General features: G+C 65.1%; 46 protein-coding genes. 26 read left to right on the forward strand and 20 right to left on the reverse strand.

Going from position 1 to position 50449, the window contains the following annotated elements; translation table 11 throughout:
• Positions 1-236: 236 nt before the first annotated feature.
• The 4 genes from DZC52_RS08405 to DZC52_RS08420 all read right to left on the reverse strand — a co-directional run bounded on the left by DZC52_RS08405 (position 237) and on the right by DZC52_RS08420 (position 4988).
• A complete protein-coding gene (locus DZC52_RS08405; RefSeq protein WP_116650692.1) occupies positions 237-2273 on the reverse strand; it encodes an alpha/beta hydrolase family protein in 2037 nt (678 codons plus the stop codon).
• A 210-nt stretch (positions 2274-2483) separates the two neighbouring features.
• Positions 2484-2975 carry a DUF3299 domain-containing protein gene (locus DZC52_RS08410; RefSeq protein WP_181918851.1) on the reverse strand — a complete coding sequence of 164 codons (492 nt, stop codon included), beginning with the start codon at positions 2973-2975 and terminating at the stop codon, positions 2484-2486.
• Positions 2976-3036: 61 nt separating this feature from the next.
• Positions 3037-4302 carry an ABC transporter permease gene (locus DZC52_RS08415; protein WP_116650694.1) on the reverse strand — a complete coding sequence of 422 codons (1266 nt, stop codon included), beginning with the start codon at positions 4300-4302 and terminating at the stop codon, positions 3037-3039.
• Positions 4299-4988, reverse strand: coding sequence for an ABC transporter ATP-binding protein (locus tag DZC52_RS08420; protein WP_116650695.1), 690 nt, complete (start codon positions 4986-4988; stop codon positions 4299-4301). The genes DZC52_RS08415 and DZC52_RS08420 overlap by 4 nt, the downstream gene beginning before the upstream one ends.
• Before the next feature lie 368 nt (positions 4989-5356).
• On the opposite strand from DZC52_RS08420, the gene DZC52_RS08425 reads away from it, so the two are divergent.
• Positions 5357-6718, forward strand: a complete 1362-nt coding sequence (locus DZC52_RS08425; RefSeq protein ID WP_116650696.1) for a sodium-dependent transporter — start codon at positions 5357-5359, stop codon at positions 6716-6718.
• Positions 6719-6768: 50 nt separating this feature from the next.
• Here the strand turns inward: DZC52_RS08425 and DZC52_RS08430 are convergent, their stop codons facing one another.
• From DZC52_RS08430 to DZC52_RS08450, 5 genes are read right to left on the reverse strand one after another with little or no spacing between them, the layout of a single operon-like run.
• Positions 6769-7677: a ribose-phosphate pyrophosphokinase gene (locus DZC52_RS08430; RefSeq protein WP_116650697.1), complete on the reverse strand. Its 909-nt coding sequence runs from the start codon at positions 7675-7677 to the stop codon at positions 6769-6771.
• Entirely contained in the window at positions 7674-9197 is a 1524-nt protein-coding gene (locus DZC52_RS08435; RefSeq protein ID WP_116650698.1) for a thymidine phosphorylase family protein, read from the reverse strand. Before DZC52_RS08435 ends, DZC52_RS08430 begins: the two co-directional genes overlap by 4 nt.
• A complete protein-coding gene (locus DZC52_RS08440) occupies positions 9194-10567 on the reverse strand; it encodes an MBL fold metallo-hydrolase RNA specificity domain-containing protein (RefSeq protein WP_116650699.1) in 1374 nt (457 codons plus the stop codon). The genes DZC52_RS08435 and DZC52_RS08440 overlap by 4 nt, the downstream gene beginning before the upstream one ends.
• Positions 10551-11309, reverse strand: coding sequence for a glutamine amidotransferase (locus tag DZC52_RS08445; protein ID WP_181918852.1), 759 nt, complete (start codon positions 11307-11309; stop codon positions 10551-10553). The genes DZC52_RS08440 and DZC52_RS08445 overlap by 17 nt, the downstream gene beginning before the upstream one ends.
• Complete coding sequence (locus DZC52_RS08450) at positions 11306-12676, reverse strand: choice-of-anchor B family protein (RefSeq protein WP_181918853.1); 1371 nt, start codon at positions 12674-12676, stop codon at positions 11306-11308. The genes DZC52_RS08445 and DZC52_RS08450 overlap by 4 nt, the downstream gene beginning before the upstream one ends.
• A gap of 140 nt (positions 12677-12816) precedes the next feature.
• Between DZC52_RS08450 and glyQ the strand changes: the two genes are divergently transcribed.
• From glyQ to DZC52_RS08465, 3 genes are read left to right on the forward strand one after another with little or no spacing between them, the layout of a single operon-like run.
• A complete protein-coding gene (gene glyQ / locus DZC52_RS08455; RefSeq protein WP_220338313.1) occupies positions 12817-13719 on the forward strand; it encodes a glycine--tRNA ligase subunit alpha in 903 nt (300 codons plus the stop codon).
• The gene (glyS, locus tag DZC52_RS08460) at positions 13716-15797 is read left to right on the forward strand and encodes a glycine--tRNA ligase subunit beta (protein ID WP_116650703.1); all 2082 of its coding nucleotides are present in this window, start codon (positions 13716-13718) and stop codon (positions 15795-15797) included. Before glyQ ends, glyS begins: the two co-directional genes overlap by 4 nt.
• Positions 15797-16276, forward strand: a complete 480-nt coding sequence (locus tag DZC52_RS08465; RefSeq protein ID WP_116650704.1) for a hypothetical protein — start codon at positions 15797-15799, stop codon at positions 16274-16276. Before glyS ends, DZC52_RS08465 begins: the two co-directional genes overlap by 1 nt.
• A 233-nt stretch (positions 16277-16509) precedes the next feature.
• On the opposite strand, the gene gyrB is transcribed toward DZC52_RS08465, so the two are convergent.
• The 4 genes from gyrB to dnaA all read right to left on the reverse strand — a co-directional run bounded on the left by gyrB (position 16510) and on the right by dnaA (position 22709).
• Positions 16510-18894: a DNA topoisomerase (ATP-hydrolyzing) subunit B gene (gene gyrB, locus DZC52_RS08470; protein WP_116650705.1), complete on the reverse strand. Its 2385-nt coding sequence runs from the start codon at positions 18892-18894 to the stop codon at positions 16510-16512.
• A gap of 79 nt (positions 18895-18973) precedes the next feature.
• Positions 18974-20026: a DNA replication/repair protein RecF gene (recF, locus tag DZC52_RS08475; RefSeq protein WP_116650706.1), complete on the reverse strand. Its 1053-nt coding sequence runs from the start codon at positions 20024-20026 to the stop codon at positions 18974-18976.
• Positions 20027-20035: 9 nt separating this feature from the next.
• Positions 20036-21133 carry a DNA polymerase III subunit beta gene (gene dnaN / locus DZC52_RS08480; RefSeq protein WP_116650707.1) on the reverse strand — a complete coding sequence of 366 codons (1098 nt, stop codon included), beginning with the start codon at positions 21131-21133 and terminating at the stop codon, positions 20036-20038.
• 241 nt (positions 21134-21374) lie between these two features.
• Complete coding sequence (gene dnaA, locus DZC52_RS08485; RefSeq protein WP_116650708.1) at positions 21375-22709, reverse strand: chromosomal replication initiator protein DnaA; 1335 nt, start codon at positions 22707-22709, stop codon at positions 21375-21377.
• Positions 22710-22974: 265 nt separating this feature from the next.
• Between dnaA and rpmH the strand changes: the two genes are divergently transcribed.
• The 7 genes from rpmH (at position 22975) to DZC52_RS08520 (ending at position 29271) form a co-directional block, all read left to right on the forward strand.
• On the forward strand, positions 22975-23121 hold the full coding sequence (gene rpmH / locus DZC52_RS08490) for a 50S ribosomal protein L34 (protein WP_116650709.1): 147 nt from the start codon (positions 22975-22977) through the stop codon (positions 23119-23121).
• 12 nt (positions 23122-23133) lie between these two features.
• A complete protein-coding gene (gene rnpA / locus DZC52_RS08495) occupies positions 23134-23481 on the forward strand; it encodes a ribonuclease P protein component (protein WP_116650710.1) in 348 nt (115 codons plus the stop codon).
• Positions 23478-25223 carry a membrane protein insertase YidC gene (gene yidC, locus DZC52_RS08500; RefSeq protein WP_116650711.1) on the forward strand — a complete coding sequence of 582 codons (1746 nt, stop codon included), beginning with the start codon at positions 23478-23480 and terminating at the stop codon, positions 25221-25223. Before rnpA ends, yidC begins: the two co-directional genes overlap by 4 nt.
• 255 nt (positions 25224-25478) lie before the next feature.
• Positions 25479-26807 carry a tRNA uridine-5-carboxymethylaminomethyl(34) synthesis GTPase MnmE gene (gene mnmE / locus DZC52_RS08505; RefSeq protein WP_116650712.1) on the forward strand — a complete coding sequence of 443 codons (1329 nt, stop codon included), beginning with the start codon at positions 25479-25481 and terminating at the stop codon, positions 26805-26807.
• A gap of 76 nt (positions 26808-26883) precedes the next feature.
• Positions 26884-27312, forward strand: a complete 429-nt coding sequence (locus tag DZC52_RS08510) for a CBS domain-containing protein (protein ID WP_116650713.1) — start codon at positions 26884-26886, stop codon at positions 27310-27312.
• A gap of 19 nt (positions 27313-27331) precedes the next feature.
• Complete coding sequence (locus DZC52_RS08515) at positions 27332-28210, forward strand: fructosamine kinase family protein (protein WP_116650714.1); 879 nt, start codon at positions 27332-27334, stop codon at positions 28208-28210.
• 74 nt (positions 28211-28284) lie between these two features.
• Positions 28285-29271 (forward strand): glutathione S-transferase family protein, encoded by a 987-nt coding sequence (locus DZC52_RS08520; protein ID WP_116650715.1) that lies wholly within the window; start codon positions 28285-28287, stop codon positions 29269-29271.
• Here DZC52_RS08520 and DZC52_RS08525 read toward each other — a convergent pair.
• Positions 29189-30208 (reverse strand): DMT family transporter, encoded by a 1020-nt coding sequence (locus DZC52_RS08525; RefSeq protein ID WP_181918854.1) that lies wholly within the window; start codon positions 30206-30208, stop codon positions 29189-29191. The two genes, DZC52_RS08520 and DZC52_RS08525, sit on opposite strands and share 83 nt — an antisense overlap.
• 102 nt (positions 30209-30310) lie before the next feature.
• Between DZC52_RS08525 and DZC52_RS08530 the strand changes: the two genes are divergently transcribed.
• A complete protein-coding gene (locus DZC52_RS08530; RefSeq protein WP_116650717.1) occupies positions 30311-31252 on the forward strand; it encodes a LysR family transcriptional regulator in 942 nt (313 codons plus the stop codon).
• Positions 31253-31312: 60 nt separating this feature from the next.
• Here DZC52_RS08530 and DZC52_RS08535 read toward each other — a convergent pair whose 3' ends face one another.
• Positions 31313-31945 carry a response regulator gene (locus tag DZC52_RS08535; RefSeq protein ID WP_220338314.1) on the reverse strand — a complete coding sequence of 211 codons (633 nt, stop codon included), beginning with the start codon at positions 31943-31945 and terminating at the stop codon, positions 31313-31315.
• Positions 31945-33090 (reverse strand): sensor histidine kinase, encoded by a 1146-nt coding sequence (locus DZC52_RS08540; protein ID WP_181918855.1) that lies wholly within the window; start codon positions 33088-33090, stop codon positions 31945-31947. The genes DZC52_RS08535 and DZC52_RS08540 overlap by 1 nt, the downstream gene beginning before the upstream one ends.
• Positions 33091-33237: 147 nt before the next feature.
• Here DZC52_RS08540 and DZC52_RS08545 point away from each other — a divergent pair, with 147 nt between their 5' ends.
• On the forward strand, positions 33238-33936 hold the full coding sequence (locus DZC52_RS08545; protein WP_116650720.1) for a DUF2306 domain-containing protein: 699 nt from the start codon (positions 33238-33240) through the stop codon (positions 33934-33936).
• A gap of 13 nt (positions 33937-33949) precedes the next feature.
• On the opposite strand, the gene DZC52_RS08550 is transcribed toward DZC52_RS08545, so the two are convergent.
• A complete protein-coding gene (locus DZC52_RS08550; RefSeq protein ID WP_116650721.1) occupies positions 33950-34591 on the reverse strand; it encodes a thymidine kinase in 642 nt (213 codons plus the stop codon).
• 10 nt (positions 34592-34601) lie between these two features.
• The gene (locus tag DZC52_RS08555) at positions 34602-35123 is read right to left on the reverse strand and encodes a hypothetical protein (protein WP_147307642.1); all 522 of its coding nucleotides are present in this window, start codon (positions 35121-35123) and stop codon (positions 34602-34604) included.
• Positions 35124-35375: 252 nt separating this feature from the next.
• Between DZC52_RS08555 and DZC52_RS08560 the strand changes: the two genes are divergently transcribed.
• From DZC52_RS08560 to DZC52_RS08590, 7 genes are all read left to right on the forward strand, one after another.
• Positions 35376-37370 (forward strand): ATP-dependent helicase, encoded by a 1995-nt coding sequence (locus DZC52_RS08560; protein ID WP_116650723.1) that lies wholly within the window; start codon positions 35376-35378, stop codon positions 37368-37370.
• A 397-nt stretch (positions 37371-37767) separates the two neighbouring features.
• The gene (locus tag DZC52_RS08565) at positions 37768-40182 is read left to right on the forward strand and encodes a S9 family peptidase (RefSeq protein ID WP_116650724.1); all 2415 of its coding nucleotides are present in this window, start codon (positions 37768-37770) and stop codon (positions 40180-40182) included.
• Between the two features lie 199 nt (positions 40183-40381).
• Positions 40382-40846, forward strand: coding sequence for a DUF192 domain-containing protein (locus DZC52_RS08570; RefSeq protein ID WP_220338315.1), 465 nt, complete (start codon positions 40382-40384; stop codon positions 40844-40846).
• 11 nt (positions 40847-40857) lie between these two features.
• Positions 40858-41091, forward strand: a complete 234-nt coding sequence (locus DZC52_RS08575; RefSeq protein ID WP_116650725.1) for a DUF6116 family protein — start codon at positions 40858-40860, stop codon at positions 41089-41091.
• A gap of 63 nt (positions 41092-41154) precedes the next feature.
• A complete protein-coding gene (locus DZC52_RS08580; RefSeq protein WP_116650726.1) occupies positions 41155-41907 on the forward strand; it encodes a metallophosphoesterase in 753 nt (250 codons plus the stop codon).
• Between the two features lie 41 nt (positions 41908-41948).
• Complete coding sequence (locus DZC52_RS08585; RefSeq protein ID WP_116650727.1) at positions 41949-42209, forward strand: type II toxin-antitoxin system HicA family toxin; 261 nt, start codon at positions 41949-41951, stop codon at positions 42207-42209.
• The gene (locus DZC52_RS08590) at positions 42199-42411 is read left to right on the forward strand and encodes a type II toxin-antitoxin system HicB family antitoxin (protein WP_116650728.1); all 213 of its coding nucleotides are present in this window, start codon (positions 42199-42201) and stop codon (positions 42409-42411) included. The genes DZC52_RS08585 and DZC52_RS08590 overlap by 11 nt, the downstream gene beginning before the upstream one ends.
• A gap of 13 nt (positions 42412-42424) precedes the next feature.
• On the opposite strand, the gene DZC52_RS08595 is transcribed toward DZC52_RS08590, so the two are convergent.
• Positions 42425-42577 carry a rubredoxin gene (locus DZC52_RS08595; RefSeq protein WP_116650735.1) on the reverse strand — a complete coding sequence of 51 codons (153 nt, stop codon included), beginning with the start codon at positions 42575-42577 and terminating at the stop codon, positions 42425-42427.
• 188 nt (positions 42578-42765) lie between these two features.
• On the opposite strand from DZC52_RS08595, the gene hemL reads away from it, so the two are divergent.
• The 4 genes from hemL to DZC52_RS08615 all read left to right on the forward strand — a co-directional run bounded on the left by hemL (position 42766) and on the right by DZC52_RS08615 (position 47934).
• Entirely contained in the window at positions 42766-44052 is a 1287-nt protein-coding gene (gene hemL / locus DZC52_RS08600) for a glutamate-1-semialdehyde 2,1-aminomutase (protein ID WP_116650729.1), read from the forward strand.
• Between the two features lie 105 nt (positions 44053-44157).
• Positions 44158-45732, forward strand: coding sequence for a Re/Si-specific NAD(P)(+) transhydrogenase subunit alpha (locus tag DZC52_RS08605; protein WP_116650730.1), 1575 nt, complete (start codon positions 44158-44160; stop codon positions 45730-45732).
• A 10-nt stretch (positions 45733-45742) separates the two neighbouring features.
• Entirely contained in the window at positions 45743-47179 is a 1437-nt protein-coding gene (locus DZC52_RS08610) for an NAD(P)(+) transhydrogenase (Re/Si-specific) subunit beta (protein WP_116650736.1), read from the forward strand.
• A 23-nt stretch (positions 47180-47202) separates the two neighbouring features.
• The gene (locus DZC52_RS08615; RefSeq protein WP_116650731.1) at positions 47203-47934 is read left to right on the forward strand and encodes a class I SAM-dependent methyltransferase; all 732 of its coding nucleotides are present in this window, start codon (positions 47203-47205) and stop codon (positions 47932-47934) included.
• Positions 47935-48019: 85 nt separating this feature from the next.
• On the opposite strand, the gene DZC52_RS08620 is transcribed toward DZC52_RS08615, so the two are convergent.
• Positions 48020-48979 carry an integron integrase gene (locus tag DZC52_RS08620; RefSeq protein ID WP_116650732.1) on the reverse strand — a complete coding sequence of 320 codons (960 nt, stop codon included), beginning with the start codon at positions 48977-48979 and terminating at the stop codon, positions 48020-48022.
• Between the two features lie 261 nt (positions 48980-49240).
• On the opposite strand from DZC52_RS08620, the gene DZC52_RS08625 reads away from it, so the two are divergent.
• Positions 49241-49756: a hypothetical protein gene (locus DZC52_RS08625; RefSeq protein ID WP_116650733.1), complete on the forward strand. Its 516-nt coding sequence runs from the start codon at positions 49241-49243 to the stop codon at positions 49754-49756.
• Positions 49757-49891: 135 nt separating this feature from the next.
• Entirely contained in the window at positions 49892-50377 is a 486-nt protein-coding gene (locus DZC52_RS15385) for a hypothetical protein (protein ID WP_147307643.1), read from the forward strand.
• The last annotated feature ends 72 nt before the right edge of the window (positions 50378-50449 follow it).

Below are 50449 nucleotides of genomic sequence, written 5' to 3' on the forward strand. Positions count from 1 at the left end.
GATCGGATTACCGATCACCTATGAGGATGGGCGGTTACACAGAAATCGGGACAGGCTCGTCTTGGGTGGTTCCCTTCTTTTTTCTTTTTTCTTGTTTCTCTTCGCGTCCTTTGCTGCTTTGCGTCTTTGCGTTTTAAAGATTCTATGGACGTGCCCCTACCAAAGAAAAGGGGCACCATATTCTGGCGCCCCTCTTCCGTGCTTTCCGTGTCTTCCGTGGTTACACGGTTTTAGTTTTACTGCGGACCGGGTTCGGCGAAGTTGGCGAACCACTTGCGGACTTCGTCGTACCAGTACAGTGAGTTGTTGGGCTTCAAGACCCAGTGGTTCTCGTCGGGGAAGTAGATCAGGCGCGATTCGATGTCCTTGCTCTGCAGGGTGCGGAACAGTTCGAAGGCCTGGCCGACCGGGACGCGCAGGTCCTGCTGGCCGTGGATGATCAGCGCGGGGGTGTCGAAGTCCTCGGCGTAGTAGTGCGGTGAGATCTCCTTGTAGATCTCCGGGTTCTCCCAGAAGTTGCCGAAGCGCGTTGCGTGCACGGCGAAGTCGGCGGCCATCTGCGAGTACATGTTGTAGACCGGTGCGTGGATCATCAGCGCGTTGAAGGGATGCGCCTTGCCGAGCAGGATCGACGACAGGTAGCCGCCATAGCTGCCGCCGCCGGCGACCATGCGATCGCCGTCGATCCAGGACTTGTCGGCGAACCATTCGGCCGCGGCAATCGTGTCGTTGTACGGCGCGGTGAGCCAGTCCGGGTTGATGTAGTCGACGAAATCCTGGCCGAAGCCGGACGAGCCGTGGAAGTTGTGCCAGGCGGTGACGTAACCCCAGGACGCGAAGGTCTGGGCGTTCCAGCGGAAATGGAAGACGTCGTTGATCGAGCCGTGCGGCCCGCCGTGGATGAGCAGGAACAGCGGGTATTCCTTGCTCTCGTCGAAGCCCGGCGGATAGTTGACCCACATCTGGATGTCGGCGCCGTCGTGGCCGGAGTAGGTCACCGATTCGTAGCTGCCGGCGTCGACCGAGTCGAGCAGTTCCTTGTTGATGGTGCTCAGGCGCTCGGCCTCGCCGCTGTCGGAGTCGATGCGAACCAGGCGTGGCGGGTACAGGAAGCTCTCGTTGGTGCCGACCAGGGTGCCGTCGTCGGCAACGGCCAGGTCACCGTAGCTGGTATCGGTCGTGATCGCTCGCGGCTCACCGTCGGTGCCGATGAAGAACACGCGCACCGTACCTTCGTCCTGGATGCTGCCGAAGAAGCCGTCCGAGCCCGGCGCCCAGACCAGGCCCGAAGCGGAGCGATCCCAGTCCTCGGTGATGTTGCGCTGCTCGAGCGAGTCGAGATCGACGAGCACGATGTCCTGGGTGTCGCCGTAGAAGCCGGCGATGTCCTGCTGCAGGTAGGCCAGGGTTTCGCCGTCCGGGCTGAACATCGGCGTGCTGTCGCTGGCTTCGTTCTCGGCGGTCAGGTTGTCTGCCGAATCGGCGCCGATCTCGGCGAGGAAGACGTCGTAGTCGGGATCGACGCCGTCGAGCTTGCGGTCGGCCACGAAGGCGATATGGGTCTCGTCGGGATGCACGTCGTAGCTGCCGGCGCCGGCGCCCGAACGGGAGAGCTGTCGGCCCAGGGGTTGGGTGATCGCCTCGACGTCACCGCCGTCGGCCGGCATGCGGAAAACGTGGTTCTGGCGTTCCTCGTCGATCCAGTGATCCCAGGACGAATAAGGCAGAGCGTTCCACTGGTGGGCGGAAACCTTGGATTCCTTTTCCTCGGTTAGCTTTTCTTCCATCGCCTCCCAGTCCATGTCCGGGTAGACGCTGGAGACGAAATAGATGTGCTCGCCGACCCACTTCAGGCCGCCGACCCCGGTGGGCACGTCGCTGAGCTTCTGCGCTTCGCCGGGGCCGCCCATGTTGATGAGGTAGATCTGGCCGGCCTCGTCGTCACCGCGCTTGGCGACGAAGGCCAGGCGATCGCCGTCGGGCGAGAACGCGGGACTGGAAGCATCCTGGCCTTCCACGGTAAGCGGCCGCTCGACCGAACCGTCGGCAGCGAACAGCCACAGTCGTGTCTCGCCGGTGTCTTCCTCGACGTCGTAGTCGGTCACCGGCGCCACGATCCAGTCGCCCGTCGGCGAGATCGCGGGCGAGCCGATGCGATCGAGTTCCCACAACACTTCGGCCGACAAAACCTTGCGTTCGTCCTCGCCGTTGTCGTCCTGGGCCAGTGCCAGGGTGGGGAGTAGCAATAGCAGGGTTAGTAGCAGTCTTCTCATTCCGGTGCCCTCGTCATGTCTAGTTGCCGTTTGAGTTCTCGCAATGGCGCAAAGGCGCAAGGATCGCAAGGAACTTCGAAAGTTGTGTTCAAGCCTCAACTAATTGTTCTATCACTTGGGTTCTTCTCTGGTCACCGGACGCTTTCAATTTTTTGCTGGCGACCTTTGCGCCATTGCGCCTTTGCGAGAAACAAATACCACCCGCACCTCTCAACCGGAGTACGGCTTCAATGAATCCACCGCCATCGTATACGCGGAGTCGGCGGTTTCGTTGGAGATTTCTTCGATCTTCAGGGTGCCTTCCATGTAGAAGGCATCCCAGATGTTGACCATCTCGATGGGTTCTTCGAGGCGGCCGTAGATGATCTGGTTGGCCGGCGGCGGTGGCACGTGGATGCAGGCGCCGAAGTAGGGCACCAGGAAGAAGGTCCTGAGCTTGCCCTCGCCGTCGGTCTCGACCGGCACGACGAAGCCGGGGATCCGGATCTTCTGGCCATCGAACTCGCCCACGGTTTCCCAAGACTGGAATTCCTCGGCCGAGGCGTAGCCGGAATGGTCGACGTTCTTCGAGGCCTCGTCCCAGGCCGTCTGCTCTTCTTCGGGCATCAGGTCCATCCATTCGACCTCGCGCACTTCCTCGGCGAAGGCGAGGCCGGGCACGAGCAGGACGAGGATCGCCAGCGCGATGATCTTTCGGTTCATGCGGATTCCGTTCATTGATTCGATTTTACGCATATAAAGACAACCGCCGGGCGCGACGGGTTCAAAGCCGAACCTGCATACCGTCGGCCAGGGTGCGGCGGTAGGCCATGATGGCCGGAACCAGCGCCACCAGCAAGCCGACGAGGAAGATGCCGCCGAGCACGGCCCACTGCCAGGGTTCGGGTGCCGTCACGCCCACCGCCAGCCCGAAGACGTCGAGCAGCCAGGGACCGAGCGCAATGATGGCGCCCAGGGCCATTGCGATGCCCAGGACCAGTCCGCCGAGCACGATCAGCCCCGCCTCGAAAACCAGCAGCGCGGCGATCTGCCAGGCGCGCGCGCCGTTGGCGCGCAGGATGGCCATCTCGCGGCGGCGCTCGTTGAGCGTGGTCAGCAACACCGTGACCATGCCGAGCAGGCCGGTGATGACGACCAGGATCGCCACTGCCCGGAGCACCAGCTCGGCCACGCCGGTCAACCGCCACAATTGCTGCAGCGTGATGCCGGGCATCACCGCGGTGAGCGGTTCGGCCTCGTAGTCGTTGAGCGATCGCTGCAAGCCGAACACCGCCGCCGGCGCCGTCAGACCGACCAGCACCGCGGAGATTTCTTCGGGCTCGTGTTCGTGGGCGTGCTCGCGCGCCTCGTCGGCGTCCAGGCCGCTGCCCGGTCGATGCACGCCCGACTCCCAGCCGACGTGGATCACGCCGTAGGCGTTCATGGGGATGTAGAGGTTGCGGTCGACCGGCGTGCCGGTGGGCTCGAGCACGCCGCGGACGGTGAAAGGGTGTTCCTCATGCTCGTGCAGGCTGACGTTGCCGCCGCCGTGGGCCAGGTGAATCTCGTCGCCCACCGAGTAGCCGAAGCGCCGGGCGACCTGGTGGCCGATCACGACGTCGAACAGGTCGGTGAAGGTCTCCCCGGCGGCCAGTTCGAGCGGTTGCCGGTCGGCATAGCGGTAGTGCTCGAAAAAGGCCCCGGTCGTCCCGATCACGCGCTCGCCGCGGTGGCTGTCGCCGATCAGCAACGGGATGGTCCACTCGACCATGCGCTGCGCTTCGATGTGTTCGAGCGATTCGTGCGAGATGCTGTTGCCCGGCGTGCCGATGCCGAAAACGGTGTTGAGCAGGAGCTGAACGGGGGCGGTGCGGGCGCCGACGATCAGGTCGGTGCCGGAAACCGAGCGATAGAAGCCCTGACGCACGTCGGTGCGCAGCTGCTCGACCATCACCAACAGCGCAATCGAAAGCCCGATGGTGAATACCGTCAACAGCACCGTGCTGCGCCGGTTCAGCAGGGAGCGCCAGGCCAGGCGGAGCAGGGTCATGCCGCCACTCCCGCCCGGTTGATTTCGGGCAGCTCGACGACGCGGTCGAAGCGCGCCCCCAGTGCCAGGTCATGGCTGACGAACAACAGCGCGCTGCCGGCGACTTCGACGCGTTCGAACAGAAGGTCGAGAAATCGGTCGCGGCGGTCGGCGTCCAGGGCCGAGGTCGGTTCGTCGGCCAGCACCAGTTCGGGCTGGCCGATCAGGGCGCGCGCAGCGGCCACGCGCTGCTGCTGGCCGACGCTGAGCGTATCGGCGCGGCGCTGCCACAGCGATTCCTCGAGGTCCATGGCTGAGAGCAACTGCCGGGCCGCGGCTTCCGCGTTGCCGGCGCGCCGGGCGCGCACGCGAGAGAAGCGGCAAGGCAGGGTCACGTTGGCGGTCACGTCGAGCCAGGGCAGCAGGTTGAACTGCTGGAAGATCACGCCCAGATGGTCGGCGCGGAAGCGGTCCCGGCCGCCGCGAGACAGCGTGGAGAGATCCGATCCGCACAGTTCGATGCGGCCGGATTGCGGCACGACCAGCGCGCCGACGGCCGCCAGCAGGGTGGACTTGCCCGAGCCGCTGGGCCCGTGCAGGAAGACCTTCTCCCCGGCGGCCACGCTGAACGCATCGATATCCAGCACCGGCCGGTCCTCGCCGGGCCAGGCGAAGCGCAGGGAGTCGATGGCGAGTACCGCGTTCATGACAGCCTATTCTGCCGCACGGCGTTCCACGTTTGGTGAGGTCGCGCGGCGGGAGGCAGGCTTCGGTGTGCGGGCAGGTGGGGGCCGGCGTGGTGCGACTTCGACGCAGCCGAGAAGCGCAGGCCCGGTCGGAAAAAGAGCCGGCGATGTCTGAGCGAAGCGAGTTGAGCCGGCTCCCGACCGGGCCGAGCATCGCAGGGCACCCTTCGTCGCGATTTCGCGACGAAGGGCAAGTCGTACGAGCGCCACGCCGGCCCCCACCTGCCCGCACGCCGAAGCCTGCCGCGGCCCCGTTTGCACCGGCCCGGGCCTTGTCGCACAATTGCCGGCCTGTCACGACTATAAAAAACCTCGGGGACTCGAGAACAATGAAAACCACTTCCATTCACGGCATGTGGTCGTCGCGCCTGGCCTTCATCCTGGCCGCCACCGGTTCGGCCGTCGGCCTCGGCAACATCTGGCGCTTTCCCTACATCACCTCCGAAAACGGCGGTGGTGCCTTCGTCCTGATCTACCTGCTGTGCATCCTGATCGTCGGCCTGCCGGTGATGTTTTCCGAAATCGTCATCGGTCGCCGCGGGCGCATGAGCCCGATCAACTCGCTCAAGGAACTGTCCGACGACGTCGGCGCCAGCCGCGCCTGGACCGGCATCGGCTGGATGGGCATCGTTGCCGGTTTCCTGGTGCTGTCTTTTTACTCAGTCGTCGCCGGCTGGACGCTGCACTACGGCTTCCTCTACCTCAAGCAGCTGTTCGGCGCCGCCCCGATCACCGATCCCGGCGCCACCTTCAACAGCCTGCTGGCCGCGCCCGGCGAGCTGACCTTCTGGCACGCGATTTTCATGATGATGACCCTGGGCGTGGTCGCCTTCGGCGTCGAGCGAGGGCTCGAACGTGCCGTCAGCATCCTGATGCCGGTGTTGCTGGGCCTGCTGCTGATCCTGCTCGGTTTCGGGATGAGCACCGGACACTTCACCGAAGCGGTCGGCTTCCTGTTCAAACCCGACTGGTCGCAGGTCTCCGGCGGCATGATCGTCACCGCCATGGGCCAGGCTTTCTTCACCCTGAGCCTGGGCATGTGCGCCATCATGACCTACGGGGCCTACCTGCCGGCGGGGGTGAGCATTCCGCGCGTGGGCATCACGGTGGCGGCCGCCGACACCGCCGTGGCGCTGATCGCCGGGCTGGCCATCTTCCCGATCGTGATTTCCTACGGCATCGACCCGGCCGGTGGCGGCGCGGGCCTGATCTTCACTTCCCTGCCGTTGGCCTTCAACGAGATGCCCTTCGGCATTCTCTACGGCATGATGTTCTTCCTGCTGCTGTCGGTGGCCGCCTGGACCAGCTCGATCTCCCTGCTGGAGCCGGCCACCGCCTACCTGGTCGAGCGCACGAATATGGGCCGCAAGGCCGCGGCCATGATCGTCGGCGCCCTGGCCTGGCTGGCGGGCATGGCTTCGGTGTTCAGCTTCAACGTCTGGTCGCACGTCTCCATCGGCGGCCGCGACATCATGAGCGCCATCGAGCACGCGGCCAACAACATCATGATGCCGCTGGGCGGCATGCTGATCGCCGTGTTCGCCGGCTGGGTGCTGTCCAACAAGGTCACCCACGAGGAGCTGGACAAGAAGATGCCCGACTGGGCCTTCAATGCCTGGCTGTGGCTGGTGCGGGTGGTCACGCCCGCGCTCATCCTGGTGGTGCTGGCGAGCCTGATGGGGTTGATCTGAGGACGGAGGGCTGAGGACTGAGGGCCGAGGTCGCGGGCTGAAGTCGCAAGTCAGAGGTCGGAGGTCAGGAATCCGTTGACGGCTTCGGCCAGCAACGGCGTCAGATCGATCGCCGCTTCCGGCACGTCGACGGTGTTGGTGCACACGATTCTCGCCAGGCCTGCCGATTTCAGGGTCTCCCGGGCGTGCTCGCCGAACAGGCCGTGCACGCCGACGGCCAGCGGGGAGCGGAAGCCGGCCCCGGTCAGGTAGCGGGCGGCTTCGGCCATGGTGGTGCCCGAAGAGATGATGTCGTCGACCAGCACGGGCGTGTGCCCGCCCAGGCCGTCGAGGTCCGGCAGCTGCAGGCTGACGTCGCGGTCGCCGTGGCGCTTCTTGGTGAATACGCGCCAGGGCAGGCCGCGCAGGGCCGCGACGGCACTCACCCATTGTTCGCTCTCGCCGTCGGGGCCGATCAGCACCGGGTCGTCGACTTCCGATGCAATCCAGTCGGCCAGCGCCGGCGCGGCTTCGACGACATTCGAGGCCAACGAATAGATCTCGTCCAGGCTGGCGTAGCGGTGCAGGTGAGGATCGACCGTGACCAACCACTCGAATTCGGCCGAAAGCCAGCGCGCGAAGGGGCGCGAGGTGATCGCTTCGCCCGGGTTGAATCGCATGTCCTGGCGCATGTAGGGCAGGTAGGGACAGACCAGCCCGATGCGGCGTGCGCCCAGTTCGCGGGCCAGGTCGGCGGCGAACAGCAGGGTCGCGAGCTTGTCGTCGGGATGGTCCAGGCGGGCGACCAGCAGGACATCGCGGCCGCCCGGGTCTTCGTGGAGGCGCACGTAGCTCTCGCCGTCGGGAAATCGCCGCCATTCGAGACGACCGGCCGACAGGTCGAGACGCCCCGCGATGGCGTCGGCCAGGTCCTCGCTGCCCGGCAGGGCCAGCAGCAGCGCCCGCTTGCCGCCGGTCACGACGAGCTTCCGATCGCGACGATGCCGTTGGTTTCGGCGTATTCGCGGGCATAGGCGAGCTCACCGCGCGACTCGGCGTGAATGGTGTAGAGCGCCTGTCCACGCTCGACGCGGTCGCCGATGCGAGCGTGCATGTACACGCCCGCGGCCGGCGCACCCGGGGCACCCGCCAGCTTGGCCACTTGCGCCAGGCGGCGATTGTCGAAACGGGTGACCACGCCGGTGTGAGCCGAGGGCATTGCGTGGGTCTCGCTGGCGACCGGTGGATCGCGGAAGTCGCCCTGGGCCCGGCAGATGGCTTCGAAGCGCGCCCGGGCACGGCCGCTGGCCAGGGTTTCCTCGGCCAGCATGCCACCCTCGCCGGTTTCGGCCACCCCGGCCAGTTCCAGCAGGGCCCCGGCCAGCAGAACGGCTCTTTCGCGCAGGTCGGTGGGTTGATCGTCGGCATTGGCGAGTACGGACAGGACGTCGCGGGCCTCCAGCGCCGGGCCGATGCCGCGACCCACGGGTTGCGTTCCGTCGGTGACCAGTACCCGGACCTTCATGCCGAAACGCTCGCCGACTTGCTCGAACCGGGCGACCAGGCGCTCGGCGTCGGCCTGCGAGCGGACCTTGGCCGTTTCGCCGACCGGCACATCCAGGACCAGGTGGGTGGAACCGGCGGCCACCTTCTTGGAAAGCACCGAGGCGACCATCTGGCCCTCGGCGTCGATGTCCATCAGGCGCTCGACGCGGATGAGCGTGTCGTCGACCGGGCTCAGGCGCATGGCCCCGCCCCAGGCCATGCAGCCACCCTGTTGCTCGACGACCTTGCGCAGGGTGGCGATGTCCAGGTCGACGCGGGTCATGGTTTCGACGGTGTCGGCCGTGCCGGCCGGCGAGGTGATGGCCCGCGAGGAGGTCTTGGGCATCCACAGACCGTGCTCGGCTACGATGGGAACAACCAGAGGCGTGGTGCGGTTGCCGGGCAGCCCCCCCACGCAGTGTTTGTCGACGATGATGTCGCGCGGCCATTCAAGCTTTTCGCCCACCGCAACCATGGCGGCGATCATGTCGGTGAGTTCGTCGTCGTCGGGATCACGGGCGGCCATGCTGCTCAGGAACATGGCCAGGTGGACGTCGGCGTATCGTCCGGCGGCGATGTCGTTGATGGTCGCATGCATCTGGGCGCGATCGAGCCGCTTGCCGTAAATGCGGCCGCGCACGGCGCTCAGGGACGCCACCGGTTGCGGGTGACTGATGTGGACGAGATCACCATCGCCGATGCCCAGGCGCTTCCAGGCCGACTCGGACAGACCCAGCTCTTGCAGGCCGAGCAGTTCCGACTCCACCTGGTAGAGCGTGGCAATGATGCTGCGCCGCCCGTTTTTCAGGCGCACCCGGGCGTGGGCCGAGAACCCCTCCGAGCGGCAGACCGGGCAGTCCCGCCGCGTGATCACGACCAGCTCGTCGTGCGTGTCCAGTCCGAGCCGTCGCGCGACGAGATTGTTGCCGTTGGGCGCAGCCGCTCGGACGCTCATCCCAGAACGTGCTCCGAATCGTGGTCGGGCACCACGCAATCCCAACCCAGCTCTTCTTCGATGCGCAACCGCAGCGCATCCGAGGCATCCGGTTCGCCGTGGACGATAAAAGTGAGCTTCGGCGGACGCTCGAATCCGGAAAGCCAGCGCATGATCTCGTCGGCGTCGGCATGGGCCGAGAGCATGTCGAGATTCTCGACGCGGGCCTTCACCGGCCAGTACTGGCCGTGGATCTTGACCGACTCCTCGCCGGCGACCATCTTGGCCCCGCGCGTGCCGCCGGCCTGGTAGCCGGCGAACAGGATGGTGTTGCGCGCATCCGGCGCGTACACCTTGAGGTGGTGAATCACCCGGCCGCCGGTGGCCATCCCGCTGCCGGCAATGATGATCTTCGGATGAGGATCGCGGTCGAGGGCCTTGGAGCCCTCGACGTCCTGAACATACTGGGGCAGGGAACAGGCCGCCTCGGCCTCGGCAACGCTCAGGCGATGATCGTCGGGATGGTCGGCGAAGACCTGGGTTGCGTTGATTGCCAGCGGACTGTCGAGGAAGACCGGCAGTTTCGGGATGGCTCCAGACGAAATCAGGCGGTTGAGGTGGTGCAGCAGAAGCTGCGTGCGGCCGACGGCGAAGGCCGGAATGATCACGCTGCCGCCGCGGCGGACCGTGTCGTTGACGATCGCCGCGATTTCGGCCTCGGCGTCCTCGTGGTTGCGTCGGCGGTTGCCGTAGGTGGACTCGACCAGGAGGTAGTCCGCTTCGCGTACCGGCTCGGGTTCGGGCATGGTCGCGCTGTTGTAGTTGCCGAGATCACCGCTGAAGACGATGCGCATGCCGTGGACGTTGAGTTCGGCGGTAGCAGCGCCGGGAATGTGACCGGCATGGCGAAACATCACCTCGACGTGGTCGGTGCGGTAGGGCTCGTGGAAACGGACCGTCCGGAAGCTCTTCAGGGATTCCTCCGCTTCGGCCTTGGTGTAGAGCGGCTTGGCCGGGCGGTGCTTGGTCCAGCCGTGGCGGTTGGCGTCCTCGGCGTCCTTCTCCTGGATGAAGCCACTGTCGGGCAGCAGGTACCGGCACAGGTCGCGGGTGGCCGGGGTGGCCAGGATCTTGCCGTTGAAGCCTTCCCGGCAGAGCACCGGCAGCCAGCCGGAGTGATCGATGTGCGCGTGGGTGAGAATGACGTGCTTGATCTGCGCAGGATCGATAGGAAGCGAGCGCCAGTTGCGCTGCCTGAGGTTCTTGTAGCCCTGAAACATGCCGCAGTCGACCAGGTAGTGCGACCGTTTGCAGCGCAATAGATACTTCGATCCCGTAACGGTGCCGGCGGCGCCCAGAAATCGGATTGTCGTGTCAGCGGCCTTCGTCATCGTCGTCCCCTCCAGTGGACTCGCAGATGTCGGCAAATCGTTCGAGCAGCCCGGGCCCTGCCCGGGTGTCGGTCACGTCCTCGAGAATGGCCTTGCTGTCGAAGCCTTCCCCGTCGAGCAATTCGCGTCTCGCCTCGACATAGCATCGCATGATCGCCGCATCGAATTCCGGGTGAAACTGCACGCCCCAGCTGCGACCGCCGAAATGGAGGACATGGTTGGGGTCGTCCTCGGTGCGACCCAGCACGCGGGCCGAAGGCGGTGGTTCGAGTACGGCTTCGAGATGCGTGACGTTCACGGATGCGGTGGGCGCCAGCGGCCCCAGCAACGCATCGTCGGGCGTATCGACCGCAAGGCGGCGGGTACCCATCCGGCGACCGTGGGGGTTGGGACCGACCCGGCCGCCCAGGCCGTGGGCGATGAGCTGGTGGCCATAGCACACCCCCAGCACCGGAAGACGGTCCTCGCCGACGAGTTCGGCCAGCCAGACGGCGATGCGTTCGGACCATTCGAGCCGGTGGGACACCATGGCCGGAGAGCCCGTCACGACCACGCCGGCGAATTCACCCATCGAGGTCCGGTCGGGCGGGGGCTCGCCGAGGCTGACGTCGATCGTCCGATAGTCGAAGCGCTTGGGCCCGAACGAGCGAATGAACCAGGTTTCGAAGTCACCGAAGCGACGCCGTGCTTCGGCAAAGGCCGAACCGGTCTTGACGATCAGCAATCGAGAACGCGCGCTCAAGGCTCGAACCGGTCTCCGAATATCTCCGCCCACAGCGCGCGGGCGATGTTGGCGTCGGTCACTTCGAGGATGAACAGGCCGCGGTTGTAGTCGGACACGAGAATGATGTTGTTGCCGAAGTAGGGAAAGACGTTCCAGGCGCCCTGAAAATCGAGGTCACTGCGCCCCGGAAAAGTATCGAAGTAGGCCACCTCGGTGAGAAGGCCCGAACCGGCGTCGTCGATTCTCAGGATGCGCACGCCGCGCTCGTAGTTGGCCTGGAATACGAAGTCGCCGATCACGTACTGGTTGTGATCGATGGCGAGTCCATCGGCGATGTACTCGGCCGGCGGCGGTGCGGTGTCGAGGGACGCAAAATCGAAGACCAGGGTGCGGGTACCCTCCAGGTCGTCGCGAAATTCGTCGAGTTCGTCATCGACGAGGAAGTAGCGCTGATCTTCCGTCAGCCAGCCCTGGTGTGTGTACTGCGAGCCGGCGTAGGTGTGCCGTCCCACCTGGACCGGCTCGGCCTTGTCGGTGACATCGACGATGGTGACGCTGTCCTCGTTGCTGGCCAGGCAGATCTCGCGGCCCTGGTAGTCTGCATCGGGGCCGTGGTAGATCACGCATTGCACGTCGTGCGTATAGCCGTCGCCGTCATAGCATCCGGCGTACTGGGGATCTTGCGGCTGCCGGATGTCGACCATCAGCAGCCCGCCGGCGCATAGATTACTGCCGACGGCGTAGGCATAACCGCTCTGCTCGTTGATGGCGATGTTGTGCGCGCTGTCGAAGCCGGTGAAATGAGCGTCCTGATCGAAGGTGACCGGCAGTTCGGAGCCGGGATCGAGCAGGCGGCGAAGGTCGAAGACCTGGATGCCCTGACCGCTGACCGAATCGGCCACCACGTAGGCATGATCGCGGTAGGTCTTGACGTCGGTCCAGACGTCTTCGGCGACGCCGGCCGGGCGCGGGAGGTTGCCGATATAGACGGGGTTTTCGGGATCGGTGATCTCGACGAAAGCCACGCCGTTGGAGCGACCCATCAAGGCGAACATCCGACCGCTGTCTCGGTGGACCCATCCCCAGTTGTCGGACCCGTTGGCGCCGCCACCGATGTCCTGGAGCGGCAGCCATCCGGCCAGGCGAACGGATCGGCAGCTGAATCCGTCCGCCGAACCATCGACGCAGTCGGCCGGCCCGGAGAAGTCGTAGGCGATCTGCGACTGCCGGTGCATCTGGTGAGCCAGGCTCTCGAATTCCAGATCAGGGTGCTGCTTCTCGAGCACTTGCGCCCGCTGACTGGTAAAACAGGGCCAGGCGACCAGCGGCAACAGGCTCGCGACGGCGAGAGCGATGAGCAAGTGCGGCTTGAACGAATGGCGCATTCGGATCTCCGGCGGGTCTCTTGCCGCGGCCGGCGAAGGATGCAGGCCGGTTGGATCGTCCATCATAACCGGATGAAAGCCACCGGGCAGGGGATGGGCCGTTATACTTGCAGGCTTGTCCGACAGAGTCGACCAAGACCGTGTATTTTCAGGATTTCATCCGCACCCTGGACCGCTACTGGGCCGACCGGGGTTGCGTGCTGACCGCCCCGCTGGACCTGGAAGTGGGTGCCGGCACTTTTCACCCCGCCACCTTCCTGCGCTCCATCGGCCCCGAGCCGTGGAACGCCGCTTACCTGCAGCCCTGCCGTCGGCCCACCGACGGGCGCTACGGCGAAAACCCGAATCGCCTGCAGCACTACTACCAGTACCAGGTGGTGATGAAGCCCTCGCCGCTGGATTTCCAGGAGCTGTACCTGGGATCGCTGGATGCCGTGGGCATCGACCCGAAGGTGCACGACATCCGCTTCGTCGAGGACAACTGGGAATCGCCCACGCTGGGTGCCTGGGGCCTGGGCTGGGAGGTCTGGCTCAACGGCATGGAAGTCACGCAGTTCACCTACTTCCAGCAGGCCGGCGGACTGGCCTGCAAGCCGGTCATGGGCGAGATCACCTACGGCCTGGAACGCCTGGCCATGTACCTGCAGGGCGTGGACAGCGTCTATGACCTGGTGTGGACGGAAGGACCCTTCGGCAAGGTGACCTACGGCGACGTGTTCCACCAGAACGAAGTCGAGCAGTCGACCTACAACTTCGAGCAGGCCGACGTGGACAGCCTGTTCGGCTGGTTCGACACCTGTTATCGCGAAGCCGTGCGGCTGGTCGAAGCGGACCTTCCGCTGCCCGCCTACGACCAGGTGCTCAAGGCGTCTCACACCTTCAACCTGCTCGATGCAAGGCAGGCCATATCCGTCACCGAGCGCCAGCGCTACATCCTGCGCGTGCGCGACATTTCGCGTCGCGTGGCCGAAGCCTACCTGGCTCGGCGCGAGGAATTGGGCTTCCCTGGCCTCAAGGCAGCTGATCGGGAGGACGCGGCATGAGCGAACGCGCCGACCTGCTGATCGAAATCGGCTGCGAGGAACTGCCGGCAGGGCAGCTGCATTCACAAGTCGACCTGCTGGCCCAGGGTCTGGGCTCACGCCTGGCCGATGCCGGCCTGATCGAGAATACCGACGATATCCTGCGGCTGGGCACGCCACGCCGCCTGGCGATCCGGATTCCTGCCGTCAAGGGCAGGCAGGCCGACCAGGTGCTCGAGCGAAAGGGGCCGGCCGACAACGTCGCCCTCGATGCCGACGGCAATCCCACCAAGGCCGCCGAAGGCTTTGCGCGCAGCGTGGGCAAGGCCTTCGACGAGCTCGAATGGCTGGAAAACGACCAGGGCCGCTGGCTGTTCACCCGGGTCGAGCAGCCCGGCAAGGCGCTCGCCGAACTGCTGCCGGAGATGTTCGACGCCACGATCCGGTCGATGGCCGGCGCACGTTCGATGCGCTGGTCCGATCGCGACGAGCGCTTCCTGCGACCGGTTCGCTGGCTGCTTATCCTGCACGGCGACACGCCGCTCGAGCTCGAGTATTTCGGGCTGCAAGCCGGCGCTCAGACCCGCGGGCACCGCATCCACGCGCCGGGGTGGCACCCGGTTTCCGACGCTGGCGCGTATGAATCGACGCTGGAAGCGGCCAGCGTGATCGTCGACCCGGCCCGGCGCCGTCGACAGATCATCGAGCAGGCCAACCGCCTGGCCGGCGAGGCCGGCCTGACGGCCGTGCTCGACGACGCGCTGGTCGACGAGGTCGCCGGCCTGACCGAGTGGCCCGTGGCCGTGATGGGGCGTTTCGACGAGGATTTCCTGCAGGTGCCCGAAGAGGCGCTGATCTCCTCGCTCGAACAGCACCAGAAGAGTTTCGCCCTGCGCGACGACGCCGGCCGCCTGGCGCCGCACTTCATCGCGGTGGCCAATATCGAAAGCAACGAGCCCGAACTGATGACGGCCGGGTTCGAGCGCGTAATCCGACCCCGCCTGGCGGACGCCCGCTTCTTCTGGGAACAGGACCGGCGAAGCGCGCTGGCCGACAAGCGCGAGCGGCTCGACGCCATCCTGTTCCAGGAACGCCTGGGCAGCATCGGCGACAAGGTTCGCCGGCTCGAGCAGTTGGTCGAGACCACCGCCCCCGCCCTGGACGCAAGCATCGAAACCACGTTGCGGGCCGCGGTGCTTTGCAAGTGCGACCTGGTCACCGAAATGGTCGGCGAGTTCCCGGAGTTGCAGGGCATCATGGGGCGTTACTACGCGCTGGCCGACGGCGAGCCGAAAGGCGTGGCGGATGCCATCGAGGGCCACTATCGCCCGCGGCACGCAGGCGACGCGCTCGCCGCGGACCCGGCCGGCCGTGCCCTGGCGCTGGCCGACCGGCTCGACACCGTGCTGGGCGTTTTCGCCGCCGGCCAGAAACCCAAGGGCGGCAAGGATCCCTTCGCCTTGCGCCGCGCCGCGCTCGGCATCGTGCGCCTGCTCGGCGACTCCGGCACCACGCTGACCCTGCGCAAGTCGCTCGAGGCGGCTGCCCGCGCGCTGCAGGATACGGTCGAGGTCGATGGAGAACTGCTCGACGAAGTGGAGCAGTTCGTGTTCGAACGACTGCGCTCCTGGGCGGCCGAGCAGGGCATGGAGACCAACACGGTGCACGCTGTGGCCGCCGGCGAGTCGGGATCGGTCGCGGATTTCCTGGCGCGGGCGCGGGCCGTGCAGCAGTTCGCCGACGATCCGGCCATGGCCTCGCTGGTGGCGGCAAACAAGCGAGCGAGCAACCTGCTCAAGCAGGCCGGGCTCGAGTCCGGTCAGCGAATCGACCGCAGGCTGCTCGGCGAGGCCGCCGAATCGGGCCTGGTCGAGGCCATCGATGCCACCGAGGCCCGGCTGGACGAAGCCATGGAACGGGCCGATTACCCGGCGGCACTGGCCGCGCTGGCCCAGTTGCGCGAGCCGGTGGACACCTTTTTCGACGAGGTGATGGTGATGTGCGACGACGAAGCGCTGAAGAACAACCGCCTGGCCCTGCTCGCCCACCTGCGATCGCTGTTCCTGCGCGTCGCCGACGTGGCCCGCCTGGGGCGCTGATGGGGGGCCAGGCCGCACCGGTACTGATCGAGCGCGCCCTGCTGCTGGGCCGGGGGGAGAAGTCGCCGGATGCCGGCCGCATCGAGCGTGTCGTGTCCTTCCAGCGCCGCGGTCACCGCGTGCTGCTGGTCGCCCCGAAGCCGACCAGCTGGCGCCCGACGCGAAGAAGCGTCGATCACGACCTGGCCCTGCAGCAGCAGCTCCACCAGCTGTTCTCTCGTGCCGGCGCCGAACTCGACGGCGTCCTCTACCTGGGCACCGGCCTGTTCAGCCGCAAGGACCGCCAGAAGAATGAATTCGAACAGACCGCGAGGCGTTATGGGCGCAACGTCGGCGAAATGGTACTCATCGGATCTGATCAGGCGCTAATTGAAGCGGCCGATCGAGGCGGCCTCCAGCTCCGCGTGATCGGATCGACCCCGATCACCAACATCCCCACCTTCGAAGACTTCAAGACCGCCCTGGCGAACGCCTCCTGACGGCTTCGTTCTGGCTGTGCGGGTGGTACGGGTTCACGCCAAGGCGCCAAGGCGCCAAGGTCGCTAAGAAGAACAAGAAAAGACAATAAGTTTCAGGACTGAACGGTCACGCTCGAGAGTTCGCCTCGGGTTCGAGGCGCCTCCCACGACCATTCTCTCCATTTCCTTGGCGAACTTCGCGCCTTGGCGCCTTGGCGTGAAACCCGTACCACCCGCAAAGCCCAGCAGTATGATCAGATGTCGAGGTTGGACACCTGCAGGGCGTTGTCTTCGATGAAGGCCCGGCGCGGTTCGACTTCGTTGCCCATCAGGGTCGAGAAGATCTCGTCGGCGGCCACCGCGTCCTCGATGCTCACGCGCAGCAGGCGGCGGGTTTCCGGGTTGACCGTGGTGTCCCACAACTGCTCGGGGTTCATTTCACCGAGGCCCTTGAAGCGCTGGAAGCTGCGGCCCTTGCGTGATTCTTCCATCAGCCAGTCGAAGGCTTCGGCGAAGCGTGTGATCGGCTTGCTGTTGTTGCCGCGTTCCACGCGCGCGCCTTCTTCGAACAGGTCGTGGACGGCTTCGCCCACTTTCGCGAGCTGCCGGTATTCCGGCGAGTTGAAGAAGGAGGTGTCGAGCACCGTGTCCTGGACCACGCCCTGGGCGTAGCGCGAGATCGCCACGCCGCCGCCGCCGAGCGGCTTGATCTTCCAGGTCACGCCCGCCGGCGTGGCCTGCTCGAGCCGCGCGGTGAAGCCCTCGGCCCAGTCGTCGAAGTTGGATTCACTGGAAAGCGGTTGAAAATCAACAAGTTGCTCAATCACATCGGCATCGTAGCGCAGCTTGAGGCGCTCGCCGACCATGCGTGCCTGCTGGAAGTTCTTGAGCAGCTCGCCCAGGGCGGCATCGTCGATCGCCGGGGCGTCGGCCGAGGGATAGAGCCGGGCGCCGTCCAGTGCACGATCGAGCAGGTAGCGGTTCATCTCCGCTTCGTCCTTGAGGTACCACTCCTGCTTGCCCTGCTTGATCTTGTAGAGCGGCGGCTGCGCGATATAGACATAGCCGCGCTCGATCAGCTCGGGCATCTGCCGGTAGAAGAACGTCAACAGCAGCGTGCGGATGTGAGAACCGTCGACATCGGCGTCGGTCATGATGATGATGCGGTGGTAGCGCAGCTTCTCGATGTCGAACTCGTCCTTGCCGATGCCGGTGCCGAGCGCGGTGATCAGGGTGCCGACCTCGGCCGAGCCGAGCATCTTGTCGAACCGGGCCTTCTCGACGTTCAGGATCTTCCCCTTGAGCGGCAGGATGGCCTGGTACTTGCGGTTGCGGCCCTGCTTGGCCGAGCCGCCGGCGGAGTCGCCCTCGACGATGAACAGTTCGGACAGGGCGGGATCCTTTTCCTGGCAGTCGGCCAGCTTGCCTGGCAGGCCGGCGATGTCGAGCACGCCTTTGCGCCGGGTCATGTCGCGCGCCTTGCGGGCGGCTTCGCGGGCCCGGGCGGCCTCGATCACCTTGCCGACGATCATCTTCGCGTCGTTGGGGTGCTCGAGCAGGAAATCTCGCAGGTGGCCGGACAGGGCCGACTCGACCGCCGGCTTGACGTCGGAGGAGACCAGCTTGTCCTTGGTCTGCGAGGAGAACTTGGGATCGGGCACCTTGACCGACAGCACGGCGGTCAGGCCCTCGCGGCAGTCGTCGCCGGTGGTCTGGATCTTGGCCTTCTTGGCCAGGCCTTCTTCGTCGATGTAGTGGTTGATGGTGCGCGTGAGCGCGGCGCGGAAACCGGCCAGGTGCGTGCCGCCGTCCTTCTGCGGAATGGTGTTGGTGAAGCAGAACACCGACTCCTGGAAAGCATCCGTCCACTGCAGGGCGGCTTCAACCGTGATGCCGTCGACTTCGGCCACGAAGTGCAGGGGCGTGGGGTGCAGCGCGCTTTTCTTCTCGCTCAGGTGCTGGACGAAGGAGCGGATACCGCCTTCGTACATGAAGCGGTCGTGCTTGCCGCTGCGTTCGTCGATGAGCTCGATCTGGATCCCGGAGTTCAGGAAGCTCAGCTCGCGCAGGCGTTTGGCCAGAATGTCGTAGTGGAATTCGGTGTCGGAGAAGGTCTCGCCGCTGGGCGTGAAGCGGATTTCGGTGCCGCTGCGCTGACTCTCGCCGGTGGCCTTCAGGGGCTCGTCCGGCACGCCGTTGCTGTAGCTCTGGTACCAGCGCTCACCCTGGCGGTGGATGACCAGCTCCAGTTTCTCCGACAGGGCATTGACCACCGACACGCCCACGCCGTGAAGGCCGCCGGAAACCTTGTAGGAATTGTCGTCAAATTTCCCGCCGGCGTGCAGTACGGTCATGATGACCTCCGCCGCCGACCGACCTTCTTCCTCGTGCATGTCCACGGGAATCCCGCGGCCGTTATCGGAAACGCTGACCGAACCGTCGCCGTGGAGAATCACTCGAATGCGATCGCAGTGGCCGGCGAGGGCTTCGTCGATGGAGTTATCGACGACCTCGAAGACCATGTGATGCAGGCCGGTGCCGTCATCGGTGTCCCCGATGTACATGCCCGGCCGCTTGCGAACGGCATCCAGGCCCTTGAGGACCTTGATGCTGGTAGAGCCGTAATTGTCTTGCGCCATTTGGATGCGGTTTCCAGAAAGGTTTGCGCGCGCCCATCGAACAGCCGGGCTGCTCGCGGAACTCCATCGCGGGATTATATCACTGCGGGGAAACCCGGCCATGTTCCACGTGGAACATGGTGGCGGACACCGGCGAGTCGCTGGTCGCCGTGATCCAGCTCTGCACCGATTCGCGCCCGAGCCAGTCCAGCAGGGCCGCCAGGTGCGGCGCGTCCAGTTCGGACACCGGGTCGTCGACCAGCAGCAGGGGCGCCAGCGACTGCCCACCGGCCAGTAGCCGGTACTGCGCCAGCAGCAGCACAACCGCGATGAGCTTCTGCTGGCCGCGCGACATTTCAACGGCCGCTCGCCCCTCGCAGGCCAACGCCAGTTCGGCCCGGTGCGGGCCGTGCCGGGTGAATCCGCGCTCGCGATCGCGGGCGCGCTGCTCTCGCAGCAGGTCGGCCAACTCGCTATCGGCCGGATGCCCGCTCCGGTAGCGCAGGGACAGCGGGCCGGGCAGGCGAAAGCCCAGCTCTCCCTGGACCGCTTCGACGTGCGCCGACAGTCGGCCGACGAGTTCGTCGCGCGCCCGGCCGATCACTTCCGCGCCGCGGAGAAATTCGGGCTCCAGCGCGTCGAGTACGCGGTCCGGGGCCTGCGCCTTCAGCGCGGCGTTGCGCTGGCGCAGCAGTCGAGCGAAGCGTTGCCAGGCCAGCAGGTAGGATTGTTCCACGTGGAACAATTGCCAGTCGAGGAACTGGCGGCGTCGATCCGGACCGCCATCGATCAGCGCATGACTGCCGGGCTCGATCAGCGTCAGCGGCAGCAGGGCGGCAAACTCGCTGATCCGCTGGCAATCGCGACCGTCGATCCGGCCGCGCCACCCGTCGGCGTCGCGCTCGACCCCCAAGCGATTGCCGGTGTCGCCGCGGCGCGCCACGACCGTCAGGGCTTTTGCGTCTTTCTGGATGACCCGGGCGGTCCGGGCCGAGCGGAAGGAACGCCCCCGCGCCAGGAGATAGATGGCTTCGAGGATGCTGGTCTTGCCGGCCCCGTTGGGGCCGCTGAACCAGTTCATGCCGGGTGCGGGTGACAGCTCGAGCGGCTCGAGGTTGCGCACCCCCCGGATCGACAGTCGATCCAGGCTCAAGTCGACACGTTACAGCTTGAGCGGCATCACGACCTGGCGAACGGCCTCGCTGTCCGGGTCGGTGATCAGGCAGGAGCTGTTGGCGTCCTTGAGCGAAATCGAGACTTTTTCGCCCTCCATCGAGCCCAACGCGTCCATCAGGTAGTTCACGTTGAACCCGACCTTGAGCTTGTCGACGGTGTGCTCGGCCTCGATCTCCTCGGTGGCTTCTTCCTGCTGCGGGTTGTGCGCCACGATGCGCAGGGTGTCGGGCAGCATCTCGAGGCGAACGCCCCGGTACTTCTCGTTGGAGAGAATCGCGGCGCGCTGCAGCGCGTGCGTGAACTCGTCGCGATCGACGCGCATCGGCTGCTCGGACAGCAGGGGAATCACCGCCTCGTAGTCCGGGAAGCGACCATCGATCAGCTTGGTGGTCATCACGATGCGCTCGCGGTCGACGCGCAGGAAGCCCTGGCCGAGCATGATCTTGAGCGGTTCGTCGATGTCTTCGAGGATGCGATTGAGCTCCATGACCCCCTTGCGCGGAACGATCACGCTGCGCATCTCACCGGGGATCTCGGCCTCGGTCTCGGCCAGCGCCAGACGATGCCCGTCGGTGGCCACGGCGCGCAGCTGGTTGTCTCGAAACTCCAGGAGCAGGCCGTTGAGGTAGTGCCGCACATCCTGCTGTGCCATGGCGAAGGAGGTCTTCTCCAGCAACCAGCTCAGGCGGCCCTGGTTGACCTCGTAGGTCTGCAGGGTCTCGGCCTGATCGCTCGACGGAAACTCACTCGCCGGCAGGGTCGCCAGGCTGAAGCGGCTGCGGCCGGCGTGTACCGCGAGCTTGTCTTCGTTGAGCTGGACGTTGATCTGCACCCCTTCGGGCAGGGCGCGGCAGATATCGACCAGCTTGCGCGCGGGGACCGTGATCGACCCCGTCTGCGCGACTTCGGCCTGGGCGCGGGCAACCACCTCGACTTCCATGTCGGTACCCGTGATGCGCAGTCCCTCGTCGACGGCTTCGATCAGGAAATTGGCCAGAACGGGCAGCGTCTGCCGTCGTTCGACCACGTTGACCACCTGGGAGATCGGCGCCAGCAGCGTCTCACGTGGAATCGAGAACTTCATGATTGCTCCTTCATGTCGAGGCAGTCGGATGACTGATTCTGTTTTTGTTTATAAAAGAAATAACCAGTAGTAGTAGGGCCTGTTGAAACTGTTGAAGAAATGTTTTTCCCTTCATTTTCAGTAACTTGCTAACCAAAACCCGCCGGGACAACTGCCCGCGGATCCTGTTGGCCGACTGTGGATAACTCCCGTCGAAATTTTTGTCCACAGCTTTTTCAGCCACTCCCCACAACTTGTTTCGTCAGCTGGTCAGTTCCCGGGTCAGACGGGCGTGTTCCTCGCGCAACCGCCCGTCGGATTCACATAAACTCTCGATTTTACGACAGGCGTGAAGCACTGTCGTGTGATCGCGGCCGCCAAAGGCATTGCCGATCTCCGGCAGGGAGTGCTCGGTCAGTTCCTTGGCGAGGTACATGGCCATCTGCCGCGGCCGGGCGATCGAACGGCTTCGCCGGCGCGAAAGGAGGTCAGCGACGCGCATCTGATAGTAATCGGCGACCACTTTCTGGATGTTCTCGATCGTGATCAGTCGGTCGTGGACCGCGAGCACGTCACGCAGGATCTCTTGCGTGTACTCGACATCGATGGTCCGGCCCGAAAAGCGCGCATTGGCGATCAGGGAGTTCAGCGCCCCCTCGAGGTCGCGCACGTTCGAGCGCATGCGCCGCGCGATCAGGAAGGTTACGTCGTCGCTGAGTTCCAGTTCCCGTTCGGCTGCCTTCTTCTGCAGGATCGCCACCCGGGTCTCGAAGTCCGGCGGTTCGATCGACACCGTCAGCCCCCAGCCGAAACGCGAACGCAGGCGGGCCTCGATGCCGTCGACCTCCTTCGGATAGCGGTCGCAGGTCAGGATGATCTGCTGGCGCGACTCGAGCAGGGCGTTGAAGGTGTGGAAGAACTCCTCCTGCGACCGGTCCTTGCCGGCGAAGAACTGGATGTCGTCGAGCAGCAGGGTGTCGACGGAGCGGTAGCGTCGCTTGAAGGCATCGATGCTGTCACGCCGGAGCGCCTGGATCATTTCGCTGACGAATTTCTCGGCGTGCAGGTACATCACCTGGGCATTCGGGTTGGCCTCGGCGATGAATCGACCGGCGGCGTGCAGCAGGTGAGTCTTGCCCAGGCCGGTGGAACCGTAGAGCAGCAGCGGGTTGTAGACCGTGCCGGGACTGTTGGCCACCTGCTTGGCGGCGGCGAAAGCCAGTTCGTTGGACTTGCCGAGCACGAAATTCTCGAACCGGTAACGCTCGTCCAGCCCCCAGGCGCCGCCGCGGCGCTGCTCCGCGGATGGCTCGACGCGGGGCTCGCTGCTGCGGCTGCCGACCTCGATGGTCACCTTTTCCCGGTCGAAACCGTGATAAGCGAAGAACTCGCGCATCATCTCAAGGTAGTGCTGGCGCACCTGGTCGCGGACCAGGTCGTTGGGCGCGGTTAGTCGGATCCGCTCGCCGCCGTTGCCGTCGAGCTGCAGCGGACGAATCCAGGTGTTGAGTTCCTCGAGCGGGATCTGACGCTCCAGGCGCTCGAGGCATTGCTGCCACAATGCACCCACCGGATGGTTTTGCTGCTGCTCGGTCATAAGTCGCTCAGTCTAGTCGTGATGACGGGCAAATTCACCCTGCATGACACCGGCGCCGCCCAGGCGGCGCGACGCGCCGTCCCGAGCATCCAAAACGTTGACACGCAAGCGCTTTGAACGTTATGCTTGATGTCTTTTGTTGGGCTTCCCTGCGCGGTATGCCGCGTGCGGGATGCGCTGTCGTGTCCGGGCCATGCTGCCCTGGGTGCGGCCAAGCCGCCCATTGTATCGCCATAACAATCGTCAACAGTTTACGGATTCGGTCATGAAACGGACATTCCAACCCAGCAGAATCAAGCGCCTTCGCCGTCACGGTTTCCGTGCGCGAATGGCCACCAAATCGGGACGTGCAGTCATCAACGCCCGTCGCGCCAAGGGTCGCAAGCGCCTGGCCGCCAACCCGGGCCGGTAAGTCCTTAGGCGAATGCCATGGCGGCAGCGCCTGCCGCGAACCGCGCGCCTGCTCAGCGGCGCGCAGTTCAAGGCGGTCTTTTCCGCCCGCCGCTCCTGCGGCAACGAACTCTTTCGGGTTCACTACATTCCCTCGGACCAGGCGCGTCTCGGCATGGCCGTCTCGCGCCGCGTTTCGAAGCGAGCGGTCGATCGCAACCGCATCCGGCGCCAGATTCGAGAGACCTTTCGTCTCCGGCGCGATCGCCTGGCACCCATGGACTACGTGGTCGTGGCCCGGTCGGCTGCCCGCGATGCCGACCGTCGCGTCCTGAGAGAAAAGCTCGAACAACTTTGGCAGCGGTTTAGCGACAATCCATGAATACGCGCAGTTTCCTTCTTCTTCTCATCGGCCTGCTGGGCTTCATGGTCTATCTGGAGTGGCAGAAGGACTATGCGCCCCCGCCGCGTCCCGCCGCCGAGTCCGGACAGCAGACCGTCGACGCCAGCGGCACCGATCGCTCGGCCGCCGGTGCCGGCCGAAGCAGCGATGATCCGGGCGACGTGCCCGATGTCCCCGATTTCGCCGACGACCCGGATGCCTCCGGCAACGAGCGTTCCGAGTCGGCGGATCTCCCGAGCGCAGAACCGGAAGTGCGCGCCAGCCGCCGCATCAGCATCGATACCGATGTGCTCAATGTCGACCTCGACGCCAACGGCGGCACCCTGGTGGATCTGCGCCTCAAGGACTACCCCGTCAGCGTCGACAAGCAGAACGAACCGTTCGTCCTCCTGGTCCAGGATCTCCCCCAGCTGTTCGTCGCGCAGGCCGGCCTGGTCAGCGCCGACCGCCCTGCGCCGAATCACCGCACCAGCTGGCAGTTCGAGCGCGATTCCTACGAACTGCAGCCGGGCCAGGACACCCTGGAAGTGCCGCTGACCTGGCAGCACGAGTCGGGCCTCCAAGTCGTCGCCACCTGGATCTTTCATCGCGGCAACTACATCGTCGACCTCGAAATGGAGGTCATCAACCAAAGCGGTGAAACCTGGCAGGGCGCTCGTTACGTGCAGCTGCAGAAGACCCGCCCCGACCTGAGCGACGCCGGCTGGGCGTTCACCAACCCGGAACGATTCAGCTACAACGGCGCTGCCGTCTATTCGCCCGAAGACGCCCTGACCAAACTGGGCTGGGACGACATGGCCGAAAAGCCCTTCCAGGCGACCTTCAGCGGCGGCTGGGCGGCGATGATCCAGCACTACTTCCTCGCGGCCTGGATTCCGCCCGAGGAACAGCGCCACCGCTACACCACGCGCCAGGTCGGCAACGGCCAGCTGCCGCGCTACCTGGTGGCCGCCACCTCGCCGCAAATCAGCGTTCCCGCCGGTGAGCGTCACACCTTCACTGCGCGTCTGTTCGCCGGTCCCAAGCTGCAGAACCGCCTCGACGAAGTCGCGCCGGGCCTGCGCCTGACCGTCGACTATCGCTTCTTCACCATCATTTCTCGCCCGCTGTTCTGGGCGCTCGACCATATCCACACCCTGATCGGGCACTGGGGCTGGTCGATCGTGGTGCTGACCCTGCTCATCAAGCTGGTCTTCTACAAGCTCACCGAAGCCCAGTTCCGCTCGATGGGCAAGCTGAGAAAACTGCAGCCGCGCATCCAGCAGCTCAAGGAGCGCTACGGCGACGACCGGCAGAAGTTCGGTCAGGCCATGATGGAGATCTACAAGAAGGAGAAGGTCAATCCGCTCGGCGGCTGTCTGCCGATCCTGGTCCAGATCCCGATCTTCATCTCGCTCTACTGGGTCCTGCTCGAGTCGGTCGAACTGCGCCAGGCGTCCTTCCTGTGGGTGCCCGACCTGAGCCAGCCGGATCCGTACTTCATCCTGCCGATCCTCAACGGCGCGTTCATGATCATCACCCAGCGGCTGATGCCGGCCGCGGGCATGGATCCCATGCAGCGCAAGATCATGCAGGGCCTGCCGGTGGTCTTCGCCTTCCTGTTCGCCCTGTTCCCGGCCGGCCTGGTCCTCTACTGGGCCACCAACGCCGGTGTGTCGCTGGCGCAGCAGTGGTACATCCTGCGGCGGCTCGACAAGGAAGAGGAACGCAAGCGGCGGTGAATGGCGGCGGCTTCGCCGCCGCCGCGTTCGTTCGTTTATTCGTTCTTTCGTTCTTTCGTTCCGGCGCGTTTTGCCTTGGGGGCGTAGGTCCAATTGGTGCCACCGGTCGCTACGGGGGTCTCGACAAGTCAAAATCTGTTTCGCCCGGGTCCAGTTCGCGAGCGGTGTAACCGATCCGGAAAGAACAAAAGAACCAAAGAACGCAGCAGCAAACCGGCGCGGCGCCCCCGGCCGCCGCATGGCAGAATCCCGTCCATGAATCACTCCCACGACACCATCGTTGCCATTGCCACGCCGCCGGGCCGAGGCGGGGTCGGCGTGATCCGGTTGTCGGGGCCCGACAGCACTGCCATTGCAGAAAAGCTTTGCGGCCCGCTGCCGTCGCCGAGAACCGCGGCTCTGCGGTCCTTCCGCGACCCTGAAGGCGCCACGCTCGATTCCGGCCTGGTCATCGTCTTCCCGGGCCCGCGTTCGTTCACCGGCGAAGACGTGGTCGAACTCCAGGGCCACGGCTCGCCGGTGGTGCTCGAGATGATCCTGGCCGCCTGCGTCGACTTCGGCGCGCGGCGGGCCGGGCCGGGGGAATTCAGCCAGCGCGCCTTTCTCAACGATCGCATGGACCTGGCACAGGCAGAAGCCGTCGCCGACCTGATCGCCGCGGCCACGGATACCGCGGCGCGTGCGGCGCATCGAAGCCTCGAGGGGGCGTTCTCCAAGGAAGTCGACGGACTGGCCGAAGCCCTCGTGGCACTGCGCGTCTGGGTGGAGGCCGCACTCGATTTTCCCGACGAGGAGATCGACTTCCTGGCCGACGGCCAGGTGGCGGAACGCGTCGCCGGACTGCGCGCACGCCAGGAAGCCCTGCTCGAGCGCGCCGGCACCGGACGCCTGCTGACCAGCGGCGTTCGCATCGCCATCGTCGGCCGACCCAACGCCGGCAAATCGAGCCTGCTCAATGCGCTCAGCCGTCACGACGCGGCCATCGTCACCGAGGTGCCCGGCACCACGCGCGACGTCCTGCGCGAGACCATCACCATTGCCGGCCTCCCGGTCACCCTTGCCGACACTGCCGGCATCCGGGAAACCGCCGACCGCGTCGAGTCCGAGGGCGTTCGTCGTGCCGAACGCGAAATGCACGCCGCCGACCTGATCTTCTGGGTGGTCGACGCAACCGACCCCGAGGCCCATCCGCTACCCGGGCTGCCGCAGTCCGTGCCGTTGATTCGCATCGACAACAAGATCGACCTGAGCGGCGAGTCGCCTTCGCGCGAAGGTCGACATGTGCGCGTGTCGGCCGTTACGGGTGCCGGCCTGGACCTGCTCGAACAGGTCGTGACCGAGGAGCTGGGCCTGAACGAATCGGGAGGCGGCGAATATTCCGCGCGCCAGCGTCACGTCGATGCCATCGCCCTGGCCGGAGAACACATCCGTCGCGGTCAGGCCGAACTGGATGCCAGCGGGTCGGGTGAACTGCTTGCCGAGGAATTGCGCCTGGCCGCCGACGCGCTCGGCGAAATCACGGGCCGCATGACCTCCGACGAATTGCTGGGCCGCATTTTCTCGAGCTTCTGCATCGGCAAGTAGCGAAAGCGTTTGCCGAGCTCGGTCGCTCAAGCCTATACTCGAAAACGTCTAGCGGATTCCAAACAGGGTGGTGGTCATGCACACGATTCGACAGATTCTTGCCGAAAAGGGCGACCAGATCTGGTCGGTCAGTCCGAAGGACACGGTCTACGACACGATCCGCCTGATGGCCGCCAAGGGGGTCGGCGCGCTGATCGTGATGGACGAGGGCGAACTCCACGGCATCATTTCCGAGCGCGACTACGCCCGAAAGGTCATTCTCGAAGGCCGGTCGTCGCGCGATACCGAAGTCGGCGACATCTGTTCGAGCCCGGCGATCACCATCTCCCCGCAGGCCGCGGCCGAAGAGGGCCTGGCCCTGATGACGAGCAAGCGCATCCGTCACCTGCCCGTCGTCGAGAACGGCCAGCTGCTCGGCGTGGTTTCCATCGGCGATCTGGTCAACGCCGTCATCGGCGACCAGCAGCAGCTGATCGAACAGCTCGAACGTTACGTCACCGGCTGACCCCGCGAAAGGGGGATCCATGCCGCTCGATGTCGAACAGGCCGCCGCCGTCGCCCGCACGCTCGGGCTCGACGAGCACGGCCTGAAAGTCGACAAGGTACCCGGCGGCGACATCGCCGAGGCTTCGCTCCTGCAGGCCGCCGATGCCCGGGTGTTCCTCAAGACCCTGCCGCTCGATCGCGCCGGCCTGCTCTCGGCCGAGGCCGACGGCCTGCAAGCCCTCGCCGAAGCCGGCGAGCTGCGCGTGCCGAGGGTCATCCGCCGCGGCATGCACGACGGATTCGCCTGGCTTGCCTTGGAATACCTCGACCTCGACCAGCGCAGCGCCGATGCCGACGAGCGCCTGGGTCGGCAACTGGCGGCCCTGCATCGCCATACCGGCGACGAATTCGGCTGGCACCGAAGCAACTACATCGGCCGAACCCCGCAGACCAACACCCCGGTGGACGCCTGGACCGTTTTCTTCGCCGCGCACCGGCTCGGGGCGCAGTTCGACCGCCTGCGCCGCAAGCTGCCCGACCAGGGCTGGAACCACCTCAAGAAGGAAATCACCGCTGCCTGGCAGGAAGCATCCGAGGGCCACGAACCGTCGCCGTCGCTGATCCACGGCGATCTGTGGCGGGGCAACGCCGCGGCGCTGTCCGACGACACGCCGGTGATCTTCGACCCCTCGATCCACTATGCCGACCGCGAATGCGACCTGGCGATGGCGCATCTGTTCGGCGGATTCGACGACGCCTTCTACTCCGCCTATCAGGAAGCCTGGCCGCTGCCGGAAGGCTTCGAGACCCGGCGGTTGTTCTACAAGCTCTACCACATGCTCAACCACGCCAACATGTTCGGCGGGGCCTATGTCGAAGCCTCCGAGCAACTCTGCCGGCGCATCCTGCGCGGCTGAACCGGTCGCGACCACGCGGCGCGACGCCGCGGCTTGTTAAACTAGTTACATCGGAAACTTTCTCGGAGTGAGCAATGGGACTTCTCGTCGACGGCGAATGGCACGATCAGTGGTACGACACGGAGTCGACCGGCGGACGTTTCGAGCGCGACAAGGCCGCCTTTCGCAACTGGGTGACGGCCGACGGGTCGCCCGGCCCGCAGGGCAGCGGCGGTTTCAAGGCCGAGCCCGACCGCTACCACCTCTACGTCGCCTATGCCTGCCCCTGGGCTAACCGGGCGCTGATCTTTCGCAAGCTCAAGGGGCTCGAACAGATGATCCCGATCTCGGTGGTCAATCCCCTGATGCGCGAGAAGGGCTGGACCTTCCGGGACGGCTACAAGGTCACGCCCGATCCGATCCACAATGCCGAGTTCATGCACCAGGTCTATACCGCAGCCAAGAGCGACTACAGCGGCCGGGTGACCGTGCCTGTGCTGTGGGACAAAAAGGAAAACACCATCGTCAGCAACGAATCGGCCGACATCATCCGGATGTTCAACTCGGCCTTCGACGAAGTGGGCGCCGCCGAGGGCGACTACTACCCGCAAGAACTGCGCGAAGCCATCGACGCGATCAACGAAACCGTCTACACCAACGTCAACAACGGGGTCTACAAGACGGGCTTCGCCACCACCCAGGATGCTTACGAGGAAGCGGTCATCCCCCTGTTCGAGACCCTCGACGAACTCGAGGCGCGCCTCGACGAAAACCGCTACCTGTGCGGCTCACGCCTGACCGAGGCCGATTGGCGCCTGTTCACCACCCTGGTGCGCTTCGACGCGGTCTATGTCGGTCACTTCAAGTGCAACATCCGGCGCATCGAGGACTATCACAACCTCTCGAACTACCTGCGCGAGCTCTACCAGGTGCCGGGCATTTCCGAGACGGTCGACTTCCACGCCATCAAGCTGCACTACTACGGCAGCCACGACACGATCAATCCGAACTACATCGTGCCGCTGGGGCCGGCGCTGGACTTTCATCGCAAGCACGATCGCGAGCGCCTTCCGGCCGACTGACCGCGGTGATCTCGATCGCCTCGCCGCCGGCCGAGAGCCGGTCGGTGGCGCGGCGCGAACCGCCGACCTGCGTGGCCAGACGGCGGCGCCCGGCGGGCCGCGCCGACATCAGCGCCTGCACCAGCAGCGGCACCACGATCAGGGTGGTGCCCACCCAGAACCACAGGTCCGGCACCTCCGCGAACAGCAGCCAGCCGATGACGAAGGCCCAGACGATGCCCGTGTACTCCGAGGCGGTGACCTGGTTGGCGTCGACATGGCGGTAGGCCAGGATCACCGTCATGTTGTAGCCCAGGATGAACAGCGCCGAACCGAAAGCCGCGCCCAGCGAGCCCCAGTCGATCGGCGCGCCCTCGATGACGGCAAGCACCAGCGCCGCCGGCAGGGCGAACAGGTAATTGAGCAGCAGGCTGTGCACGACTGACTGCTCCCTGGGCAGCTTGCGCACCAGCAGGGCGTTGACCGCCAGCGCCACGGCCAGGCCCAGGGCGGTGAAGCCGGCCAGGTTCATTTCCGTGGGCCGCAGGATGATGATCACGCCGAGCATGCCGCCGAGCACGGCGAAAAGGCTGGACTTGTTCAGGCGCTCCCCGAACAGCAGCACGCCGAAGACCATTACCAGCACCGGCGCGGCGTAGAAGATGGCGTTGGCGGTGGCCAGGGGCAGGGCGCCGAGTGCGACGACCATGCACAGAATGCCGCCCAGGCCGACATGGGCGCGGACCAGGTGGACCCGCGATCCGCCCCAGAAATCCTTCCAGTCGACCAGCGACAGGAAGGGCACGAGCAGCAGCAGCGTGAAGACCAGGCGCACGGCCACGAACTGGAACACGGCCAGGTCGCCGCTGGCCCACTTGATGAGCGCGTCGGAGAAGATCGCCAGCAGGTTGCCGACGACCAGCAGGAAGATCGCGCTGTTGACGGTGCGTCCGGACATGGCTTTCGGTTCCCGGTACGGTGGATTCGATGCCGTCATTCTGGGCGCGGCTATGCATTATGTAAAATGATGAATACTCATCACCCATGAGAAAAACAGATAATGCGCCTGCCGCCGCTCAAGGCCCTTCCCGTATTCGAAGCCGTCGCCCGGACGCTCAGCTTCTCGGCGGCCGCCGAGGAGCTCCACGTCACGCAGTCGGCCGTCTCGCACCAGATTCGTCAGCTCGAGGACGATCTCGGGGAGTCGCTGTTCGAACGCGGCGGTCGCCGCGTGGCCCTGACCGAGCAGGGCGAACGCTACCTCGAGGCGATCGCGCCGGCCCTGGCCCAGATCGAGCGCGCCAGCGAGCAGTTGCGCGGCGTGACCGATTCGCGCATCCGCCTGGCCGTGCCCAGCTCGTTCGCGGTCAGCTGGCTCATCCCCCGCCTGCCGCACCTGCAGCGACAGCACCCCGAGCTCGACCTGGACCTGGAGATGCTCGCCGACATGCCGCTGATGTCCGAGCGACTGGCCGATTGCTTCATTACCTTCCGCTACCGCCAGCGCGGTTACAGTTCGGAACGCCTCTACGTCGAGCGCTTGTTCGCCGTTTGCTCCCGGCAGTACTGGAACCGCGTCCGCGACGAACTCGACGAAGCCGGTCTGAGAAAGCGCGGCAGCGGCGTGACCATCCGCCCGGAATGGCTGACCCGCTTCACCCTGCTGTCGGCGGCCAGCGTGTTCGAACGCCCGGGCGAGGACTGGCGGCGCTGGTTCGCCGCCGGCGAGGCGAAGCTCCCCGCCGACGCCCACGTGCAACACTTCTCGCACATGCTCCTGGCCCACGAGGCCGCGCGCCATCACCAGGGCATTGCCTTGTCCAACGACTACATGCTCGATACCGCCAGCGATCCCGACCTGATCAAGCTGCCCACCCACGAACTGCAGACCGGCGATGAATTCCATTTCGCCTGCAAGACCGCCCGAAGGAACGAACCGGGCATTCGGCATCTCTCGCAGTGGTTGGTGAAGCAGGCCGAAGCATCGGGGTGGAAGGTGTGACAGGGCAAATCCGAAATTCGAAGCACCAAATCCGAAACAGATTCGAAATCCCGGCTGAACTCAGATGATTCGCAATGTGATCGCCTTCAGCACCGCCCGGGTTCGGTCGCGGGTGTTGAGCTTGTCGAGGATGTCGGAGACGTAGTTCTTGACCGTGCCTTCGGCCAGGTGGACGGAGCAGGCGATTTCCTTGTTGGAGTAGCCGCCGGCGATCAGGCGCAGAATCTCGATCTCGCGCTCGGAGAAGGTATCGACCGGTGGGGAGTCGTCGCGGTAGGGATAGCGCTCGGCCACGCCCGAAGTGCTGACCGGCTGTAGCCGGCCCTCCCCGCGCACGATGGCGGCGATCAGCTCGCCGAGGTCCTCCGGCGAGATGTCCTTGAGGGCAAAGCCCTGCGCGCCGGCATCCACGGCGGCGAGCATCAGTTGGCTGTCGTCGAAGGTGGTCAGCAGCAGCACGGGCGGCGCGTCGGCGTCTTCGTTCAAGCGCCGGCACAGCGCGATGCCGTCGACGCCGGGCATGCGGATGTCGGACACGACCAGGTCGACGCGGGTGTCCGCCAGCGCTTCGAGCAGGGGCTCGCCCGAGGCGGCCTCGACCACGACTTCCAGGCCGGGCAGGTCGTTGATCACGGATTTGAGTCCTTCGCGGATCAGGGCCTGGTCGTCGGCCAGGGCGATGCGGGTGGTCATCAGTGCAGCTCCAGGGGCAGGGCGGCGGTGAGCTTCAGGCCGCCTTCTTCGGACTTTCCGATCTCGAGCGAACCGTCCAGCTCGGCCAGGCGTTCGCGCATGCCGGTCAGGCCGTTGCCGGGTTGAATCTCGGCGCCTACGCGGCCGTCGTCTTCGACGGTGAGCACCAGGCGATCGGGTTCACGCCGAAGACGCACGCGCAGGTTTTCGGCCGGGCCGTGGCGGGCCGCGTTGGTCAGCGCTTCCTGGACCACGCGCAGCAGGGCCTCGGCCTGGTCGGCGCGGGGCACACGCGCCTGTTCGTCCAGGTCGAGCTCGAGCTTCGGCCGCGGGAAGGGCCGGGCCAGTTCGCGCAGGCTCTCCGACAGTTCGATGCCTTCGGTCTTGCGCAGGTGCTTTACGACCGAGCGCAGGTCCTGGAGCAGTTCGTCGGCCAGGTCAGTGGCCTTGCCGACTTCGGCGGCGGCTTCGTCATCCAGGCGCCGGGCCAGGCCGCGCAGGTTGAGCTTGAGTGCGGTGACCTTGTGGCCGGCCACGTCGTGCAGCTCGCGTGACAGGCGAAGCCGCTCCTGGTCGCGCGCGGTCTCGCCCAGCAGCGAGCGGGTGGCCAGCAGGCGCGCGTTGACCGACTTGAGATCCTCGGCCATTTCCTCCGCGCGGATCGCGTAGCGCATCACCAGCACCGCAAACATCTGGAATCCGATGAAGCCCAGCAGCGAAAAGCCGGCGTCGCGCGGGCCGACATCCCAGACGAAGACCATGATGCCGGCAAAGACCAGATTGATCGCCACCATGGCGACGGTCAACTCGCGTGCAGCGAAGCGATGCGCGAACTGCGTGGCCAGCAGGATCAGCAGGATGGGCGTCGCGCCCCCGGCGGGCACCAGCCAGAGCACGGCGACGGTCACCGCCGTGAGCGCGGCCAGGAAGACATCGAACGCCCGCCGGCCGATAACCTCGTCGAGCATGCAACCGAGCCAGGCGACGAGGAACAGCAGCAGCAGGCCGTCGGCCCACCAGCGCATCTCCCGCCAGCCGAACACGCCGGTGACCGTCAGCCAGACCGCTGCCCAGGCGGCGTAGGACGCCCAGGACAGCGGATTGGTCAGCAGTTCGCGGGCACCTTCCTTCCATCGTGCGTTCATGCCCCCTGTATAGCGGGGCCGGCCGGCGACGACAAGCGCGGGGGTGCAAGTCATGACTTTCGGCACCCGGCATTGGTGACTTCCGGCACCTCAACGCATGCCGGCGGCGGGCAATCCTGTGGGCAGGCTGCAACGAGGAGACGAGCCATGACCATCGAACAAGCCCTTTCGGGATTCGCCCTGCCGCACGCGCTGATCGGCACGGTCGCGCTGGCCACCTTCTGGACCGCCGCCATGGCGAAGAAGGGTTCTCCCCTGCACAAGGCGGTGGGCAGGATTTATCTCCTGGCCATGATCGGCGTCGTGCTCACGGCCGTGCCGCTGACGCTCGCCTTCACCCTGCAGGGGCAGTGGGTGGGCGCCGCCTTCCTCGGCTACCTGATCGTGCTGGTCAGCCACGCCTGTCGCATGGCCTGGCTGGCCGTCCGATACAAACGCGACTTCGCGCGCTATACCGGCATCGGCTTCCGGATCAGCGCAGCCGTCCTGGCGGCCACCGGCACGGCGGTCGTGGTGCTGGGCGTCGTCCACAACGCCTGGTTGCTGATCATCTTCGGCCTGCTGGGCCCGCTCGGCGGACTGGATGCCCGCGCACTCATCCGCAAGGGGCCGTCGGGGCCGAAGTGGTGGCTGAAGGAGCACTACGGCGCGATGATCGGCAACGGTGTGGCCACGCATATCGCCTTCATGCAGATCGGGCTGATGCGGCTGTTCCCGGAGCTGGGATCGACGGTGATCCAGCACCTGGCCTGGTTCGGTCCGCTGGCGGTGGGCATCGGCGCCGGCTTCTGGCTGGACCGGCGCTACATCCGGCCGCGCGCCACGCCGCCTCGGCCGGCGACCTGAGACCGGCGGCCCACTAGTCGCCGAGCAGGTCGGGCTGGTTCTCGATCTGCACGTCCTCGAAGTCACGCACCTTCTTGCCGCCGTAGAACACCAGCTTGAACTCGCGGCGGCTGACCGGGACGTAGCGATCGTTGCCGCCGATCTCCACCTGCGCGCCGTCGGTTACCGCGTAGCCGTTTTCGTCGACGCGCACCACCATGGTCGCCTTCGAGCCGGTGTGGCAGATGGTCTTGAGTTCCTTGAGCTCGTCGGCCCAGGCCAGCAGGTAGCGGCTGCCCTCGAACAGCTCGCCCTGGAAGTCGGTGCGCAGGCCGAAGGCCAGCACGGGGATCTTCAGCCGGTCGACCACTTCGCTGAGCTGGTAGACCTGCTCGCGGGTGAAGAACTGCGACTCGTCGGTGAGCACGCAGTGGATGTTGCCGGACTCGAGCTCGCCCGAGACCAGCTCGAACAAATCGTCGCCGGCGTCGACCGCCAGCGCCGGTTGCTCGATGCCCACGCGCGAGCGGATCACACCCTTTCCGGCACGGTCGTCGATGCCCGGGCTGATCAGCAGCGGCCGCATGCCGCGCTCGAGGTAGTTCCAGGCCGACTGCAGCAACACCGTGGTCTTGCCGGCGTTCATCGTCGAGTAATAGAAGTAGAGCTTGGCCATGCCGGGCGATTCAGTCGGCTTCGTGCCGATCGATCCACACGTCGAACCAGATCGCTTCCAGCCCGTCCTGCCCGACCAGCCAGTTGCTCACCGTCGATTCGACCAGACGACACTCGTCGCAGCCGGCCTCGCGGTAGAGCAGCAGGTAGATGTCGGCCTCGGGCAGGTCCTCGGCGGTGTAGGTTTCGCCTGTCGGGGTGACCGTTCGCTCGAGCAGCCGGTCGATGCGAACCATCGAACGCTCGCGCCGGCCGTGCTCGTAGGTGAGCCCGAGTTCCCGCTCGAATCCGCGTCGAAAGCCGTGCAGGTGCCAGGCCGCGCTCTGGTCGGTGAAGTACACGTAGAGCTGCGGCACCCGCACGATGATGCCCTCGCGCTGGGCCTGCGCGCGCAGGTTGCCGACGAAGCGCTGGTGCTGCAGCACCACGTCCTCGCGCTGGTGCAGCTCGACGCGCGTGACCTCGGCGCCGAGCGCCGGCGCGGCGGCGAGCAGGGCGGCCAATAGGACAGTCAGGGACGGGAGCGATCGCATGGTCCGAGTATATCTTTTAAAGAAAGTGTTCAGGTTTCAGGTTTCAGGGTTCAGGGGCGTTTGGCGAAGCCGAGGGCGCGTTGCCGAAAATCCCCGCGCCGTGCCTGCCGGGCCCTTGTGAGAAAACGGGAGGCGACCAATCAGCGCGAACCCCTTAGCCTTTTCCTGAAACCTGACACCTGACACCTGACACCTGAAACCCAGAAATATCCCCGCCGGGTAGAATCGTCTTTCCGCTACAATGCCGCGCCCATGTCGAAGTCCGCGATCAAACTCAACCCGGCCCAGCACGCTGCGGTGACCCATATCGACACGCCGCTGCTGGTCCTGGCCGGGGCGGGTTCGGGCAAGACGCGTGTGATTACCGAGAAGATCGCCTGGTTGATCGACCAGGGCCACTACGGGGCGCGCGAGATCGCGGCGATTACCTTCACCAACAAGGCCGCGCGCGAGATGAAGTCGCGTATCGGCAAGCGCCTGGGGCGCAAGAAGATCGAGGGCCTGACCATCTCGACCTTCCACTCCCTGGGCTGGCAGATCCTGCGCTCGGAGCCCGAGGCCGCCGGCCGGCGCAAGGGCCTGAGCATCCTCGACCAGCACACCTCCGGCGACCTGATCCGCGAGATGCTGCCGGCCGGGGCGCCGAAGGACATGGTCTACGCCGTCCAGTCCGGCATCGGCCGCTACAAGGACGCCGGGCTCAACGTCGAGCAGGCGCATGCGGCGGCAAAGAGCGAGAACGCCGCGCGGGCGGCGGAGATCTACGCCGGCTACGAGGAGCGCCTGGCCGCCCTGAATGCCGTGGACTTCGACGACCTCATCACGATCCCCGCGAAAATGCTCGAAGACCCGGTGCTGCGCACGCGCTGGCGCCACAAGCTCAAGTACCTGCTGGTCGACGAATACCAGGACACCTCCGAGGCACAGTACCGCCTGCTGGGGAAACTCGCCGCCGACACCGGTGCGTTCACGGCGGTGGGCGACGACGACCAGTCGATCTACGGCTGGCGCGGCGCGCGCCCGGAAAACCTGGTCAGCCTGAAGTCCGACTGGCCGAATCTCGAAGTGGTCAAGCTCGAGCAGAACTACCGCTCGACCGGCTACATCCTGACCGCGGCCAACTCGGTGATTTCCTGCAACCCGCACGAATTCGAGAAGCAGCTGTGGAGCGAGCACGGCCCGGGCGAGAAGATCGCGGTCGTGGAATACGCCGACGAGGCCGACGAGGCCGAGTCCATCGCGCGCGCGGTGGTCACCGAAGTCCACGGCGGGCACGCCCGCTTCGGCGACTGCGCGGTGCTCTACCGCTCCAACTTCCAGGCCCGCGCGATCGAACAACAACTGCGCGAGTACGGTGTGCCCTACGTGGTCTCCGGCGGTCCGAGCTGGTTCGACGCGCGCGAGGTGCGCGACTGCCTGGCCTACCTGCGCCTGCTGGTCAACCCGGAGGACAACCCCGCCTTCATGCGCGTGGCCAACGCGCCCCGGCGCGGCCTGGGCTCGGGCGCGATGTCGCGCCTGGCGACCTACGCGGATGCCACGCACAAGAGCCTGTTCGAGGCGGCCGTCGACCCGATGTTCCAGGCCGAGCTGCCGACCCAGGCGCAGCGGGGCTTTCGCTCGTTTACCAATATGCTGATCGATTTCAACGACCGGGCCGAGCGCGGCGACATCGGCGAGGCCTATGCCGAGATGATCGAGCACATCGGCTACCTCGAGTGGCTGATCGAGACCGACGACGATCCCAAGAAGGCCGACCGGCGCCGGCGCTCGATCAAGGACCTGACCGGTTGGGTCGAGCGCCTCAGCGAAGCCACCAACTCGGCCGACGAACTCATCGCCCGCGTCTCGCTGGCCGCCGGACCCGACGACGACCGCAACGACGGCGCCGACATGGTCCGCCTGATGACCCTGCACGCGGCCAAGGGCCTGGAATTCTCGCGCGTGTGGCTGGCCGGCTGCGAGGAAGGCCTGATGCCGCACACCCGATCGGTCGACGAAGACACCATCGAGGAAGAACGCCGCCTGATGTACGTGGGCATCACCCGCGCCGAGCGCAAACTCCAGATCTCCTACGCCCGCCGACGCCGCCGCGGCGGCGAACAGGTCGAGACCACTCCGAGCCGCTTCCTGGACGAACTGCCCGAAGACGCCATCTCCTGGCCGGCCCGCCACGGCAGCGAAGAAGCCTCGGCCGAAGATGCCATGGACAATATTGCTGCACTGAAAGCCATGCTCGAGGGGTAGGTCCGGGGGGCGACTGAAGGGTCGTCGGGCTCTCGCAAAGGCGCTAGGGCGCCAGGGTCGCAAAGGCAATAAAGAAGAAAACGACTCTGAACGATGGCTCGAGGGCCTGGTTCCCTGTGGGCATGGTCTCCACACCGGGATGCTCCAGACAGGCCAGATATCGCGGCTCGGAAGACGCTCCCATACCAGTCGAAACGCCAAGGATTCAGTCTTTCGTCGTTGGTTCTTCCAGTTCTTTCTCTGTCTCCCTGGCGACCCTGGCGCCTTAGCGCCTTTGCGAGAACCTAAGAGCCGACACCCGCCCAGCTGGAGCAAAGCCCCCTGACTTTCGGCACGTGAAAGCCCCCCGGGGGCCGTGGCTATACTGGGTGCCGTTTCCAATGGTGAGGTGTGGTGCATGCAACGCGTACTGGCTGCTTTCCTGATCGTCTTCGGCCTGGTCGCCCCGGCCGCGGCGAACGACAACTACCGTGAACCCGACCCGGCGCTGACGGCGCTGGTGGATGCGCCGCTGCAGCCGGCCTCGTCGGTCTCGCCCGACAAGCGCTGGCTGGCCGCCTTCGAGCGCAAGTGGGTGAAATCGCTCGAAGAGATCTCGCGCGACGAGCTCAAGCTTGCCGGCATCCGCATCGACCCGCTGACCTTCTCGCGTTCGCGCGCGAGCACCTACCATTCGGCGGCGCTGCACGATCTGCAGACCGGCGAGGTGATCGCCATCGACGGCCTGCCCGCCGACGGTCGCATCGATTCGCCGTCGTGGTCTTCGGACTCCGAGCACCTGGCCTTCACGCTGGACCACGAGGGCAAGCTGACCCTGTGGGTCTACGACGTGGCCGACGACTCCGTGCGCCAGCTCTCCGACCGGCCGCTCAACGGCGTGCTGACCTCGCGGCCCTACCAGTGGCTGCCCGACGGCAGCGGCCTGCTGGTCAACCTGGCGGTCAATCACGGCCAGCCCTTGCCGCAGCCGGGCATCGCGGCGCTGGCCCCGGTCATCCAGGAAACCGATCCCGACAACAAGGCGCCGGTGCGCACCTACCAGGACCTGCTGGAAACCCCGGCCGATGCCGAGCGCTTCGAGTTCCTGGCCACCGGCCGGCTGGCCCGCGTCGGACTCGACGGCGGCCTGAGCGAACTGGCCAAGCCCGGCCTGGTCGCCGGCTTCGATCCTTCGCCGGACACGAACTACATTCTGCTCGAGACCATCGAAAAGCCGTTCTCCTATTCGGTGCCGTACTCGCGCTTTCCGCTGACCTCGGTGGTGCTCGACGCCGAGGGCAACGCGGTCCGGACCATCGCCGAGCTGCCCCTGGCCGAGAACATTCCCAAGGGCTTCGATTCGGTGCGCACCGGCCGGCGCAGCATCCAGTGGCGCGCCGACGCCCCCGCCACGCTGGTCTGGGCCGAGGCCCAGGACGGCGGCGACATGAGCGCGGACGTCGAGATCCACGACCGCGTCTCCGCCTGGGCCGCGCCCTTCGAGGGCGAACCCGAAACCCTGATCGAGACCGAGCGGCGTTTCGCCGGCCTGGAATGGGGCACCGACGAGCTGGCGGTGTTCATCGACTGGCGTTTCGCCGACCGCATGATTCGTGTCTGGCGCTTCGAGCCGGGCAACCCCGAAGTCGCGCCCGTGCTGTTCAACGAGCGCTCCTACAATGACGTCTACAACGACCCGGGCACCCCGGTGACCACGCGCGGCGAGTACGGCACCCGGGTGATCCACGTCTTCGACGGCAGCAAGGTGCTGCTGAGAGGCGACGGCGCCTCGCCGGAGGGCAACATTCCCTTCCTCGACCGCCACGACTTCGCGACGGGTGAAACCGAGCGCCTGTGGCATTCCGAAGCGCCATATTACGAGCGCGTCGTCGAGGTGCTCGATGCCACCGGCGAGGAGCTGCTGACCCTGCGCGAGGCGCGCGACGAGCAGCCCAACTTCTTCGTGCGCAACCGCGCCGAAGACACGCTCACCCAGGTCAGCGAGTTTCCGCATCCGCACCCGCAGATGACGGGCATTTCCAAGGAGCTCGTCCAGTACAAGCGCGACGACGGCGTGGACCTGAGCGGCACGCTCTACCTGCCGCCGGGCTACGAGGAAGGCGACGGCCCGCTGCCCGTGCTGATGTGGGCCTATCCGCTGGAGTACAAGGATTCGTCGGTGGCCGGGCAGGTGCGCGAGTCGCCCTACGAGTTCAACCAGGTCAGCTTCTGGGGCCCGCTGCCCTACCTGGCGCTGGGCTACGCCGTGTTCGATGACCCCAAGATGCCGATCGTCGGTACCGGCGAGGCGCAGCCCAACGACAACTTCCGGCCGCAGCTCGTGGCCAGCGCGCAGGCGGCCGTCGACGTGCTGGTCGAACGCGGCGTGGCCGATCCGGAACGCATCGCCATTGCAGGCCATTCCTACGGCGCCTTCATGGTCGCCAACCTGCTCGCCCACAGCGACCTGTTCGCCGCGGGCATCGCGCGGTCGGGCGCCTACAACCGCTCGCTCACGCCCTTCGGTTTCCAGGGCGAGGAGCGTGATTTCTGGGAGGCGCAGGACGTCTACGCCACGGTCTCGCCCTTCTTCCACGCCGAGAAGATCGACGAGCCGATGTTGATGATCCACGGCATGGAAGACAACAACTCCGGCACCTACCCGATGCAGTCCGAGCGCATGTTCGACGCCCTCAAGGGCCTGGGCGCGCAGGCCCGCCTGGTGATGCTGCCCCACGAGTCCCACGGCTACCGCGCCCGCGCGTCGCTGCTGCACATGCTCTGGGAACAGCAGGCGTGGCTGGAGACCTATCTGGGCGGTGGGGCTGATTGAGGTCTCGTCGGGTTCTCGCAACGGCGCAATGGCGCGAAGGACGCAAAGTAGGAGAAGGAAAGAAACTTCTGGAGAGCTGAGACAATAATTCAGTTCAGTCTCGTTATCCGTTCTTCCATTGCGACCCCTGCGCCGCCGCGCCGTTGCGAGAGATCAAGGGCTAATGCCCCCAAAAGTAGAAAACGCTAAGATGCATCCCATGAAGCAAATGATGCTCAAGCCGATGGTGGCCGTTATGGCGATGCTGGCGGTTTCCGGTTGCGATGCCGGCGGGCCCTGGGTGGAAGTCGAGGGGCAGCGCTTCAGCGTGGAGATTGCCGACGACGACGCCACGCGGGCGCAGGGCTTGATGTTCCGCGACGAGATGGCCGACGATCACGGCATGCTGTTCATCTTTCCCGACCAGCGCCCGCGCTCGTTCTGGATGAAGAACACGCGCATCGCGCTCGACATCATTTACATCGACCGCGATTTCGAGGTGGTCAGCATCAGCGCCGACACGCCGCCGTGCCGGTCGCGCAACCGGCGCTGCCCGAGCTATCCCAGCGAGGGTCCGGCGCAGTATGTCCTGGAAATCAACGGCGGCCTGGCGGCGAAATACGGCATCGAGCCGGGCGACCGCATCGAGGTGGGCAATATCGCCGCACTCGAAAACGATTCCTGAGGAGCAGCGACATGTGGATCTTCCGGAAACTCTTCGGCCCCATCCAGCGCTTTCTCGAGCGCCGGCGTTTCCCGACCCTGTTCCTGATCCTGGCCGCCCTGTTCGGCGCCAACCTGGTCATTCCCGACGCCATCCCGCTGATCGACGAGCTGATCATGCTGGTGGCAACCGTCATCGTCGGCGCCTTCCGCGAGCGGCGGAAGGGAGACAAAGGCGATAAGGAGTCGGCCGAGTCCGGGGAGTAGGCTGGGCTCACTGCCCGCTCATTCGGTTTTTTCGTTTTTTGGTGTTTTGGTTCTTTGGTGTAAATGAATTTACCTGCCGCCGCTTCAAAGCCCGTCACCTTGCTGCAGCTCTCCGACAGCCACCTCTCGGAAGACCCGCAGGCGCGCTATCGCGGGCAGCCGGCGGATGCCAACCTGGCTACGCTTCGTCCCGCCATCCAGGAATTGAAGCCCGACCTGATCGTGCTCTCCGGCGACGTGTCCGAGGACGCCTCGCCGGCCTCGTACTGGCGGATGGGTGGCTTCGTGCGCGACCTGGCGCCGCAGATTGCCTGGATCCCCGGTAACCACGACGAGCGCGAGGTGATGGCCGGAGTCTTCGACGAGCTGGGCTTCGAGGCCGGACCCGTCGTCGAGGCCGGCGGCTGGCAGGTGATGTTGCTGGATTCGGCCTGGTCCGACCGCCCCGACGGGGAAATGAACGACGAGCGCCTGGCGCCGATCGACCGCCTCGACGGCAGCGCCCCCGCGCTGGTCTTCGTGCATCACCAGCCGCTGCTGGTGGGCTCGCCCTGGATCGACAAGTACCCGCTGGTCGAGCCGCACCGCCTGTGGGATCGCCTCGCCGGCAAGCCGGTCAAGGCGGTGGCCTTCGGCCACGTCCACCAGGTGTTCGAGGGGGAGCACGACGGCATCGCCTGCCTGTCCGCGCCCTCGACGGCGGCCAACGGCGTGCGCGAAGCGCCGCGCTTCACGCCGAGCGAGCAGGGCCCCTCGGCGCGCTGGTTCCGGCTCTGGCCGAATGGTCGTTGGGAAACGGGGCTTCTCGTATGCTGATAAAGTCAGCCTAAGTTTCAGGCAATCCCTGGTGCCGGTTTATGGGCAAATACGCCAAGCTCCGGGAAAAAATTCTGTCCGGAGCCTCAGATGCCAACGTTAACTTCGATGAACTCTGCAGGTTTCTGAAAAGGATGGGTTTTTCAGAGCGAATCAAGGGAAGTCACCATATATTTTCCCACGACGGCATCCCTGATATCCTCAACCTGCAACCCAAAGGCGGCAAAGCCAAACCGTATCAAGTCAAGCAAATTCGACGTGTGCTGACCCACTCCCCACTTAGGAACCTCGATGTCGATTAGGTACGAACTCATCATCTACTGGAGCCACGATGACGAAGCTTTTGTCGTGGAAGTTCCTGAGCTTCCAGGTTGCATGGCGGATGGCGAGTCCTACGAGCAGGCAGTCGCCAATGCCCAGGTCGTCATCGAGGAGTGGATCGAGACTGCTCGCTCGCTCGGCCGTCCAATTCCGGAGCCGCGTGGCAAGCTGATGTACGCCTGAGGGTGCTTTCGCCTCAGATCTCGACCATTTCGAAGTCTTCCTTCCCCGCCCCGCAGTCGGGGCAGAGCCAGTCCTCGGGCACGTCTTCCCAGCGGGTGCCGGGCGGGATGCCGTCGTCGGGCCAGCCTTTTTCCTCGTCGTAGATGAAGCCGCAGACGATGCACATCCAGGTCTTGAAGGGTTGCTCTTCGCTCACGCGTTAAAATCCGTGTGTGGACAACAGCCCCGCATTCTAAATGATCGGCCCGCCGGCGGGAGCGAAGACGCCCGCCGGAGCCGGGGGCGCGATGCCTTAAACTGTTCGCCCGAATTTCCGTACCACTTCCGCGAGTTCCAGGAGTAGTCACAGACGCCATGACCGCCAGCCACGACCTGTTCGACCGCGCCCGCGCCCGCATTCCGGGCGGAGTCAATTCACCGGTGCGCGCCTTCTCCTCCGTCGGCGGCGAGCCGATCTTCTTCGAGCATGCCGAAGGCGCCTACATGTTCGACGTCGACGGCAAGCGCTACATCGACTACGTCGGCTCCTGGGGCCCGATGATCTGCGGCCACGCCCACCCGAAGATCATCGAAGCCGTCCAGAAGGCCGCGGCCAAGGGCCTGAGCTTCGGCGCGCCGGCGCCGGGCGAGGTGACCATGGCCGAGATGCTGTGCGAGATGATTCCCTCGCTCGAGAGAGTCCGCATGGTCAACTCCGGCACCGAGGCCACGATGTCGGCCCTGCGCGTGGCGCGCGCGGCCACCGGCAAGGACCGATTCATCAAGTTCGAGGGCAACTACCACGGTCACGGCGACAGCTTCCTGGTCAAGGCCGGTTCGGGTGCCCAGACCCTGGGCGTGCCGACCTCGCCGGGCGTGCCCGCCGCCCTGGCCGAGCTCACGCTCAACGCCCGCTATAACGACCTCGACAGCGTGCGTCAGCTCTTCGACGCCTACCCCGACGAGATCGGCTGCGTGTTCGTCGAACCGGTGGCCGGCAACATGAACTGCGTGCCGCCGCAGCCCGGTTTCCTCGAGGGCCTGCGCCAGATCTGCGACGAGAAGGGTGCGGTACTGGTCTTCGACGAGGTCATGACCGGCTTCCGCGTCGGCCCCACCGGCGCGCAGGGTCGTTATGGGGTCATCCCCGACCTGACCACCTTCGGCAAGGTCATCGGCGCGGGCATGCCCGTCGGTGCCTTCGGCGGCAAGCACGAGATCATGAAGCTCGTCGCCCCGGAAGGCCCCGTCTACCAGGCCGGCACCCTGTCGGGCAATCCCGTCGCGATGGCCGCCGGCATCGCCAACCTGGAGCTGCTGCGCGAAGACGGCTTCTACGAGAAGCTCGAGGCGCGCACCAAGCAGCTCGCCGACGGCCTCAAGCAGGCCGCCGACAACGCCGACGTGCCCATGGCCACCGTGGCAGTGGGCGGCATGTTCGGCTACTTCTTCACCGAGGCCGATGAGGTGACCAACTTCGAGCAGGCCGCCGCCTGCAACATCGAGCACTTCAAGACCTTCTTCACCGAAATGCTGAAAGCCGGCGTCTACCTGGCGCCGTCGGCCTTCGAGGCCGGCTTCGTCAGCAGCGCCCATACCGCCGCCGACGTCACCGAAACGGTGGGCGCGGCCAGCGAAGTGCTCAAGCGGATGGCCGGCTGAAGGCCGCCCGAACGGCGGCACGGTACACTAGCTGCTCGAGAGGGAGAAAGCGGGGCCCGCGCAAGGGGCGCGGCCGACCGATAGGATTTGCCAGGAGCGCATGCAATGAAAGTAGGTGCACTAAAGGAGACCGCACCGGGTGAGGCGCGGGTTGCGTTGACGCCCGAGAGTGCGGGTCGGCTCAAGAAGCTGGGCTACGAATGCCTGGTGGAGAAGGGCGCGGGGCTGGCAGCCTCGTTCACCGACGCGGCTTATGAACAAGCCGGCGTCACGGTGGTGGATTCGGCCGACGCGCTCTGGAAGCAGGCCGACGTCATCGTCAAGGTGCGCGAACCGTCCGAGGCCGAGATCGAGGCCGCGCCCGAGGGCAAGACCCTGATCAGCTTCGTCTGGCCGGCCGCCAACGAAGACCTCCTGGAAAAGATGAAGGCCAAGAACCTGTCCGTGCTGGCCATGGACATGGTGCCGCGCATCAGCCGCGCGCAGAAGATGGACGCGCTGTCCTCGATGGCCAACATCGCCGGCTACCGCGCGGTGGTCGAGGCCGGCAACAACTTCGGCCGCTTCTTCATGGGCCAGATGACCGCCGCCGGCAAGGTGCCGCCGGCGAAGGTGCTGGTGGTCGGCGCCGGCGTGGCCGGCCTGGCCGCGATCGGCACCTCGACCTCGCTGGGCGCCATCACCCTGGCCTTCGACGTGCGCCCGGAAGTGGCCGAGCAGATCGAGTCGATGGGCGCGGAGTTCGTTTATCTCGATTTCGAGGAAGAGCAGACCGACGGCGCGGAGACAGGCGGCTACGCCGCGCCGTCCAGCCCGGAGTTCCGCGAGAAGCAGCTGGAGAAATTCCGCGAGCTGGCCCCGGACGTCGATATCGTCATCACGACCGCGTTGATCCCGAACCGCCCCGCGCCGGAGCTGTGGACCGAGGACATGGTCGAGGCGATGAAGCCCGGCTCGGTGATCGTCGACCTGGCCGCCGAGCGCGGCGGCAATTGCACGCTCACCAAGAAGGACGAGCGCATCGTCACCGACAACGACGTGACCATCATCGGCTACACGGATTTCCCCAGCCGCATGGCCACGCAGTCGTCCAACCTCTACGCCACCAACATCCGCCACATGCTCGACGACCTCACGCCGGAAAAAGACGGCAAGCCGGTCATCGACATGGAAGACGACGTGATCCGCGGATCGCTGGTTTGCCACGAAGGCGAGATCACCTGGCCGCCGCCCGAGCCCAAGACCAAGGCGATTGGCTCTGCCAAGCCCAAGAAGAAGGAGCCGGAAGAAACGGCCGAGGAAAAGGCCGCGCGCGAAGAGAAGGCCATGAAGGCCTCGCTCAACCGCACGGCGATCATGCTCGCCGTCGGCGGGCTGCTGTGCCTGGGCCTGGGCACGGTCGCGCCGCCGAGCTTCATGCAGCACTTCATCGTGTTCGTGCTGTCGGTGTTCGTCGGCTACCACGTGATCTGGGGCGTGGCGCACTCGCTGCACACGCCCTTGATGGCGATCACCAACGCGATCTCGTCGATCATCATCGTCGGCGCCCTGCTGCAGATCGCCTCGGGGAATTCCGTCGTGTTCGTCCTGGCCGCGGCGTCGGTGCTGATGGCCTCGGTCAACATCTTCGGCGGATTCCTGGTAACCCGCCGCATGCTCGCCATGTTCAAGCGCAGCTGAGGGAATGCAGATGTCTATCGGATTGATCACCGCCGCCTACGTTGTCGCGGCCGTACTCTTCATCCTCGCCCTCGGCGGCCTTTCCAACCAGGAAAAGGCCAAGCGCGCCATCTGGTACGGCATCGCCGGCATGCTGCTGGCGGTGGCCGCCACCATCGGCACGCCGGGCGTGGGGCAGTACCTCACCATCGCCATGATGGTGATCGTCGGCGGCGTCGTCGGCTGGATCGTCGCCAAGCGCGTTCAGATGACGCAGATGCCCGAGCTGGTCGCCGGCTTCCACAGCCTGGTCGGCCTGGCCGCCGTGTTCATCGGCATCAACGCCCACCTGGAGATGGGTGTGGCACTCGCCGCCAGGGACGCCGGCACGGCCGCCGAGCTGGCCGGCTTCGCGGCGACCATCGCCAAGAAGTCCGCCGTCGAGCTCAACATCCTGCAGGTCGAGCTGTTCCTGGGCATCCTGATCGGTGCGATCACTTTCACCGGGTCGATCATCGCCTACGGCAAGCTGTCCGGAAAGCTCAGCTCTGCCGCGCTGACCCTGCCGGGCCGCCACCTGCTCAACCTGGTGGCCATCATCGCCTGCTTTGCCCTGGGCGCGCTCTACCTGGGCGGCGCCGGGCTGTGGACGATGATCGCCGTGGCCGTCATCGCCGGGTTGATCGGCTGCCACCTGATCATGGCCATCGGCGGGGCCGACATGCCCGTGGTCGTGTCGATGCTCAACTCGTATTCGGGCTGGGCCGCGGCGGCCATCGGCTTCACCCTGGGCAACGACCTGCTGATCGTCACCGGCGCGCTGGTCGGTTCCTCGGGCGCGATCCTGTCCTACATCATGTGCAAGGGCATGAACCGCAGCTTCGTCTCCGTGATTCTCGGCGGCTGGGGCGGTGAATCGAGCGCCGCCGCGGCGGTCGACGGCGAAATGATCGCCGCCGATGCCGACGACGTGGCCTCGGCCGTGAACGACGCCGACAGCGTGATCATCGTGCCCGGCTACGGCATGGCCGTCGCCCAGGCGCAGACTGCCGTGTCGGAACTCACCAAGAAGCTGCGCGGCCAGGGCAAGAGCGTGCGATTCGCCATTCATCCGGTGGCCGGCCGCCTACCCGGCCACATGAACGTGCTGCTGGCCGAGGCCAAGGTGCCCTACGACATCGTCCTGGAGATGGAGGAGATCAACGAGGACTTCCCCGACACCGACGTGGTGATCATCATCGGCGCCAACGACATCGTGAACCCGGCCGCCCAGGACGACCCGGGCAGCCCCATCGCCGGCATGCCGGTGCTCGAGGTCTGGAAGGCGCGGCAGGTGTTCGTGTGCAAGCGCGGGCAAGGCACGGGTTATTCCGGCATCGAGAACCCGCTGTTCTTCAAGGACAACACGCGCATGTTCTACGGCGACGCCAAGGCTTCCATGGAAGCCCTGCTGAAAGAACTGGACTGACCGGAGTCCGTCGGGAAAACACCATGTCCCGATTCCTGGCCAAGCGGATCTCCAACTACAACGACGATCGCTCGCTGGGCTCGCGATTCCGCGCGAAGCGCGCGGGTCCGTTGATGGAACTGATCGAATCGGCGCACCGGGCCCACGACGAGGTCCGAATCCTCGATATCGGCGGCACCGAACGCTACTGGAAAATCATCCCGCCCGACTTCCTGGATCGCCATCATGTGCAGATCTCCATCGCCAACCGGCTCGACCGCGAACTGCCCGAAAGCCACGACCGCTTCACCTTCATCCGCGCCGACGGCTGCAACCTGCAGGAGTTCGAGGACGACGCCTTTCATATCGCCCACTCCAACTCGGTGATCGAGCACGTCGGCGACTGGACGCAGATGAAGCGCCTGGCCGCGGAAATCCGCCGCGTCGGCGAAAGCCATTTCGTGCAGACCCCCAACTACTGGTTCCCCGTCGAGCCGCACTGCATGACGCCGTTCTTCCACTGGCTGCCCAAACCGCTGCGCATCCGCCTGACGATGCGCTTCGCCCTGGGCCACTGGAAACGCGCCGAGACCGTCGACCAGGCCATGCGCTTCATCGAGGGCTCGCGCCTGCTAAACCGAAAGATGTTCGAGCATCTCTTCGAAGGCGACGAGATCATCACCGAGCGCGTCTTCCTGCTGCCCAAGTCCTTCATCGCCGTCGGCCGCGGCCGCCTCGCACAAGCGAAAACCGGCAACTTGCCCCGCGCCGATTGAACCCCCGAAGCGCCCCCGCTACACTGACTGTGGGGACGCGGCTGCGGCACGGGCCATGGCGGTAGCGTGGCCGCATTAATACAACTCACATCCCGTCCATGGGACTCCTCGCCCCCATCGCCCCGCGATTGATCACGTGCGTGTAGATCATCGTGGTGCGCACGTCCGAATGCCCCAGCAACTGCTGCACCGTGCGGATATCCGCCCCGGACTCGAGCAGATGCGTGGCAAAGCTGTGCCGGAAGGTGTGGCAGGTGACCGGTTTGCGAAGCCTGCAATGTCGCGCCGCGCGCTTGACCGCCTTCTGGACCGTAGATGCGAAAAGGTGGTGTCGGCCCACCCGGCGCGAACGCGGATCCATGGACACCCGCCGCGAGGGAAAGACGAACTGCCAGCCGGGCTCGAAGCGAGCATTCGGATACTTTCGATCCAGCGCCTGCGGCAGAATCGCGCCGCCGCGGTTGAGCTTGCGATCGAGCGCCAACAGCTCCATGGATTGCTGGATCTGTTGCTCCAGCCCCTCGCGACAGGCATCGGCCAGCACCGTGACGCGGTCCTTCGAGCCCTTGCCGTCGCGAACGATCAACTCGCGTCGCCTGAGGTCCACGTCCTTGATGCGAAGCCGCAGGGCCTCCGTCAGCCGCAGCCCGGAGCCATAGAGGAGCTTGACGACCAGATCCTGCGGCGGTGGCAGCTGCGCCATGATCATACGCACTTCGTCCCGATCGAGAACGACCGGCATGCGCGCCGGCTTCTTCGCCCGAACAACTTCATCCAGCCAGGGCAATTCGATCTCGAGAACCTGGCGATACAAGAACAAGATCGCCGCGAGCGCCAGATTTTGAGTGGAGGCAGAAACGTTGCGATCCACGGCCAGATGGGTCAGAAATGCCTCGACATGCCGTTTACCCATGTCCGCCGGATGCTTCTTCCCGTGAAACAGAATGAACCGACGAGCCCAGTGCACATACGCCTCTTCGGTCCGATAGCTGTAGTGCCGGGCGCGAATCGCCGCCCGAAGCCGATCGAGCAATTTTCCAGCCATGCTTGTTCAATCAGGTTGAATCCGAATACGATTGAAGCCCAAGCGGCCGCCAAGAAAAATGAGAACAACACGCGAACCGACGTAGGAAATTTGCGCGTTAAAAGGAAAAACACCCGAGTGAAATCAAGAGTTCGAACTGATAAGTTGCTGATTCTAGGAAAGACATCAGCAGCCAACCCCGTAAGATCGCGATTAAAAGGAACTTCGCTTCCCCAATCGACCGATCCCCACTTAATCCACCTAGTTCTTAGTTAGAAAGCAATGGATTTACTAAGCCAAGATTCTCGCACCTTTTTGCTCGGCGTGAGCGTAACTATCGCTATATTCATGATGCTCTTCGCCATCCGGAATCGAATCAGAGATCATCGAGTAAAGCTCGAAGTGGCTCATGGTTTTTCTCACCAACTAATCCAGGAGGCCGGGGAGTTTCTGCCCGGTAGTACCGCATTTCTTTATGTTGAGATCAAAAATTGTGGCGAGAAGCAGCGTTTCATAGAAAAGCCGGCGCTAAAACTCTCTGAGAAAATCGACGGTGAGAACGCTTTCTACATTACCACGGTAAATGATCCTCACTCGTGGCCTCAGAAGCTCGAGCCAGGCGCAGTATTCAAAAAAGAAACAAACCTAAGAAATTTACACCAGAAACTAACGTCCAAAATATCGCGCCGCGCAAAGCTTCGTTTCGAAGTTCGAGACACATTGGGCAAAACATACAAATCTAAATGGTTCAAGATGGCTGACGTGATAGGACAGCTACAAGTAGAGGAAAGTGTGTAGTTGGTAAGTGCCAAAAAGCTTTCTAACAAGTCGCTCAAGTACGTTCCGGCCCCATCGGGCCTCCACCGGACGCGGCTAAAGCCGCGCCGCTTAGCTCAAACGTTATGTCCCTTTTTAACATGCCAGGCGTGTGAAATGACCCAAGACTCTATCATTGTCGCCATTGTAGTCGGCTCAGTTAGCGGCGTATTTGCTTCCGGCCTTCTTTGGCTGCTGAAGCATCTGTTCTTTCGGCATTTTCTGCCCTTTTATCAGTCAGTCACCTACCGAGGGAGCTCAATCCACGGGACCTGGGTTGCTTACTACCCACTAACCGGAGAAGAAAAAAAGGCGTTTGCAACTATCCATATCAAACAATCTGCGCATGCAGTAGAGGCCCAGTACATCATGCACTTGGGAGATGATGACGGGGACTTAACGTTCGATTGCAAAGGTGAGTACTGGGAGGGCTATCTTTCAATGCTAGGGCGTTCACATTTGCGCACAAACTACAGCATCCTTACTGCGCTATTAAAGTTGAAGGATAGCGGAGCAACTATGCAGGGAGACGTTGCTGGAAGGCACCGCGCAAAAGATCACCCTGAAACCATTCAAGGTATAACCTTTGAGCGAGAAGCCTGATAGACGAGACATAACAAATCGCTCAAGTACGTTCCGGCCCTTCGGGCCTCCACCGGACGCGGCTAAAGCCGC

This window comes from Wenzhouxiangella sediminis (assembly GCF_003410055.1).
GTDB lineage: Bacteria > Pseudomonadota > Gammaproteobacteria > Xanthomonadales > Wenzhouxiangellaceae > Wenzhouxiangella > Wenzhouxiangella sediminis.

Coding starts and splice junctions, on each gene's coding strand:
- DZC52_RS08560 (WP_116650723.1), top strand. CDS start 35,376: ATGTCGAAGTCCGCGATCAAACTCAACCCGGCCCAGCACGCTGCGGTG.
- DZC52_RS08565 (WP_116650724.1), top strand. CDS start 37,768: ATGCAACGCGTACTGGCTGCTTTCCTGATCGTCTTCGGCCTGGTCGCC.
- DZC52_RS08590 (WP_116650728.1), top strand. CDS start 42,199: ATGTCGATTAGGTACGAACTCATCATCTACTGGAGCCACGATGACGAA.
- DZC52_RS08530 (WP_116650717.1), top strand. CDS start 30,311: ATGCGCCTGCCGCCGCTCAAGGCCCTTCCCGTATTCGAAGCCGTCGCC.
- DZC52_RS08440 (WP_116650699.1), bottom strand. CDS start 10,567: ATGACGAAGGCCGCTGACACGACAATCCGATTTCTGGGCGCCGCCGGC.
- DZC52_RS08540 (WP_181918855.1), bottom strand. CDS start 33,090: ATGAACGCACGATGGAAGGAAGGTGCCCGCGAACTGCTGACCAATCCG.
- DZC52_RS08410 (WP_181918851.1), bottom strand. CDS start 2,975: ATGAACCGAAAGATCATCGCGCTGGCGATCCTCGTCCTGCTCGTGCCC.
- DZC52_RS08610 (WP_116650736.1), top strand. CDS start 45,743: ATGTCTATCGGATTGATCACCGCCGCCTACGTTGTCGCGGCCGTACTC.
- DZC52_RS08545 (WP_116650720.1), top strand. CDS start 33,238: ATGACCATCGAACAAGCCCTTTCGGGATTCGCCCTGCCGCACGCGCTG.
- mnmE (WP_116650712.1), top strand. CDS start 25,479: ATGAATCACTCCCACGACACCATCGTTGCCATTGCCACGCCGCCGGGC.
- DZC52_RS08520 (WP_116650715.1), top strand. CDS start 28,285: ATGGGACTTCTCGTCGACGGCGAATGGCACGATCAGTGGTACGACACG.
- DZC52_RS08535 (WP_220338314.1), bottom strand. CDS start 31,945: ATGACCACCCGCATCGCCCTGGCCGACGACCAGGCCCTGATCCGCGAA.
- hemL (WP_116650729.1), top strand. CDS start 42,766: ATGACCGCCAGCCACGACCTGTTCGACCGCGCCCGCGCCCGCATTCCG.
- DZC52_RS08525 (WP_181918854.1), bottom strand. CDS start 30,208: ATGTCCGGACGCACCGTCAACAGCGCGATCTTCCTGCTGGTCGTCGGC.
- gyrB (WP_116650705.1), bottom strand. CDS start 18,894: ATGGCGCAAGACAATTACGGCTCTACCAGCATCAAGGTCCTCAAGGGC.
- DZC52_RS08575 (WP_116650725.1), top strand. CDS start 40,858: ATGTGGATCTTCCGGAAACTCTTCGGCCCCATCCAGCGCTTTCTCGAG.
- DZC52_RS08595 (WP_116650735.1), bottom strand. CDS start 42,577: ATGTGCATCGTCTGCGGCTTCATCTACGACGAGGAAAAAGGCTGGCCC.
- DZC52_RS08465 (WP_116650704.1), top strand. CDS start 15,797: ATGGGGGGCCAGGCCGCACCGGTACTGATCGAGCGCGCCCTGCTGCTG.
- DZC52_RS08585 (WP_116650727.1), top strand. CDS start 41,949: ATGGGCAAATACGCCAAGCTCCGGGAAAAAATTCTGTCCGGAGCCTCA.
- DZC52_RS08605 (WP_116650730.1), top strand. CDS start 44,158: ATGAAAGTAGGTGCACTAAAGGAGACCGCACCGGGTGAGGCGCGGGTT.
- DZC52_RS08435 (WP_116650698.1), bottom strand. CDS start 9,197: ATGAGCGTCCGAGCGGCTGCGCCCAACGGCAACAATCTCGTCGCGCGA.
- DZC52_RS08580 (WP_116650726.1), top strand. CDS start 41,155: ATGAATTTACCTGCCGCCGCTTCAAAGCCCGTCACCTTGCTGCAGCTC.
- yidC (WP_116650711.1), top strand. CDS start 23,478: ATGAATACGCGCAGTTTCCTTCTTCTTCTCATCGGCCTGCTGGGCTTC.
- DZC52_RS08415 (WP_116650694.1), bottom strand. CDS start 4,302: ATGACCCTGCTCCGCCTGGCCTGGCGCTCCCTGCTGAACCGGCGCAGC.
- DZC52_RS08510 (WP_116650713.1), top strand. CDS start 26,884: ATGCACACGATTCGACAGATTCTTGCCGAAAAGGGCGACCAGATCTGG.
- DZC52_RS08450 (WP_181918853.1), bottom strand. CDS start 12,676: ATGCGCCATTCGTTCAAGCCGCACTTGCTCATCGCTCTCGCCGTCGCG.
- DZC52_RS08620 (WP_116650732.1), bottom strand. CDS start 48,979: ATGGCTGGAAAATTGCTCGATCGGCTTCGGGCGGCGATTCGCGCCCGG.
- DZC52_RS08550 (WP_116650721.1), bottom strand. CDS start 34,591: ATGGCCAAGCTCTACTTCTATTACTCGACGATGAACGCCGGCAAGACC.
- DZC52_RS08420 (WP_116650695.1), bottom strand. CDS start 4,988: ATGAACGCGGTACTCGCCATCGACTCCCTGCGCTTCGCCTGGCCCGGC.
- rpmH (WP_116650709.1), top strand. CDS start 22,975: ATGAAACGGACATTCCAACCCAGCAGAATCAAGCGCCTTCGCCGTCAC.
- DZC52_RS08515 (WP_116650714.1), top strand. CDS start 27,332: ATGCCGCTCGATGTCGAACAGGCCGCCGCCGTCGCCCGCACGCTCGGG.
- dnaN (WP_116650707.1), bottom strand. CDS start 21,133: ATGAAGTTCTCGATTCCACGTGAGACGCTGCTGGCGCCGATCTCCCAG.
- DZC52_RS08570 (WP_220338315.1), top strand. CDS start 40,382: ATGAAGCAAATGATGCTCAAGCCGATGGTGGCCGTTATGGCGATGCTG.
- DZC52_RS08615 (WP_116650731.1), top strand. CDS start 47,203: ATGTCCCGATTCCTGGCCAAGCGGATCTCCAACTACAACGACGATCGC.
- DZC52_RS08555 (WP_147307642.1), bottom strand. CDS start 35,123: ATGCGATCGCTCCCGTCCCTGACTGTCCTATTGGCCGCCCTGCTCGCC.
- DZC52_RS08405 (WP_116650692.1), bottom strand. CDS start 2,273: ATGAGAAGACTGCTACTAACCCTGCTATTGCTACTCCCCACCCTGGCA.
- glyS (WP_116650703.1), top strand. CDS start 13,716: ATGAGCGAACGCGCCGACCTGCTGATCGAAATCGGCTGCGAGGAACTG.
- rnpA (WP_116650710.1), top strand. CDS start 23,134: ATGCCATGGCGGCAGCGCCTGCCGCGAACCGCGCGCCTGCTCAGCGGC.
- dnaA (WP_116650708.1), bottom strand. CDS start 22,709: ATGACCGAGCAGCAGCAAAACCATCCGGTGGGTGCATTGTGGCAGCAA.
- DZC52_RS08425 (WP_116650696.1), top strand. CDS start 5,357: ATGAAAACCACTTCCATTCACGGCATGTGGTCGTCGCGCCTGGCCTTC.
- DZC52_RS15385 (WP_147307643.1), top strand. CDS start 49,892: ATGACCCAAGACTCTATCATTGTCGCCATTGTAGTCGGCTCAGTTAGC.
- DZC52_RS08625 (WP_116650733.1), top strand. CDS start 49,241: ATGGATTTACTAAGCCAAGATTCTCGCACCTTTTTGCTCGGCGTGAGC.